At 61.1% G+C, this 57,369-nt stretch carries 51 protein-coding genes and 2 tRNA genes (1 of these 53 only partly in view); 36 read left to right on the forward strand and 17 right to left on the reverse strand.

The window, feature by feature from the left end; all coding sequences use genetic code 11:
- Positions 1-9 precede the first annotated feature (9 nt).
- From AB5Y81_RS01535 to yjjG, 4 genes are all read left to right on the forward strand, one after another.
- Positions 10-86: transfer RNA gene (locus tag AB5Y81_RS01535), tRNA-Met, on the forward strand.
- A 94-nt stretch (positions 87-180) separates the two neighbouring features.
- Positions 181-257: transfer RNA gene (locus AB5Y81_RS01540), tRNA-Met, on the forward strand.
- A 173-nt stretch (positions 258-430) separates the two neighbouring features.
- Entirely contained in the window at positions 431-1,927 is a 1,497-nt protein-coding gene (locus tag AB5Y81_RS01545) for a leucyl aminopeptidase family protein (protein WP_279484397.1), read from the forward strand.
- A gap of 8 nt (positions 1,928-1,935) precedes the next feature.
- Entirely contained in the window at positions 1,936-2,616 is a 681-nt protein-coding gene (yjjG, locus tag AB5Y81_RS01550) for a pyrimidine 5'-nucleotidase (protein ID WP_017764584.1), read from the forward strand.
- Between the two features lie 74 nt (positions 2,617-2,690).
- Here the strand turns inward: yjjG and AB5Y81_RS01555 are convergent, their stop codons facing one another.
- The 4 genes from AB5Y81_RS01555 to elyC all read right to left on the reverse strand — a co-directional run bounded on the left by AB5Y81_RS01555 (position 2,691) and on the right by elyC (position 7,897).
- A complete protein-coding gene (locus tag AB5Y81_RS01555; protein WP_279484396.1) occupies positions 2,691-3,947 on the reverse strand; it encodes a M20 family metallo-hydrolase in 1,257 nt (418 codons plus the stop codon).
- Positions 3,948-5,116: 1,169 nt separating this feature from the next.
- Positions 5,117-6,088, reverse strand: coding sequence for a 6-phosphofructokinase (pfkA, locus tag AB5Y81_RS01560; RefSeq protein WP_005300508.1), 972 nt, complete (start codon positions 6,086-6,088; stop codon positions 5,117-5,119).
- Between the two features lie 147 nt (positions 6,089-6,235).
- Positions 6,236-6,991, reverse strand: coding sequence for a triose-phosphate isomerase (tpiA, locus tag AB5Y81_RS01565; RefSeq protein ID WP_005300511.1), 756 nt, complete (start codon positions 6,989-6,991; stop codon positions 6,236-6,238).
- Positions 6,992-7,126: 135 nt separating this feature from the next.
- The gene (gene elyC / locus AB5Y81_RS01570; protein ID WP_123246080.1) at positions 7,127-7,897 is read right to left on the reverse strand and encodes an envelope biogenesis factor ElyC; all 771 of its coding nucleotides are present in this window, start codon (positions 7,895-7,897) and stop codon (positions 7,127-7,129) included.
- Positions 7,898-7,998: 101 nt separating this feature from the next.
- On the opposite strand from elyC, the gene cmoM reads away from it, so the two are divergent.
- The 16 genes from cmoM (at position 7,999) to AB5Y81_RS01650 (ending at position 23,294) form a co-directional block, all read left to right on the forward strand.
- Entirely contained in the window at positions 7,999-8,775 is a 777-nt protein-coding gene (gene cmoM, locus AB5Y81_RS01575) for a tRNA uridine 5-oxyacetic acid(34) methyltransferase CmoM (protein ID WP_010634083.1), read from the forward strand.
- A gap of 76 nt (positions 8,776-8,851) precedes the next feature.
- A complete protein-coding gene (mukF, locus tag AB5Y81_RS01580; protein ID WP_005300519.1) occupies positions 8,852-10,171 on the forward strand; it encodes a chromosome partition protein MukF in 1,320 nt (439 codons plus the stop codon).
- Positions 10,152-10,871: a chromosome partition protein MukE gene (gene mukE / locus AB5Y81_RS01585; protein WP_005300522.1), complete on the forward strand. Its 720-nt coding sequence runs from the start codon at positions 10,152-10,154 to the stop codon at positions 10,869-10,871. The genes mukF and mukE overlap by 20 nt, the downstream gene beginning before the upstream one ends.
- 2 nt (positions 10,872-10,873) lie before the next feature.
- A complete protein-coding gene (mukB, locus tag AB5Y81_RS01590; RefSeq protein WP_279484395.1) occupies positions 10,874-15,301 on the forward strand; it encodes a chromosome partition protein MukB in 4,428 nt (1,475 codons plus the stop codon).
- A 171-nt stretch (positions 15,302-15,472) separates the two neighbouring features.
- On the forward strand, positions 15,473-15,874 hold the full coding sequence (locus tag AB5Y81_RS01595) for a septal ring lytic transglycosylase RlpA family protein (protein ID WP_168967602.1): 402 nt from the start codon (positions 15,473-15,475) through the stop codon (positions 15,872-15,874).
- Between the two features lie 381 nt (positions 15,875-16,255).
- Positions 16,256-16,621 (forward strand): RidA family protein, encoded by a 366-nt coding sequence (locus AB5Y81_RS01600; RefSeq protein WP_017787994.1) that lies wholly within the window; start codon positions 16,256-16,258, stop codon positions 16,619-16,621.
- 13 nt (positions 16,622-16,634) lie between these two features.
- A complete protein-coding gene (locus AB5Y81_RS01605; protein WP_017787995.1) occupies positions 16,635-17,288 on the forward strand; it encodes a transcriptional regulator in 654 nt (217 codons plus the stop codon).
- Positions 17,278-18,084, forward strand: a complete 807-nt coding sequence (locus AB5Y81_RS01610; protein ID WP_017787996.1) for a PhzF family phenazine biosynthesis protein — start codon at positions 17,278-17,280, stop codon at positions 18,082-18,084. The genes AB5Y81_RS01605 and AB5Y81_RS01610 overlap by 11 nt, the downstream gene beginning before the upstream one ends.
- A 295-nt stretch (positions 18,085-18,379) precedes the next feature.
- A complete protein-coding gene (locus tag AB5Y81_RS01615) occupies positions 18,380-18,853 on the forward strand; it encodes a cupin domain-containing protein (protein WP_267996961.1) in 474 nt (157 codons plus the stop codon).
- 16 nt (positions 18,854-18,869) lie between these two features.
- The gene (locus tag AB5Y81_RS01620; RefSeq protein ID WP_267996960.1) at positions 18,870-19,355 is read left to right on the forward strand and encodes a GNAT family N-acetyltransferase; all 486 of its coding nucleotides are present in this window, start codon (positions 18,870-18,872) and stop codon (positions 19,353-19,355) included.
- A 252-nt stretch (positions 19,356-19,607) separates the two neighbouring features.
- Positions 19,608-19,919 carry a putative quinol monooxygenase gene (locus AB5Y81_RS01625; protein WP_019838782.1) on the forward strand — a complete coding sequence of 104 codons (312 nt, stop codon included), beginning with the start codon at positions 19,608-19,610 and terminating at the stop codon, positions 19,917-19,919.
- A gap of 288 nt (positions 19,920-20,207) precedes the next feature.
- Positions 20,208-20,678: a GNAT family N-acetyltransferase gene (locus AB5Y81_RS01630; protein ID WP_267996959.1), complete on the forward strand. Its 471-nt coding sequence runs from the start codon at positions 20,208-20,210 to the stop codon at positions 20,676-20,678.
- Between the two features lie 12 nt (positions 20,679-20,690).
- A complete protein-coding gene (gene def, locus AB5Y81_RS01635; protein ID WP_267996958.1) occupies positions 20,691-21,191 on the forward strand; it encodes a peptide deformylase in 501 nt (166 codons plus the stop codon).
- 64 nt (positions 21,192-21,255) lie between these two features.
- Complete coding sequence (locus tag AB5Y81_RS01640) at positions 21,256-21,867, forward strand: DJ-1/PfpI family protein (RefSeq protein ID WP_017785287.1); 612 nt, start codon at positions 21,256-21,258, stop codon at positions 21,865-21,867.
- 65 nt (positions 21,868-21,932) lie between these two features.
- On the forward strand, positions 21,933-22,418 hold the full coding sequence (locus tag AB5Y81_RS01645) for a GNAT family N-acetyltransferase (protein WP_279484391.1): 486 nt from the start codon (positions 21,933-21,935) through the stop codon (positions 22,416-22,418).
- A 45-nt stretch (positions 22,419-22,463) separates the two neighbouring features.
- Positions 22,464-23,294 (forward strand): hypothetical protein, encoded by an 831-nt coding sequence (locus tag AB5Y81_RS01650; protein ID WP_279484390.1) that lies wholly within the window; start codon positions 22,464-22,466, stop codon positions 23,292-23,294.
- Between the two features lie 59 nt (positions 23,295-23,353).
- Here the strand turns inward: AB5Y81_RS01650 and AB5Y81_RS01655 are convergent, their stop codons facing one another.
- Complete coding sequence (locus AB5Y81_RS01655; protein ID WP_005300545.1) at positions 23,354-23,557, reverse strand: hypothetical protein; 204 nt, start codon at positions 23,555-23,557, stop codon at positions 23,354-23,356.
- A gap of 199 nt (positions 23,558-23,756) precedes the next feature.
- Here AB5Y81_RS01655 and AB5Y81_RS01660 point away from each other — a divergent pair, with 199 nt between their 5' ends.
- A complete protein-coding gene (locus AB5Y81_RS01660) occupies positions 23,757-24,644 on the forward strand; it encodes a PhzF family phenazine biosynthesis protein (RefSeq protein WP_124250354.1) in 888 nt (295 codons plus the stop codon).
- 68 nt (positions 24,645-24,712) lie between these two features.
- Here AB5Y81_RS01660 and AB5Y81_RS01665 read toward each other — a convergent pair whose 3' ends face one another.
- Entirely contained in the window at positions 24,713-25,990 is a 1,278-nt protein-coding gene (locus tag AB5Y81_RS01665) for an alpha/beta hydrolase (RefSeq protein WP_279484389.1), read from the reverse strand.
- Positions 25,991-26,236: 246 nt separating this feature from the next.
- Between AB5Y81_RS01665 and AB5Y81_RS01670 the strand changes: the two genes are divergently transcribed.
- Entirely contained in the window at positions 26,237-27,226 is a 990-nt protein-coding gene (locus AB5Y81_RS01670; RefSeq protein ID WP_279484388.1) for a Wadjet anti-phage system protein JetD domain-containing protein, read from the forward strand.
- 395 nt (positions 27,227-27,621) lie between these two features.
- Here AB5Y81_RS01670 and AB5Y81_RS01675 read toward each other — a convergent pair whose 3' ends face one another.
- On the reverse strand, positions 27,622-28,200 hold the full coding sequence (locus AB5Y81_RS01675) for an alkylphosphonate utilization protein (protein ID WP_279484387.1): 579 nt from the start codon (positions 28,198-28,200) through the stop codon (positions 27,622-27,624).
- Positions 28,201-28,437: 237 nt separating this feature from the next.
- Between AB5Y81_RS01675 and AB5Y81_RS01680 the strand changes: the two genes are divergently transcribed.
- The 5 genes from AB5Y81_RS01680 to AB5Y81_RS01700 all read left to right on the forward strand — a co-directional run bounded on the left by AB5Y81_RS01680 (position 28,438) and on the right by AB5Y81_RS01700 (position 33,239).
- A complete protein-coding gene (locus tag AB5Y81_RS01680) occupies positions 28,438-29,667 on the forward strand; it encodes a methyltransferase (RefSeq protein WP_279484386.1) in 1,230 nt (409 codons plus the stop codon).
- Between the two features lie 313 nt (positions 29,668-29,980).
- A complete protein-coding gene (locus tag AB5Y81_RS01685; RefSeq protein ID WP_123246094.1) occupies positions 29,981-31,429 on the forward strand; it encodes a chitinase in 1,449 nt (482 codons plus the stop codon).
- Positions 31,430-31,878: 449 nt separating this feature from the next.
- Positions 31,879-32,007: a glyoxalase gene (locus AB5Y81_RS01690; RefSeq protein ID WP_123246095.1), complete on the forward strand. Its 129-nt coding sequence runs from the start codon at positions 31,879-31,881 to the stop codon at positions 32,005-32,007.
- A gap of 136 nt (positions 32,008-32,143) precedes the next feature.
- A complete protein-coding gene (locus AB5Y81_RS01695; RefSeq protein WP_214453809.1) occupies positions 32,144-32,542 on the forward strand; it encodes a GFA family protein in 399 nt (132 codons plus the stop codon).
- A gap of 49 nt (positions 32,543-32,591) precedes the next feature.
- Positions 32,592-33,239: a histidine phosphatase family protein gene (locus AB5Y81_RS01700; protein WP_123246097.1), complete on the forward strand. Its 648-nt coding sequence runs from the start codon at positions 32,592-32,594 to the stop codon at positions 33,237-33,239.
- 33 nt (positions 33,240-33,272) lie between these two features.
- Here the strand turns inward: AB5Y81_RS01700 and AB5Y81_RS01705 are convergent, their stop codons facing one another.
- Complete coding sequence (locus tag AB5Y81_RS01705; RefSeq protein ID WP_017780146.1) at positions 33,273-34,568, reverse strand: diguanylate cyclase; 1,296 nt, start codon at positions 34,566-34,568, stop codon at positions 33,273-33,275.
- 211 nt (positions 34,569-34,779) lie between these two features.
- On the opposite strand from AB5Y81_RS01705, the gene AB5Y81_RS01710 reads away from it, so the two are divergent.
- Positions 34,780-35,190 carry an SRPBCC family protein gene (locus tag AB5Y81_RS01710; RefSeq protein ID WP_279484385.1) on the forward strand — a complete coding sequence of 137 codons (411 nt, stop codon included), beginning with the start codon at positions 34,780-34,782 and terminating at the stop codon, positions 35,188-35,190.
- Between the two features lie 112 nt (positions 35,191-35,302).
- On the opposite strand, the gene smrB is transcribed toward AB5Y81_RS01710, so the two are convergent.
- Positions 35,303-35,827 carry an endonuclease SmrB gene (gene smrB, locus AB5Y81_RS01715; protein ID WP_005300583.1) on the reverse strand — a complete coding sequence of 175 codons (525 nt, stop codon included), beginning with the start codon at positions 35,825-35,827 and terminating at the stop codon, positions 35,303-35,305.
- Between the two features lie 65 nt (positions 35,828-35,892).
- Here smrB and prmB point away from each other — a divergent pair, with 65 nt between their 5' ends.
- Positions 35,893-36,828 carry a 50S ribosomal protein L3 N(5)-glutamine methyltransferase gene (gene prmB / locus AB5Y81_RS01720; protein ID WP_005300587.1) on the forward strand — a complete coding sequence of 312 codons (936 nt, stop codon included), beginning with the start codon at positions 35,893-35,895 and terminating at the stop codon, positions 36,826-36,828.
- 12 nt (positions 36,829-36,840) lie between these two features.
- On the forward strand, positions 36,841-37,929 hold the full coding sequence (gene aroC / locus AB5Y81_RS01725; protein WP_010634057.1) for a chorismate synthase: 1,089 nt from the start codon (positions 36,841-36,843) through the stop codon (positions 37,927-37,929).
- A 90-nt stretch (positions 37,930-38,019) separates the two neighbouring features.
- Here aroC and AB5Y81_RS01730 read toward each other — a convergent pair whose 3' ends face one another.
- Positions 38,020-38,841 (reverse strand): ABC transporter substrate-binding protein, encoded by an 822-nt coding sequence (locus AB5Y81_RS01730; RefSeq protein ID WP_123246098.1) that lies wholly within the window; start codon positions 38,839-38,841, stop codon positions 38,020-38,022.
- 324 nt (positions 38,842-39,165) lie between these two features.
- Between AB5Y81_RS01730 and AB5Y81_RS01735 the strand changes: the two genes are divergently transcribed.
- On the forward strand, positions 39,166-40,572 hold the full coding sequence (locus tag AB5Y81_RS01735; protein ID WP_005300600.1) for a DEAD/DEAH box helicase: 1,407 nt from the start codon (positions 39,166-39,168) through the stop codon (positions 40,570-40,572).
- Positions 40,573-40,678: 106 nt separating this feature from the next.
- On the opposite strand, the gene AB5Y81_RS01740 is transcribed toward AB5Y81_RS01735, so the two are convergent.
- Positions 40,679-41,608, reverse strand: coding sequence for a LysR family transcriptional regulator (locus AB5Y81_RS01740; protein WP_123246099.1), 930 nt, complete (start codon positions 41,606-41,608; stop codon positions 40,679-40,681).
- Between the two features lie 517 nt (positions 41,609-42,125).
- On the opposite strand from AB5Y81_RS01740, the gene AB5Y81_RS01745 reads away from it, so the two are divergent.
- Complete coding sequence (locus AB5Y81_RS01745; RefSeq protein WP_341536311.1) at positions 42,126-45,227, forward strand: hypothetical protein; 3,102 nt, start codon at positions 42,126-42,128, stop codon at positions 45,225-45,227.
- A 240-nt stretch (positions 45,228-45,467) separates the two neighbouring features.
- On the opposite strand, the gene AB5Y81_RS01750 is transcribed toward AB5Y81_RS01745, so the two are convergent.
- Together AB5Y81_RS01750 and cra are read right to left on the reverse strand one after the other, a co-directional pair.
- The gene (locus tag AB5Y81_RS01750) at positions 45,468-46,661 is read right to left on the reverse strand and encodes an aromatic amino acid transport family protein (protein ID WP_054544950.1); all 1,194 of its coding nucleotides are present in this window, start codon (positions 46,659-46,661) and stop codon (positions 45,468-45,470) included.
- Between the two features lie 305 nt (positions 46,662-46,966).
- Positions 46,967-47,953: a catabolite repressor/activator gene (cra, locus tag AB5Y81_RS01755; RefSeq protein WP_279484383.1), complete on the reverse strand. Its 987-nt coding sequence runs from the start codon at positions 47,951-47,953 to the stop codon at positions 46,967-46,969.
- A gap of 305 nt (positions 47,954-48,258) precedes the next feature.
- Here cra and fruB point away from each other — a divergent pair, with 305 nt between their 5' ends.
- Genes fruB through fruA form a run of 3 tightly spaced genes read left to right on the forward strand, consistent with a single transcriptional unit; the run spans position 48,259 to position 52,069 of the window.
- Entirely contained in the window at positions 48,259-49,359 is a 1,101-nt protein-coding gene (gene fruB / locus AB5Y81_RS01760) for a fused PTS fructose transporter subunit IIA/HPr protein (protein WP_279484382.1), read from the forward strand.
- Entirely contained in the window at positions 49,359-50,348 is a 990-nt protein-coding gene (gene pfkB / locus AB5Y81_RS01765; RefSeq protein ID WP_279484381.1) for a 1-phosphofructokinase, read from the forward strand. The genes fruB and pfkB overlap by 1 nt, the downstream gene beginning before the upstream one ends.
- Positions 50,345-52,069, forward strand: coding sequence for a PTS fructose transporter subunit IIBC (fruA, locus tag AB5Y81_RS01770; RefSeq protein ID WP_279484380.1), 1,725 nt, complete (start codon positions 50,345-50,347; stop codon positions 52,067-52,069). Before pfkB ends, fruA begins: the two co-directional genes overlap by 4 nt.
- Before the next feature lie 95 nt (positions 52,070-52,164).
- Here fruA and AB5Y81_RS01775 read toward each other — a convergent pair whose 3' ends face one another.
- Positions 52,165-52,416, reverse strand: a complete 252-nt coding sequence (locus tag AB5Y81_RS01775; protein ID WP_017780135.1) for a DUF1289 domain-containing protein — start codon at positions 52,414-52,416, stop codon at positions 52,165-52,167.
- Between the two features lie 150 nt (positions 52,417-52,566).
- On the opposite strand from AB5Y81_RS01775, the gene mltA reads away from it, so the two are divergent.
- Positions 52,567-53,718: a murein transglycosylase A gene (gene mltA, locus AB5Y81_RS01780; RefSeq protein ID WP_094698142.1), complete on the forward strand. Its 1,152-nt coding sequence runs from the start codon at positions 52,567-52,569 to the stop codon at positions 53,716-53,718.
- Between the two features lie 133 nt (positions 53,719-53,851).
- Here mltA and yfaE read toward each other — a convergent pair whose 3' ends face one another.
- The 3 genes from yfaE to nrdA form a co-directional block, all read right to left on the reverse strand.
- Positions 53,852-54,172 carry a class I ribonucleotide reductase maintenance protein YfaE gene (gene yfaE, locus AB5Y81_RS01785; protein ID WP_017764551.1) on the reverse strand — a complete coding sequence of 107 codons (321 nt, stop codon included), beginning with the start codon at positions 54,170-54,172 and terminating at the stop codon, positions 53,852-53,854.
- A complete protein-coding gene (gene nrdB, locus AB5Y81_RS01790; protein ID WP_010634046.1) occupies positions 54,169-55,302 on the reverse strand; it encodes a class Ia ribonucleoside-diphosphate reductase subunit beta in 1,134 nt (377 codons plus the stop codon). The genes yfaE and nrdB overlap by 4 nt, the downstream gene beginning before the upstream one ends.
- 65 nt (positions 55,303-55,367) lie before the next feature.
- Positions 55,368-57,369: the 3' portion of a class 1a ribonucleoside-diphosphate reductase subunit alpha gene (gene nrdA / locus AB5Y81_RS01795; RefSeq protein WP_026139081.1), read on the reverse strand. Its footprint extends 266 nt past the window's final position; 2,002 of the gene's 2,268 nt are visible here — the last part of the coding sequence; its start codon lies beyond the right edge, outside the window; its stop codon occupies positions 55,368-55,370.

Raw genomic sequence — 57,369 nt, forward strand, 5'->3', positions numbered from 1 at the left:
CAATTCGGACGCGGGGTGGAGCAGCTCGGTAGCTCGTCGGGCTCATAACCCGAAGGTCGTCGGTTCAAATCCGGCCCCCGCAACCAACTATTTGTATCCATGGCAGGCAATGCCGCGCGGTGGAGACGAAGACAGCAAGGGGCATCTGCTCTGCCTCTTGTGGTGGCAATACAATTCGGACGCGGGGTGGAGCAGCTCGGTAGCTCGTCGGGCTCATAACCCGAAGGTCGTCGGTTCAAATCCGGCCCCCGCAACCAACTTCCCTTCTTTAATTACCTTGATCCTCTAGCTTGTTATCCAGCCGTCTTCGCGGTCTTTCTGCTTCGTGTCGCCTTCACGCTTGATATTGATTTTCAAGTGCAATCTGGCTGTGACCCCGCTTTGTTGGGTATCATCTCTGGTATCTCTTCATGGACGAGGGCCTTGCCCGATGATGCAACCATTTACCTATCTGCCGCCGCAGATCGACATTCACGACGCCAGCCTTGCTGCCGTCCTCACCAATGGCCTGGCCGCCAACCTGCTGATCTGCGCCGAAGAGCGGCGCGAGAGCTTGCTGGCCCTGCCCGAGCTTGCCGCCGTCAGCGCCCAGATCGCACTGGGGCAGAAAGCCCCCTACAGCCTGGTGCTGCACAATACCCTGCAACTGCTGGTCTTCCTGCCGGCCCGTCCCTCTCGCGACCATGCCCTCTACAAGCAGGTGAGAAGCTGGGTTGCGCCGCTGGCCGGGCTCAAGATTGAGCGACTGGGGCTGCATCTGGAGGGGTTTGACGAGGCCGATACCACTCTCCTGGCCGAACTGGCGCTGGCCACCCTGCTGGCGGCCAACGTGCCGCTGCCAAGCCACAAGCATCGCAGCGAAGATCCCTGGCGCTATCAGCAGATCGCGGTCTCTCCCAATTGCATGCTGGATCTGGCGCGGATCTATGCCGAGGCCGAGGGCAACGGCATCGCCCGCCATCTGGCGGTGTCGCCCGCTTCCGATCTGACCGCCCGCAGCTACCGCGAATGGGTACGCCAGCTGGCCCAGAGCGAGGGGTGGCAGTGGCATGAGTACGATCAGGCCCAGCTGGCCGAGCAGGGGGCCGGTGCCTTCATCGCGGTGGCACGCGGCTCGGAAGACAACCAGGCCGCCATGGTCAAGCTGAGCTACTGCCCACCCAATGCGGTGCGGCGAGTGGCCCTGGTGGGCAAGGGGATCTGTCACGACTCGGGCGGCTACAACCTCAAGGTTTCCGGCAGCATGTACGGCATGCATCTGGACATGGGGGGCAGCGCGGTGGCGCTGGGCACGCTTCACGCCATCAGCCGGGCCAGGCTGCCCTACGAGGTGCACTGCTGGCTCGCCATCGCCGAGAACCACATAGGCCCGCTCGCCTACCGGCCGGGGGAGGTGGTGACCGCCCTCAATGGCACCACCATCGAGGTGGTGGATACCGATGCCGAGGGACGCATGGTGCTGGCCGACACCCTCAGCATGGCGGTACAGGACAATCCGGATCTGCTGATCGACTACGCCACCCTGACCGGGGCCTGCAAGCGGGCGCTCGGCAGTCGTTACAGTGGCGCCTTCACCAACCGGCCCCAGTGGCTGAGCGAGCTGATCAGCCTGGGTCAGCGCAGCGGTGAGCGAGTCTGGCCCTTTCCGCTGGATGAGGATTACGACGACAACCTCGATAGCGAGTGGGCCGATCTGTTACAGTGTGCGCCCGGCGCCTCGCCAGATCACATCGATGCGGCCCGTTTCCTCAGCCGTTTCGTGCCTGCCCAGACCCCCTGGCTGCACCTCGACTTGAGTGGTTTTCGCAACAAGGGCGGCAATGGCGTGGTCAGCAGCGAGGTGACTGGTTTCGGGGTCAGATTGACGCTGGAACTGCTGGCCGGCCCGCTGGGGCGGCGCAATGAACTTGATCAACCAGAACAGTAAGGGATCCCGTGAAAGAACCAAGTTATGACTGGGTGTTGTTCGATCTGGATGAAACCCTGGTCGATTTCCCGGTCGCTCAGGCGCTGGAGCAGACACTGCACATTTACGGCGTGACGCCGACTCCGCCCAAGATGGCGGAGTACCACGCCCTCAACCACCGGCTCTGGCAGCAGTACAACTCCGGCGAGATCGATGCCGTCCACCTGCAACAGACTCGTTTCTCCCTCTTTGCCGAGCAGGTGGACGTGGCGCCGATGGCGATGAACGACACCTTCCTGCAGCAGATCATCGCCTTGAGCGTGCCGCTGGAGGGGGTGGAGGAGACTCTGCAGGCGCTGAAGAGCAAGGTGAAGATGGGGATCATCACCAACGGTTTCAGCCTGCCCCAGCGCGGGCGCCTCGACAAGCTGGGCTGGCAGGCCTGGTTCGAACCGCTGGTGATCTCGGACGAGGTGCAGGTGACCAAGCCGGCGCCGGCCATCTTCCAGCACGCGCTGGCACTGATGGGTCAGCCGAGTCCGGCGCGGGTGCTGATGGTGGGGGACAACCCCAAGACCGATATTGCCGGCGCCGCGGCCCAGGGGCTGGCGACCTGCTGGTACAACCCGGCCCGTCAGGATGGTCCGAGCGAGGCGACCCACGAGATCCACCACTTCGCCCACCTCTCGGCCATCGTGCTGGGCGAATAGGAACTTCTGCTGCGCAGGGGAAGTGAAAAAAAACAAGGCAGCCCACGGGCTGCCTTGTTTGTCTCCGGCTCTTGCTAGTGGCCGAGGCGGGCCAGCAACCAGGACTCCAGCAGGGCCACGCCGGGCGCCAGCACGGCTTCGTCGAAGTCGAACTCCGGGTGATGATGGGGCGCCGCCAGATTGGCCCCCAGGATCAGGTAGGCCGCTTGGCCACCGTTACGTTGCACCCGCTCGATAAGAAAGCCGGCATCCTCGCTGGCACCGAAGCGACGGGTGTGGATGGTCTCCAGCTTGAGCGCCTGGGCGAGCGGGATGATCTCCTCGAGCAGGGCCGGGCTGTTGTCGATGCCGATGGCCTCGCCCTGTTTGCGAATGAGGTAGGTGGCGCCCTGCATCATGGCCGCCCCTTCCACCATCTGCTGCACCTGGCTGAACATGTAGTCGTTGAGGGCCGGTGTGGCGCCCCGGGTCTCTCCCTGCAGCAGGGCATGGCCCGGGATCACGTTGCGGCCACTGCCCGCATGGAGCTGGCCCACGTTGATGCGGGTCATGCCGTCGCGGTGGCGGGCGATGCCGAGCATGGCGGTAGTGGCCATGCAGGCCGCCGCCAGCGCATTGCTGCCGGCGTTGGGCTCGAGCCCCGCATGTGCGGCGCGCCCCATGAACTCCACGTCGAACTTGGTGGAGCAGAGAAACTCGGTGGGATTGACCACCAGCTCGCCGCTGTTGGCGTGAATGCCGATGTGCAGCGCCAGCAGGGCATCCACGTCGTCGAGCTGGCCCCCGGCGGCCAGCGCCTTGCCGCCGCGACACCCCTCTTCGGCGGGCTGGAAGAACAGTTTGATACGGCCGTTCAGTCGATCGGCGAGGGCGGCGATCCGCTCGGCCAGCACCAGCCCGATGGCGGTATGGCCATCATGGGCGCAGGCGTGCATCCAGCCGGGGTTGCGCGAGTGCCAACCTTCTTGGCTGGGGGGATGCAGCTCATCCTGGCTCTCCTCGACCTCCACCGCGTCGATGTCGAAGCGAAAGGCCAGGGTCGGGCCCGGTCGGCCGCTGTCCCACAGTCCCATCACCCCCGTTATCTCTTCGAACCGGCCCAGCCAGTCCGGATGAGCACCCTGGCGCAGGGCTCGCTCCTTCTGGGCTTGCACGTCTATGTTGCGTCCCATGATGAGGTTGCTGGCCAGCAGCTTGTCACCCAGCATGATGGAGAAACCGAGTTCATTGAGGTGGTGAGCGATGAGGGAGCTGGTACGAAATTCACACCAGGCCGCTTCGGGCAGACGATGAAGATCACGACGCCAATGGCTTAGCGCATCCTGTGTCATGGTAATTCCTGCATGGCGAATCCAGCGGATATTGTGACGGGCAGGGGGGCAAGAGTAAATCCCGCAGACACAAATGCAACAGGGGGAGCCACTGGCTCCCCCTGTTTACGCTGCCGTGGCACGACAGCTCTGTTTATATACACCGACTGGTGCTAACCACCTTGTCTGCACTCATTTTCGATGAAACGACCAAAAATGACTGAATGCGGTGAATTAACCAGCACGCTGGTGCCTGTCGTTGCCCATGCGGATCACGAAGTGGGCAACCAACCGGCTCAAAGCTGTGACAGCGACGGCAGAGAGACGGCAACCAGAGTGAAAAACACGGTGAAAACGGCAGTAACCACAAACTCTTTCATATTATCGTCTCCCTTGGCTGACTGGTGATGGAACCAAGATACCACAATTGCGCAGTAAAACAATAGTAAAGTGTATTTATGTGGCCATAGTTGTCGCGTAGCGCTCGAAAGCGTCATTTTCATAAATCTAAGGCTGTTTTATCAGCTTCAAGATGGGTATTGGGCATCCACCAGGATTTAATGGTGTTTTTATTCAATAAAATCAATATGATGAATCCGTTCTTGTTGTGTTTTTTGATGGGTCTTATATGAGTCTTTTTTGGTTTTTTAAAATTTTGTCTGCAAAAGCAGACAGTTTTGCTGGCGATGGAGTGAGTTTGGCATGGTTTGGACTGCTGTCAGCCCCATTTTCCCTACCCCCAGCATTTCTTGTCGTGCTCCGGGAATTTTTCCCTGTAGTGACGCCACCTTCTGGCGGCGGCACGCTCGCAAATTTGCAGAAATCCTGCGGTTGATGACAGTCGCGCAACCATTGCGCCGACCCTGTTCGACTCTTTTCACGGCATGTTGGCGGCTCGATGGGGGCTGCTGATGGCAGGTACATGACCACTTGATGACAAGGAGGGTGAGCTGACTGCACAGCGCGATAGCCCTGGTTTCGCTGTGAGTCAATGGCAGGTGGGGAGGTTTGCTGGCTGCATCGCCCTGACCGGGCTGCCCGAAGAGGCGAGGGGACGGCAGGGAGCCATGGGCGGGGATAACGGCAGACATGCCAGAGGGTGGAATGGGAGCGGGCGTGCCGGCAGGTGGCCCACGCCAATAAAAAACCCTCCAGCGGAGGGTTTTTACAACAACCTGAACAAGCGGGGCTTAGAACAGGGTGGTGGAGAGATCGTAGAGCTCCTGGTTGAACGGACGCTTCAGGTTCTCGATGCAGTCGATGATGTCGTGGTGCACCATCTCGTTGCCCTGAATACCGACGCAGCGGCCACCCTGACCGGCCAGCAGCTGTTCGACGGCGAAGGCGCCCATGCGGCTGGACATGATGCGATCGCGGGCGGTCGGGGAGCCACCGCGCTGGATGTGGCCCAGGATGGTGGCGCGGGTTTCGCGACCTGTCATGGCCTCGATGTCCTTGGCCAGGGCGTTCACGTCGGTGACATGCTCACAGATGGTGATGATGGCGTGGCGCTTGCCTTTGGCTTCCCCTTCCTTGATCTGTTGCAGCAGCTTCTCTTTGTCGAAGGCCACTTCCGGCACGATCACGTACTCGGCACCGCCGGCGACGGCGGCAGACATGGCCAGGTCGCCGCAGTGGCGGCCCATGATCTCGACCACGGAGATGCGGTGGTGGGAGCTGCAGGTGTCGCGCAGACGGTCGATGGCATCCACCACCACGTTGAGGGCGGTGTCAAAGCCGATGGTGAAGTCGGTACCGGCGATGTCGTTGTCGATGGTGCCCGGCAGGCCGATGCAGGGGAAACCCTCTTCGGTCAGCTTCTTGGCACCCATGTAGGAGCCGTCACCGCCGATCACCACCAGGGCGTCGATACCGTGCTTTTTCAGGTTCTCGATCGCTTCAGCGCGCACTTTCGGATCTTTGAAGGCCGGGAAACGGGCGGAGCCGAGGAAGGTACCGCCACGGTTGACCACGTCGGAGACACTGTGGCGCTCCAGCTTGACGATACGGTCCTGGTGCAGACCGAGGTAGCCATCATAGATGCCGTAGACTTCCAGGCCATGATGCAGGCCGGCGCGCACCACGGCGCGAATGGCTGCGTTCATACCCGGTGCGTCGCCACCACTGGTCAAAACACCAATACGTTTGATTTGTTTGGTCATGAGTGCCTCTGGATCTGAGTTGTCGAATACGAAAGGGTTAAATGAGACAAGCCACTTTTACTATATCGGCTTTCATATGGGATGCGCTGGCTGCCATAGGAAAAGCGATACGCAGGAGGGGGCAAGCGCCCCCTCCAAGGCAGCCGATTACTTGGCCGCGCCAGCGATGATCTGGGAGAAGTCGTCCACTTTCAGGGACGCACCGCCTACCAGGCCGCCGTCGATGTCCGGCTGACCGAACAGGTCGGCAGCGGTAGCACCGGTCACGGAGCCGCCGTACAGGATCTGTACCTTGGCAGCCACGGCGGCATCAAACCCGGCCAGGTACTGGCGGATGTGAGCGTGCACGGCCTGTGCGATTTCCGGGGTAGCGGTCTTGCCGGTGCCGATGGCCCATACCGGTTCGTAAGCCACGACGGCGTTCTCGAAGGAGGCGATACCGCAACGGTCGATCACGGCTTTGAGCTGGGTTTCGACCACGGAGTTGGTGGTGCCGGCTTCGAACTGGGCCAGAGTCTCACCGATGCACAGCACGGGGATCAGGCCGCCTTTCTGGATGGCTTCGTACTTGGCAGCAACCACCTCGTCGGTCTCTGCGTGCAGGGTACGACGCTCGCTGTGGCCGACCAGGGAGTAGGTGCAACCGAAGGCTTTGAGCATGGACGGAGCGTTCTCGCCGGTGAAGGCGCCAGACTCGTGAACGTCGGCGTTCTGGGCACCGTAGGCAATCTTGCTGCCGGCGGTCAGCTGCTCAACCAGACCCAAAAAGATAACCGGCGGGCAGACGGCGACTTGTACAGAAGGATGAGCGGCAGCCGCCGGGGTCAGTCCTTTGATCAGTGCTTCGACGGAAGCCTTGGTGCCGTTCAGTTTCCAGTTACCCATTACCAGGTGCTGTCTCATCTTCTATATCTCCTAGGCATTTGATTGCGCGACATTATATGAATTGAACCGAGCCCAAGATAGCTGACCCGGCGGCAAATGACGTAATTTTTTTTCGCTTTCCTGATCCAAATCAGGAATGAAAGGCTCGATCGCTCAATCGGTGACCTGACCCCGCAGACGGGCCCACCATACCCCAATCCATTCGTGAATGGCAGCCTCGGAATACATCAGATAGCGCCCCTTGGGCAGGTAGCTGTAGAGGGGTTGCACCACCTGGCTCTGCTTGGCGGTGTAGTCGGTGGGGGCCGGCACGGCATTGAGTCCCTGACCCTGATAGAGCGCCATGGCCCGCGGCAGGTGGGTGGCCGAGCTCACCAGCGCCACCCGCTTGCCCTTGAGATGCTGGCTGATGCTGACCGCCTCGTCGTGGGTGTCTTTGTTGTTTTCAAACAACGTCATCCGCGAGCGCGGGATGCCGAGGCTTGCCGCCATGCGGGCGTTGACCTCGGCGTTCGAGAGAGGATCCCCCGACACATAGCCCGAGAAGATGAGCTCCGCCTGCGGATAAGCCTGGGCCAGCCGTACCCCCTCCAGAGTGCGGGCCAGGGCGATGTTGTTCTGCCAGCTGCGCTCAGGGACGGCCGGGTCGCTCACATGGCCGTTGCCGAGCACCACGATGGCCTGGATGTCCGGATGCTGGCTCACCTCGAAGGGGGGGAAGGTCTGCTCCAGCGGGCGGGCCAGCTGGTAGCTCACCGGCCGCATCCCCATCAGGGCGACGATGAGCAGGGCCAGGGTCGCCAGCAGCTTGCCGGTTTTCTGAAAACGGGTGAACCAGAGCAGCAGCAGCGCCAGCAACAGCAGGGTGACGGAGAAGGGGAGCGGCATCAGCAGCTGACCCAGCCACTTTTTAAGCACAAACACGGCAGAGAGTTCCTTGAGTTTTCAGCAAATTCGGGATGTGACAGAATACCTCTCTTTTTTGGGATGGCCACAACCCTGTGGCGCAAAAGTTGAGTTTCTCCTTGAAGCACGATCAGAGTTTCGACGGGCGGGCCGACAAGTTCGCCCGCAACATTTATGACTCCACCAAAGGGCGCATCCGCACCACAGTGGTCTGGAGCGACATCGAAGCCTGCCTGGCCCGCCTTGGCAACCGGCCCCTGCGCATCCTGGATGCGGGCGGCGGGTTTGGCTACTTTGCCCAGAAGCTGGCGGCCATGGGCCATCAGGTGGAGCTGTGCGATCTCTCCGCCGAGATGCTGGCGCTGGCCCGCAGCCAGATCGCCGAGAAGGGGCTGGAAGACAGAATTCGTCTCATCCATTGTCCCATTCAGGATCTTAAAGCACACGTGACCGGCACCTTCGATCTGGTGCTCTGTCACGCGGTGCTGGAGTGGCTCGCCGAGCCGCGCCAGACCTTGCTCGGTCTGTTCCCTTTCGTCAATGCCGGGGGCATACTGTCGCTGCTTTTCTACAACCGCCACGGCCTGCTGTTCCAGAGCCTGGTGGTGGGCAATTTCGATTATGTGCGCCTGGGTCTTCGCAAGAAGCGGCAGACGGCGCTGACCCCCACCAATCCCCAGCTGCCGGAGCAGGTGTATGACTGGATTGGCCGGGGCGGGCTCAAGATAATCGGCAAGACCGGGGTGCGGGTGATCCACGATTACATGCGCCACAAGCAGGATCAGCTGGAGAAGTTCGACGATCTGCTGGCCATGGAGCAGCAATATTGCCGGCAGGAGCCGTTTATCTCCCTGGGGCGCTATATCCACGTGATGGCGCAGAAACCCGCCGGCTGAGCCCCTTTTTTCGATGCTACCGGATGTAGCCGCGCGCAAGGCTTTGCGCCCAATACAACAACGAGATGACAACGTCATGATGAGTACATCCCGTACCCTGCCAGAGATGGTGGGATGGGTCAGGCAGGAGGGGCTGGCGTTGAGCCTGCCCACCGACCGGCTGGCCTTTCTGATTGCAATCAAGACCCTGTCCGAAGATGAGTCGGACTTGTCGGAAGCGGCCCTGCACGATGCCTTCGGCTACGTCAGCAACGCCTTCGGCCAGATGGACGAGACCCTCACCGGTCGCGCCAACAACGCCATCAACGATCTCATTCGCCAACAGCTGCTGTCGCGTTTCAACACCGACATGGTGGCGGGGGAGAGCCTCTATCGCCTGTCGCGTCTTGGCATGAGCATCGTCGACTTCTTCATGGATCAGCGCCAGGTCGACTCCATCAAGCTCTCCATCCTGCTCGAGCACCTGGCGGCCGAGCTCGACACCGCCCGCAAGGCGGCGCTCGAGACCAATACCCGCGAGCAGTGGGATGCCGAGGTGCTGCCACGGCTCACCTTCTCCCTGGAAGAGACGCTGGGGCGCATCGATCTTACCCAGCGCGCCATGGATGAGCAGCAGAATCAGGTCAAAAGCGAGATTGCGGCCCTGCTGACCCAGAACTGGGTCGATGCCATCCACAGCTGCGAAAAACTGCTGCACGAGACCGGCCAGACCCTGCGCGAGCTGCAGGATACCCTGGACGCCGCCGGCCACCGTCTGCAGGCGGGCCTGCTCAACATTCAGGAAGCGGCGCAGGGGCGCGAGGATCTGTTCCACGTCGAGGAGCTGACTCACGCCCTGCAGGGGCGCCTTGACGTCATCACCAGCTGGGGCCAGCAGTGTATCGAGCTGTGGGCCCGCTACGACAGGCACGTCCACAAGTTCATCCGCAACGCCATCGACATGGACAAGAACCGCGCCTTCAGCCAGCGGCTGCGGGAATCCATCCGCAATTTCGATCAGCACAACTGGCAGCTGCGGGTGGCCGAAGAGCCCCGCCTGCTGGAGCTGCGCGACGAGACCATCGCCATCCACGACGAGGAGGTGACCGGCGAGGTGCCCCTCGAGATGGAGTACATGGAGATGGTGGACATCAACCAGGAGCTGGCCGAGCGGATCGAGCGCTATCTGGCCCGCTACCCCGAGCAGGGCCAGCAGCTGGACTTGGCCGATGTGCTGCGCGAATACCTGCTGGACTACCCGGCCCATGCCCACTTCGATGTGGCGCGTCTTCTGATCGACCAGGCCGTGCGCCTGGGCCATGCCAGCGGCGAGCACCAGCTGCATCGTCAGCCCGCATGGAAACCCATTAACCAAGCTGGATCCAAGGTTCAGGCCTATGTCATTGATCAATACTGAATTTCCCTTGCCGCTGCGGCTCGCAGAGGCGATTGCCAACCCCTTGTTTCCGCGCATCGACACTGCCTTGCGCTCCGGCCGCCACATCAGTGCCGACGAGTTCGAGCAGCACTCGGCGCTGGTGGAATACCACCAGGAGCTGGAGATCTTCTACGGCCGCTATCAGGTGGAACTCATCAAGGCGCCGGAAGGCTTCTTCTACCTGCGCCCGCGCCCGAGCGCCGACATTGGCACCACAGTCCTCTCCGAGCTCGACATGCTGGTGGGCAAGGTACTCTGCTACCTCTACCTGAGCCCGGATCGGCTCGCCTCGGAAGGAGTGTTCGCCATGGGCGAGCTGCAGGAGGAGGTGCTGAGCCTGGCCGACGAGAAGCAGCTGCTGCGGATGGTCAACAGCCGCTCCGGTGGCACCGATCTCGACAAGAAGAAACTGCTGGAGAAGATCCGTACCTCCATGCGCCGCCTGCGTCGCCTTGGCATGATCACCGCCCTTGGCAACAGCGACAAATTCCGGGTCAACGAGTCAGTGTTCCGCTTCGCCGCGGACGTGCGCTCCGATGAGGATCCGCGCGCCGTGCAGCTGCGGATGATCCAGGAGGGGGAGGCCATCTTCCACGACGACGAAATGCCGAGCAGCGACTCGCTGTTTGACGATATCGAGGCGGACCTCGATGAAGAACAACTGGATCTGGAGGTATAAAGGTGCGAGGCAAGTTCAAATCCCTGACCATGGTCAACTGGAACGGCTTCTTCGCCCGGACCTTCGATCTCGACCAGCTGGTCACCACCCTCTCCGGCGGCAACGGTGCGGGCAAGTCCACCACCATGGCGGCCTTTATCGCGGCCCTCATCCCCGACCAGTCCCTGCTTCACTTCCGCAACACCACGGAGGCGGGTTCCAGCAGCGCCTCCCGTGACAAGGGGCTCTACGGCAAGCTGCAGCGCGGCCACTGCTACTCTGTGCTCGAGGTGATGAACAGCCGCGAGCAGCGGATCTGGGTCGGCGTGCACCTGGAGCAGGTGGCCAACCGTGACAACAAGGTCAACATCACCCCGTTTGCACTGGTGGATGTGCCGGACAATCTGGCGCCCACCGATCTGCTGCTGGAGAAGCTCGACGACGGCAAGGGCCGGGTGCGTGCGTTTGCCGATCTGAAAGGGGCGGCGGCGGAGCTCGGCGCCATCAAGGTCGCCAAGTTCAATACGGTGACCGACTATCACAACTTCATGTTTGAGTTCGGCATCACCCCGAAGAAGCTGCGTGATCAAAAAGATCGCGGCAAGTTCTACCGTCTGATCGAGGCCTCCCTCTACGGCGGTATTTCGTCTTCCATCAGCCGCTCCTTGCGCGAATACCTGCTGCCGGAGAACTCCGGCGTGCGCAAGGCGTTCCAGGACATGGAAGCGGCCATCTACGAGAACCGCCGCACCCTTGAGGCTATTAAAGAGACCCAGGGCCAGCGGGATCTGTTCAAGAACCTCATTACCGAGACCACCCACTATGTGGCGGCGGATTATGTGCGCAATGCCGCCGAGAAGAACCGCCTCTCCGAACTGGCCCTCAAGGCCCGCCAAGAGTTGGCAGGTAAACGCCGCCTGCTGGCCGAAGAGAAGCAGCGCGCTATCTATCTGGCCGACGAGGTGGAGCAGCTCACCAACCGCGAGAAGCTGCTGACCGACGAGCTGGAGTCCGCCGCCGAGCACCTGGCCAAGGTGCTGGCCGCCGTGGCACTGCAAAAGAAGATAGAGATGTATCGCGCCGATCTGGCGGATCTCTCTGACAAACTCGAACAGCAGCAGGCGGTGCTGGAAGAGATCCACGGCCAGTTGCTGGAGGTGGAAGAGCGCAAGGAGCTGGCCCAGGCAGAAGTAGACAGCCTCAAGACCCAGCTGGCCGACTATCAACAGGCGCTGGATATCCAGCAGACTCGCGCCATCCAGTACCGTCAGGCGGTGCAGGCGCTGGAAAACGCCCGCGAGCAGTGCGAGCTGCCGGGGCTGACCGCCGAACAGGCGAGCGACACCCTGCACCAGTTCCGCGTCGCCGAGCAGAGCCTCACCAGCCGGGTGCTGGGGGCCGAGCAGCAGCTGGCGCTGGCCAAGGCGGCGGTGGCCGAGTACGAAGCGGCGCTGGCGCTGCTTTTGAACATTGCCCCCGAGACTGCGCGCGAGGCCGCCTGGCCCACCGCCCAGGCGCTGCTCAAGCGTCACATCGAAGACAAGGCCCGCATTGCACAGGGGCAGGGGCTGCGCGCCGCGCTGGCTCGCCTCGAGAAAGAGAGCGAAAGCCAGCAGGCGCTGCTGCGCTTGCGTGACGAGCTGCAGCAGGCCTCCGGCCAGCTGATCGCGAGCCAAGACGAGCTGGAGTTGTTTCTTGAGGCCCAGCGCACCCGTCAGGAGGAGCTGGCCGAGCAACAGGCCGAGGTCAATCAGCGCCGTGCCAGCCTCGAGCATCAGGGCGCCCAGCTCGGCCGCGATATCGCGGAGCTGACCAAGCTGGCCCCGCGCTGGCTCAAATCCTTTGAAAAACTCGAGCAGCTGCGCGAGCAAAGTGGGCTGCCGCTCACCACCGCCGAAGAACTTTCTTCCGGCATGCAGAGCGTGCTCGACAAGGAGCGCGAGTTCGAGCAGGAGAGCAACCGCATCGCGGCGCAGAAACAGGCGCTGGAGCTGCAAATTCGCAACCTGCAGCTGGGGGCCGGTGAGGCGGATCCGCGCTTGGCTCGCATTGCCGAGCAGGTGGGGGGCGTGCTGCTCTCCGATGTCTATGACGACATCTCCATCGACGATGCTCCTTACTACTCCGCGCTCTACGGCCCGGCCCGCAGCGCTCTGGTGGTGCTTGACCTTGAGGGCGCCATCGAGCGGCTGAAAAAGCTGGAAGATTGCCCGGAAGATATCTACCTCATCCAGGGCAACCCCGACTCCTTTGACGAGGACCTGGTGGAGGCCGACGAGCTGGGTGACGCCGTGCTGGTGCGCACCAGCAAGCGTCAGGTGCGCTTCTCCCGCTACCCCGAGTTGCCGCTGTTTGGCCGAGCCGCCCGGGAAAAGCGGATCGAGCAGCTCGACCTTGAGCGCGAAGAGCTTATCGAGGGTTATGCCAAGGCCGCCTTCGAGCAGCAGAAGTACCACCGCCTCTACGGTCACTTCCGCGACTTTATCGGCCAGCATCTGGATATCGCCTTCCGCCCCGACCCGGAAGCGGAAGTGCAGGCCAAACAGGCCGAGCAGCGCAAGCTGCAAGAGACCATCGCCGAGTGCAACAAGCAGCTGACAGAGGCCAAAGCGGCCGCCGCCCAGCTGACCCGCCATATCCAGCTGGTGCAGGGGATGCTGCCCTTTGCCCACCTGTTTGCCGAGACAGAGCTGGCTGCCCGCCTCGAGGCGGCTCACGCCGACGTGGAAGCGTTGAAACAGGCCGAAGCCTTTATCGCCAAGCACGGCAAGTCGCTCGAGAAGCTGGAAACCATGGTGCAGGTGCTGCGTCAGGATCCGCAGGATCTCTCTGCCCTACAGGCGGCGTTTGACGAAGCCAACGAATTGCTGGCCGAGCAGAAGCGCCGTTGCTATGCCCTTGATCAGCTGGTGGCCCGCCTGCCGCACTTTGCCTATCAGGATGCGCAAGACCTGCTGGGCAAGGCCTCCGAAATGAGCGAACGACTCAAAGAGAAGCTCAAGGCGGCCGAGCTTGCCGCCCGCACCGCCGGTGAGCAGCACAAGCAGATTGCCCAGCGCCACACCGAGGCGTTGCAGCTGCGCACCGCGCTCAACTCCAGCGTCGAGGCCAAGCGCCAGACCCTGACCGAGTTCGAGCAGGAGCTGGCGGCCATGGGGCTGACCCTCTCTGACGACATGGAAGAGAAGGCGCGCGCCCACAAGAAAGAGATCGAAGAGCTGCTGATCCGCACCCGTTCCCGTCGCACCAGCGCCGAGGCCCAGTTGCAGGTAACCAAGCGCGAGATCGAATCTCTCGGCGGTCGTCTCAAGCTGGAAGGTAAGGATTACTACGGTGCCCGTAAATCCCTGGTGGGTCACAAGGCGAGCTGGTCGCGGGTGGTGCGGCTGGCGCGGGAGACCGACGTCGAGAAGCGCCTCAACAAGCGCGAGCTGGCGTACCTTGACAGCGACGAGCTGCGCTCCATGTCGGACAAGGCCCTCGGCGCCCTGCGGGTGGCTGTGGCCCACGACGAGGCCCTGCGCGATGCGCTGCGACTGTCGGAGGGCAACCGCAGCACCGAGCAGAAGGTGGCCTTCTACGTGCAGGTCTACCGTTACCTCAAAGATCGCATCCGCAACGACATCATCCGCTCCGATGATCCGGTGGAGGCCATCGAGGAGATGGAGATCGAGCTGGCCCGTCTGGCCGACGAGCTCAAGCAGCGGGAAACCCATCTGTCGCTCTCCTCTCACGAGGTAGCGGCCAAGATCACCAACATCATCCGCCGCGAGCAGAACCGTATCCGGGTGCTCAACCAGGGCTTGCAGAACATTGCCTTCGGTCTGGTGCGCGGGGTGCGCCTCAACGTCAATATTCGCGAGGCTCACACCCGTCTGCTGACGGCGCTGGCTGACCAAACCGCCATGCACAACGATCTGTTCGCCGACAAGGAGCTCAGCTTCTCCGAGGCGATGGCCAAGCTGTTCCAGCGCCTCAACCCGCAGGTGGAGCAGGGGGATCGCAGCTATCAGGTGATGGGCGACGTGCTGCTCGATTATCGCAACTACCTGGAGCTGGAGATCGAGGTGCAGCGCGGCGCCGATGGCTGGCTGCGGGCCGAGAGCGGCGCGCTCTCCACCGGCGAGGCGATCGGTACCGGTCAGGCCATCCTTTTGATGGTGCTGATCAGCTGGGAGGAGGAGTCCCGCCGTCTGCGCGGCAAGGACATCGCCCCCTGCCGCCTGTTGTTCCTCGACGAAGCGGCGCGTCTGGATGGCAAATCCATCGCCACCCTGTTCGAGCTGTGCGAGCGGCAGGACATGCAACTGCTTATCGCCGCGCCCGAGAACATCAGCCCCGAGAAGGGCACCACCTACAAGCTCATCCGCAAGGTGCAGGGCAAGCACGAACACGTGCATGTGGTGGGGTTGCGTGGCTTTGGCTTCGCCGACGACAAGCTCATTGCCTGACAGAGGCTGACGGATGAGGTATGAAAACGGGAGGCTTGGCCTCCCGTTTTGTTTGGAAACTGTGGCAAAGTAGCGGCGCGGCCATGGCAGGCCGGCACCACGCCGGTTCGCTCACGCCCGCTACCGCTTCATTGGCATCGACAACCCCGCAGGGGAGCAAGGACAAGGCACATGGTTGAAAAGGGGCAATTTTTGCGAAAGGGGCTGCTGCTGTCGCTCACCGTGCTGCTGGCCGCCTGCAGCAGTCGCTATGACGAGAGCCACGGCGGCAGCTGGCGAGGCTATAGCGAGACGGGGCTCGCCTCCTACTACGCCGATCGCTACCACAACAAGCGCACCGCCAGCGGCGAGCCTTACCAGCGCCACGCCAACACTGCCGCCCACATGGAGTTGCCCTTCGGCGCCATGGTGCGGGTTACCAACCTCGCCAACGGCAAGAGCGTGGTGGTCAGGGTCAACGACAGGGGGAATTTCCCGCGCGGACGCATCATCGACCTTTCCAAAGCGGCCTTCAGCGCCATCGGCAATCCCCGCGCCGGGCTTATCAAGGTCAGGGTCGAGGTAGTGAATTAGCCAGCGATCTGAAAAGGGGAGTGCCATAAATCCATATGGTACTGACTGCTCCATCAGGGACGGGTTTGATTAAGCCCGCCAGATGGCCGGCCTAATCTGCCCCCATCACTGTGACGGGAGGTTCTACAGCCCGCCAGCCCAGCTCACTCTCGTAATGCTTCAGCCATATTCCCTGTCCCTTTACATTCATTTCTCCTTATCTCAAGACTGTCTCACCCTAACCCTGCCTCGCATATTGTTCCGACAAACGATGACAACAATCTCAAAAGATTGATATTTAATGCGTTTTGCTGTTTTTGTTGAATTTACAAAAAAAGTTTAAAAAAGGGAGGCCTGATGCTATCTTAGGCGCAGTAACATTTATGAGGGAGTGAGAGCGTCATGACCATTGAACGATATGCCACCGACAAGCCTTTTCCCTTTGCCGATGCAGTGAAGGCGAACGGTTTTGTCTTCCTCTCTGGCCAGGTTTCGATGACTGCCAGTGGTGAGCCGCTGTATGGTTCGGTTGCGGAGCAAACCCGGCGGATTATGCAGTCGATAGACGGGACGCTGACACGGGCGGGCGTGAGCCTAGATCAGGTCGTCAGGGTGCAAGTGTGGCTGAGTGACATGAAACACTTTGCCGAATTCAACGCTGAGTATCGCACTTGGTTTTCAAATGGCTTCCCGGCTCGCTCGGTGACTAGCAGCGCGCTGGCATTTGGGCTGGATGTGGAAGTTGAAGTCCAGGCGACAGCTTCATAGAGAGAGAATTCACATGGACATGAAACATGGCAGTCTGATCACTGCCTTGACGGCATCCCTTGACACCCTTAGAACCACTATTCCCGCCAATACCGAAGCGGTATTACATGATCTGACCAGACCCGAGGCGTCCATCATCGCCATCGTCAATGGGCATGTAAGTGGCCGCAAGAAAGGGGATGCGCTGTTATCCGGACCGGATGATGACATGGGCTTTTTGGGGCTGCTCGAGGCCTCATCCGATATCAGGCACCGCACATTCAGCGGTTATGTTTCCAAGACGGCTTCCGGGAAGCGCTTGAATAGCGCATCGACAATCTATTACGGCGAGGGTGGCACTCCATTGGTGGCATTTTGCATCAATGTCGATATGGAAACTGTCAATCAATTGAAGCGCGATCTGGATTATCTTTTCCTGCCAGCCGGCATGGAAGAAGGGCTGGGTGGCAGGACGAGCAATATATCCATCCAGACGTTGGATGATGTGTTGCAGAGATATCGGCAGACAGGCTCAGAGAACAAGATTGACTTCAGAAGGCGCGTCGTATCAGACATTCATGGCATGGGGTTTTTCAAGATAAAAGGTAGTGTCAACCATGTCGCCAGAATGTTGGGGGTGACGCGATACACGATTTACAACTACCTGGAGAAATGCGATGAAGAGTAGTAGCTCGATAAAGATCCCCTTCTATCAAGTGGATGCGTTTACCTCTCAGCCTTTTGGCGGTAATCCGGCCGGGGTATGTCCTCTTGAGACGTGGCTGGATGATGAAGTGCTCCAGGCAATCGCCATTGAAAACAATTTGTCCGAGACTGCTTTCTTTATCCCGGCAGAGGATGGTTATCACTTGCGCTGGTTTACACCGGGGGTCGAAGTCGATTTGTGTGGGCATGCGACTCTGGCCGCGGCCTGGGTGCTTTTTAACAAGCTGGACCATGCTGGTGAGCGCATTCATTTTCACACCCGCAGCGGACTTCTTACCGTGACCCGCTCAGGCCATGAATACTGCATGGACTTTCCTGCCAAGGCGGTGACTCAGATAACGCCTCCATCGGGATTGTTGGCTTCACTCGGTATAGAAGAAGGGATCGTTGGGGTATGGCAATCTGATGATCTGATCGTGCTGGTGGATGACAGGCAGATCATCGACAGACTGGCCCCGGATTTCAATACGCTGGTGCAGTTTGATACCCGCGGTGTCATTGTGACGGCGGCCGATGAACGCTTCGATTTTGTCTCTCGCTGGTTTGGCCCTCAGGTTGGCGTCAACGAAGATCCGGTGACCGGCTCTGCGCATACCTTCTTGGCGCCGTTCTGGGCAGCACGAACAGGAAAGAAAGAGCTAATTGCCCAGCAAGGGGGGGCGCGCAAGGGCACATTGCGTTGTCTGGTACGGGATGACGGTCGCGTGGAGTTGTATGGTGAGGCTCGCATGACGATCGAAGGCTTCTTCCTGCTGTAGTGGTTCCAAACGCCTTATTACCTTGCCCTATCGGAGGCGGATGACGAGCGCTATCTGCTGGCGCGGTGCAAGAGGGAGTGGGTCAACGAGATAGGCCAGATGATAGAGGGGCATCACGCTCTGCGTTCCCGGCAAGATTCCCCCTTTGCCCTTGTGGAGCTCTTTCTCCGGGCCCCGACATCGTCGACTTCTCTCTTGGCATGGTGTGCGAGACACTCCTTCAACTCCCTGCTGATGTTTTGCCGCTAAGGAGCAGGCTATAAAGAGAGACGTCATTCACAGGGAGGATCAGAACATGACTGACAAGCGCGCCATTCAGGCAGCGGCCATCCCCGAGCACAAGGCAAAGTCCCTTTATCCGGAGCCCTTTGCCTCCTTGGTCAAGCACCGCACCCGGCGCAGGCTGGGGGATCATTTCGGCCTCGCCAATTTCGGGGTCAATCTGACGACCCTGGCACCGGGGGCCATCTCGGCGCTCAAGCACCATCACGGCCTGCAGGACGAGTTCGTCTATGTGCTCTCGGGCAATCCCACCCTGCGCCACGGGGAGGAGGAGTACCGGATGTCGCCGGGGGAGTGCATCGGCTTCAAGGGCGGCAGCGGCCTGGCCCACCAGTTGCTCAACCACTGTGAAGTGGACGCCGTCTATCTCGAGGTGGGGGACAGGCTGCCAGGGGACACAGTCGACTATCCCGACGACGATCTGGCCCTGGTACAGGGGGCCGATGGCGCCTGGTCAGCCAGACACAAGGATGGCAGCCCCTACTAGGGTGCCTCTTCGCGCAATGAGAGAGACCTCCATGGTGTTCAGCCCCTTTTCTGCTGTCAGAGCAGAGGATTTTCTGCCGCTGCTCAACGACGAGACGCTGCGAAAGCACCTGATCCCTCACCCGCTTTTCGATGTGGCCGGGGTACGCGACTGGATGGCGTACAAGCTGAGAGTCGACGCCCGGCCAGGCTGCCGCGTGCGTGCCATCTTCCTCGACGGCACCGTGGTGGGGTGGTGCGGCATCCAGCCCGATGACGAGGGGGTGGAGTTTGCCATTGTGCTCGCCAGGGCCGGCTGGGGAAGCGGCGTGGCGATTTTCAACGAGATGATGGGGTGGGCGAGGGAGCTTGGCCATCGGTCTATCCTCTTTCACCTGCTGGATACCCGCCCGCCTTACCGCTCCCTCGCCAGACGGGCCATCTGGGTGAGGAAAACACGTCTGGGCGAACACCCTTTCACCACCTATTGCCTTGATGTTGAATCCTGGTCTGCAGACCCTTAGCCCTTAGCCAGGGGGTTGCAAGCCGTGCCGCCTCCTGGCGGGTAACGTTGACACCCTTTGCGCAATGATCCCTCCCGCTCGTTTGTTCCTCTGTGCACTGCGTGGTGAACACTGTGTTCATTCTGCTCTCCTATATGGCACCCACCGTCCTGCCTACACTGGGCAACTTCTGATGGGGGGCATCCGGCACTATAAATAGCTGTCCAGGCTGCACTCTCTAGTGTGTTGACGATGTAAAACGGAGAAGGATGGATGAAAAAAGAGACAGACAAACTGGTGTCGATCGCCGTGCTGAAGGCCCGCACTGGCATGAGAGAGCAACTGCGCCGCGAGCTGCTCAAGCTCATTGCGCCGACGCGGCGCGAGCCGGGCAACCTGGATTACGTGTTGTTTGAATTGCAGGAGGAGCCGGGCACCTTCTACATGCGCGAAGCGTTCATCAATCAGGCCGCGCTGGACAGCCACTGCCAGACGGACTATTTCCAGGCCTTTGCCGCCCAGGCCGAGGTGCTGCTGGCAGAGCCGCTGCGGCTGATTTTTATGGAGGAGGTGAGCCTCCCTTAAACCCATCGGGCCCAAGGTCGGCCCGATTTCTTCCCATGCCCGGTGCCGCACCAGACGCTATCCCCCGTCATCTTCCCCTTGATTTGCTTTCCTGCATCCTCCGACGAGGGACGTCTCATCACACTTATGCCACCGATTTGTACCTGCAACCTTTTCATCTCCAGATTGTTTAGTAAGATACCCAAATGAAAATCAACATTGGGGCCAAACCCCGCAGCATCGTCACCATCGCGTGGGCTGTGATGGGGGCATTGGTCGTCATGGCGCCGAACAGATCAGAGGGATGAAATGGAGATAACACTGGCAGGGATCCCGCCAAGTGAGTTTGAACAGCGCTTTGCGGCCGTCAAAGAGGGGATCTTTCCCTATGTCGAGGCAGTGTTTGGCTGGGATGACGAGATGCAACGCGCGCGGTTGACCAGCGAATATGAGTCGCACTGGTTCTCGTGGATCCTGGCAGGGGGCGAGCGAGTCGGCCTGCTCTGCTGCAAGCCATACGAGGATGCGCTGCACGTCCATCTGCTGATCATCTTCCCTCGCCATCAGGGCCGGCAGCTTGGTTCTGCCGTCATGGCGCGGCTGCATCGCGAAGCGGCATGTGAGGGGAGGGTGCGGGTGACCCTGTCGAGTTTTACCGTCAATCAGGGGGCGCTGCGGTTTTATCGGCGCCTCGGTTATCTGGTGGTGGCGGAAGAGCCGGCGTTCGTCTCCTTGTCCCGGCCGGTGACGAGAGAAGAGTCATGGGGTGCCCATGGTTGAGGGAGCGTATTGATGGCAAGGCTGGATATTTTAACGGTTCCCGACCCCAGGTTGAGAGTCAAGGCCGAGCGGGTTGAGGATATTGCGGCCGTGCAAGGCCTGATCGATGACATGCTGGAGACCCTCTATGCCACCGACAATGGTATTGGTCTCGCCGCCACGCAGGTGGGGCGCAAGGAGGCCATCGTCATCATCGACCTGTCGGAAAAACGGGATCAGCCGCTGGTATTGATCAATCCGCAAGTGATAAGCGGCACTGACCCAGCGCTTGGCCAAGAGGGGTGTCTGTCCGTGCCCGATTATTACGCCGACGTCGAACGTTACAGCACAGTGGTGGTGTCGGCGCTGGATCGTCATGGTTCGCCTATCACCCTGAAGAGCAGCGATTTCCTGGCCATCGTGTTGCAGCATGAGATCGATCATCTGCAGGGAAATCTGTTTATCGATTATCTCTCGCCGCTCAAGCGCACTATGGCGTTGAAGAAGGTAAAAAAGCACCTCAAGGTGACATGACGCGATATTTCATGCGGCACGTTACATAACCATTTGATTATCTGCACAGGATGACGGGGTAACCATGTACAAGGTTGGTATTGTTTTATTTGATGATTTCACCGATGTGGATTTTTTCTTGATGTATGACCTGCTTGGGAGAAGCAAAGATAGCTGGTCGGTGAAAATACTGGGAACCAAACCGGAGCATGGCTCTGCACTGGGTATCAACGTAAAGACGGATGGAAATGTGACTGAAGCCCGTGATCAGGATGTGGTGCTGATCACCAGCGGGCAGCGTGGCATCCCTGCCGCGTTGCAGGACCATGAGTTCATGTCCGCGTTGCGACTGGAGCCGCAGCGGCAGCTGATTGGCTCAATATGCGCAGGTTCATTCATATTGCATGAACTGGGTTTGCTGAAGGGAAAGAAATTGACAACCAACCCTGCAGCCAAAGCCCGGTTGCTGGAGATGGGGGGAGATGTTCAAGACTCTCCCCTGGTAGTGCAAGGAAATATTGCAACGGCAGGCGGCTGCCTCTCCTTGGTTTATTTGATTGGCTGGGTGGCCGAACGGTGTTTTGGTCCGGAGAAGCGCAGGTTGATCCAGTCTCAACTTATTCCTGCCGGACAAATGGAAATCTTCGAAAAACTTATATCTTCCACCATCAGAGATGCTGAGAATGCATTTGACTGATGTCATCCAATGCTCCTGAGCTCGGTTCAGACCATGACAAGCAAGCGCTATGACAAGGATGGTGAATGAACCTCGCGTTCAACAGGGTCAATCTGGCCCGTGACTACGATTTTTGTGTGGCAGCGCGCCGGGACGCCTATGTGTGCAGCTTCCATCGCGACGACGGATTTGACGCGTTCCTGGCGGGCTATCGGGAACGGATGACGACGAGGCTGACCAGCCGGGAGTGGCATTATCTGCATGTATGGCGCGGTGGCGAAATAGTAGGGCAGCTGGAATTTCGGACCTCTTCATCCGAGCCGGATAGCGGCTACGTTCACCTGATCTATTTGACGCCGCAGGCGCGCGGGCAAGGCCTGGCCGCCTTGCTGCTCCAGCACGTTGCCCACACAATGCAGCAGGCCGGTTGCCGGCGGGCAGTGCTGTCGGTCAGTCGCCTCAACCTGCGTGCGCTGCGTTTCTATCGACGCTGCGGGTGGCGATATCTTGGGCCAAACCCCAAGCATGCCGAGACAGATTTCTATGAATATTGGTTACCGGATGCGCCCTGAATGACGATATGACAGGGCAGGCTGCAAGCCACTGAAGGAGATGAAATGAACAAGGTGCAGTGGGCTGTTGGTGGGAAAGGCAAAGCGCCGGGGAAAATGGCGCTTCGCTGGGGGAGTCTGGTGCTGGTGTCGATGCTGGGCTGGCTGCTGGCTATGATGCCGGCCCACGCCGAGGAGCCGCTGCTCGCCGCCGAGTATCAGCCCTTGGTACAAAAGATGATCGATGCCGCCAAGGCGCGTGATCAGCAGGCGCTGGCCCGCCAGATCAAGTACCCCTTCAAGCGAGAGTATCCCATCCCCGCCATCAAGAGCCCGGCCGAGATGGTGGCCCGTTTCGACGAGGTGTTTGATGAGGCCATTTTAAACAGCATCGCCAGCTCCCGGGCCGGGCAGGATTGGCAGGCCATGGGTTGGCGCGGCATCATGCTCGGCAGTGGCGAGGTGTGGCTGGATTTCGATGGCAAGGTGACCGGCATCAATCATCAGACGGCGCAGGCAGCAAAACGCAAAGCTGAGCTTGTCGCCAAACAGAAAAGCGATCTTTATCCCGGCCTGCGGGAGTACAAACGCCCCGAGCTGATGTGGCAGACCGAGAAATTTACCATTCGCATCGACGAGTTGGGGGATGGCCGCTATCGCTATGCCTCCTGGGCCAAGGGAAAGGCGCTCAGCGACAAGCCGGACCTGGTGCTGAAAAATGGCACCGTCAGGATGGAGGGCTCGGGAGGCAACCACACCTTTCAATTCACCAGTGGCCCTTACCGATACGAGTGCGCCGTGACCGTTTTGGGTGAGCAGGGCATGCCGCCTGGCGAGCTGGTGGTCTATCAGAACGAGGTCGCCATCATGCATCAGCCGGTGATCAAGGTGCTCTGAGATTCCGAGCGTTCAACGCGCAGCCCTGTGCGGTGGTCATCTGCAACGGGCTGACGGTATTAGCCCTGCGGCATCCTGACCCCCTTGTCGAGGTAGAGGCTGCTGTAGTGAGCGCGATGGGTGACGAACATCACCTGATGGCGGCTGCCATCGGAGAGGATGATGAAATCACCGGCCTGGGCGGGGCTGTGCAGGCTGATCTCATGTTCGGGGGCGGTCAGCTTGTCGACCTCCTCCTTGAAGGTGAGGGTGTAAGAATACATAGGGTGCTCCACTGCAGGACCTTATACAGACACGCCTCAAAGGTAGTTGCTGCCGCCCGGCTCTGCGGCGCCCAAGCGGCACCCGTGTACCATTTAATTTACCGGCCACGGCGGGCTCGCTATCTTATGGAAAGCGGCCTGCGGCATGTGCAAGCACAGTCGGCAGACCAGGGTTATCAGCCATCGTCAGGAGCAAGTCATGACAGAGCCAGCAGCACAGTGGAAACCCGAGTTGGTGCGTATTGCCGCCTTCTCATCTGGGGAGACGGGAGGCAATCCGGCTGGGGTCTGGCTTGGTGCTCAGCTGCCCGCTGCCGAGGAGATGCAACGCATCGCCGCCGAGGTGGGCTTTTCGGAGACGGCCTTTGCCGCGCCGCTCGCCATCGCCGATGGGCCGGCCGGGACGACGGCGCCGCAGTGGCGGGTGCGTTACTTCTCTCCACTGGCCGAAGTGCCTTTTTGTGGCCATGCCACCATTGCCCTTGGGGTGGCGCTGGGTCGTCGGGTTGGCCCCGGTGAGTATGGGTTGCAGCTCAATCAGGCCACCATCTTGGTCTCGAGCTGGCTGGATGGGGAAGGGGAGTGGCAGGCGGCATTGCAGTCACCGCCCACTCGCAGCAAGCCCGCTCCCGCCGCGCTGGTAAGAGATGCGCTGGCGCTGTTTGGTTATACCCGGGCTGATCTGGATCCCCGCATTCCGCCGGCCCTCATCCATGGTGGCGCCGATCATCTGGTGCTGGCCCTCAACAGCCGCACGGCCCTGGCAGCCATGCACTACGAGATGGCCGCGGGGCGCGCCCTGATGCAGCAAGAGGGGCTGGTCACCATCTTGCTGGTTCACGCCGCCCGCGAGCAGCTGTTTCATACCCGCAACCCCTTTGCTTATGGCGGCGTCTATGAAGATCCCGCCACCGGAGCGGCCACCGCAGCCTTTGCCGGTTACCTGCGGGACCTGCACTGGCCCCACGGCGGCATCATCGATCTCTTGCAGGGGGAGGAGATGGGGATGGCATCGCACCTGCACGCCGAGATCCCCCCCGAGCCTGGCAGTTCAATCCGGGTATTTGGCCGGGCCCGTCTGATGTAACCCAGCCAATAAAAAACCGCCAGCTGGCGGTTTCTTACTTTATGTCGGGGCAAACCGGCCGCTTTGGCCTATTGCGGGTCGTGCTCCTCAGATGGGATCTGTTCCTGGTGATCGCTCTGTAGCCAGTGCAGCAGCAGGCGAGCCACCTGCGGGCTGCCAAGCAGCGCCATGTGACTGGTGCGATAGGCAATCATGGTATGGGCGGGGAGAAAGGCCAGCTGGTGGCGTGCCTCGTCATGCAGGCCAAGGGCACTGCGCAGGGGCACCAGACCATCACCAATCAACCGGTCTGCCAGCAGACTGCGTTTGGCCGCCGTGGTGGCCGCAATGGCAAAACAGCGGACTCCGCCCGGCAGGGGTAAGGGCGTACGAGGATCGGCCAAGGGGGAAGAAAGGGGGCTCAGGGCAGGGCATGGCTCCATCACCTTGCCGTGGCGCAGATCCTTGATGCCGGCGCTGCGCAGCTGCGCCAGCCTGACGAACGGCTCGCTGTAGGCCGTCACTGGCAGCAGTCGTTCCAGCCAGTGGCCCACTGATTCGAGCGGCGCTCCATGATGGGGCGTGCCGAGAAACAGCAGATTTTTAAGGTGAGCCGGCCATGCGAGGGCGGCCATGTCGGCGTTGTGACAGGCGCTGCGGATCACCAGCCCGCCCATGCTGTAGGCCAGCACGCTGATCTCGCCAAGGCCGCCGGGCCAGTGAGTTGCCAGTTGTTCCAGCTGACGGGCCAGTGCTTGACCGTTCTGCACGATGGAGAGGCCCGAGTTGTAGCGCACATAGATGGGCACGTAACCCAGTGCCTTGGCCAGCATCTCACCGTGGTTGACCGGCGCATCCTGATGCCGGGTCTGCCACTGCAGATCGTTCATGCACAGCCCGTGAACCATCAGTAGCACCCGCCCGCGAGGGGGCAGTTGCGCGGGCAGGCTCTGCCAGCTCAGGGGCTTGCCGAGATAACGCAGAGTCATGGGGGTGGCCAGGGCATTGTGACTCTCGACCAGCTTGTCCCCCATCACGCCATTGAGGGTGGCGAGCAGGGCGGCGCGGCCGGGCGTGTCGGGAATGTGCTGCAGGGGCGGGGCTGGCGGCAGACGGGCAAGCAGGGTATGGAGGCCGCTGCCCAACGCGCTGGCGGCGCCATGTACCCCCTTGTAGACCATCCCGGTGATCCCCGCCGTCTTTCCTTCCTCCCGCCCCTTGAAGCCCATGCCGTTCAAGACCGCCTGATGGACGGCTTCGGTGAGCTGTATGGTCGCAGGCAGGGCCTGAATGAACAATCGGGTCAGTTCGCGAATGTCCGCAAGATGCCAGGAAGAGGCGGGTGGTGGTGCGGTTGGTTGCGTCATGAGAGCCCCCTGTGAAGGTATTGTCGGCCTGCTCCCGCCCGGTCGCGAACAGCGTGCACGACAACCAGCTTGCGCCCTTTGCCCCGGGTTTGCTAGTAACGCGCCGATGGTTCTTGGCAGGAAAACTGCCTCGTGCGCCTAAAGGCTACGAGCGTGATCTTTCCTTGGTGCAAGTCGGGTCACGGCAGCGGGCAGCAAAATCCACTCTACTTCTTTTCCATATGGCACCGAAATGGGGAGGCGAAGATGTCACTGTTTGATGAGCGCAGGGTACAGGATCTCTGTGCCCGCTTGCTGGAGGGCAGCGATGAGAAGGGGTATTCACTCGATAGCAAGCATGGCCGCGGATTGCGAGATCTCTTGCAGGCTGTGGGCGGAGTCAAGCCGGTGGGGCGAGGGGCTCGTTATGTGCTGACTGATGCTGGGCGAGCTTATCTAGCAGCACAGTTGGCACAGGTGGCACCAGTGATGCCAAACAGGCGTGACACCATACGGGCTCTCGGGGCTAACCTGCCTGCGCGCCTTAACCTGGCCAGTTTTCATGCCCTTTGGCACGGGGACAGCAAGAGCGGGATAGGTCCAGATAATGATGCTATCGACATAACATTGACACAGGATGAGGTGGTCCGGCTGCGTACCATGAGCCCGTTGCTACTCATTGATAAGAGCGGCCAGCGCCATGATATGACGGCACAGTTGGCGCTATTGGGAGAGCTGGTCTTGCCGGAGCGTTGTCTTTGCAAGTTGCAGGGCATCGAGTGGCAAGGACAGCAGATAGTCACGGTGGAGAACAAGGGGGCCTTCGTGGATTACCCGTTGCAAGCAGGGGAGTTGTTGCTTTATGTGCCTGGCCGCAATACCAGACTGGCGCGGCAAGTGATCCCGCTACTACCGGCGGTTGTGCCTTGGGCCCATTTTGGTGATCTGGATCAGCGGGGATTGGATATTGCTACCGAGCTGGCCCATGCCCTCCGTCGTCCGTTGGCGCTCTGGTTGCCCGATGCATTGGTGGCGTATGTTCATTACTATGCCCGCCCGCTGACTCAGCGTCTGGAGGGGCAACTGATCAGCAGAGGTAAGACGCCCTGGAGACTTGAGCCTGAGACCGGCGGGCATGGCAATCCGCTGGCAGAGGCTCTCATGCATCTGATCAGGCAGGGTTGGTGGCTGGAGCAGGAGGTATTGGTACTGGCCAGGGGATGGCAAGCATGGCCATTGGATGTGGCTTGCGACTGATATCGCAATAAAAAACCGCCATCAGGCGGTTTTTTATTGTGCCGGCCCTTATTTCAGGGCTTTCTTCAGCTTCTTGATCTTGCTCTCGTGCTTGGCAATTTTCTCGAGGCGGGCGGCGATCTTCTTCTTGATCTCTTTCTTGCTGACTTTGGCCATCTGGCGTGCTCCTTTTGCAATGATGACACTCGCGGTGTCGGGGTTGGTCAGTCCATGAAACCCCAGAGTGCCACAGGGTAGCTGATGACACCAACCTTTCGCTCAAAATAACGGCAGACAGCATGCCGGCGTAGAGCCTTGTGCTGCGACGCTACGAAGCCTGAACAGGGGGGCAGGGCAATCGGCGGCCATAAAAAAAGCGCCCCGCGGGGCGCTCTTGTATCGGTGTATGAGGGCAATCAGGCCTTTTTCAGGTAGGCGGCGACCAGCACGATCTGCACGCCGTTGACCTTGCCTTCAATGTGCAGCGGGTTGTTGGTGAGGCGGATGCCCTTCACCAGGGTGCCGCGCTTGGCGGTGAAGCCCGCCCCCTTGACGTCCAGATCCTTGATCAGGGTCACCGAGTCACCTTCGACCAGTACGGCGCCGTTGGAGTCGACGGTCGGTACGCTGTCGTCATCCTCGCTGGCCAGGCCGGCTTCGGCCCAGGCCTTGGTCTCGTCTTCCATGTACATCATGTCCAGCATGTCCTGGGCCCACACCTCGCCCTGGGTGGAGAGGTTTTTCAGCTGGCGCCACGCCATGACCTGTACCGCAGGGACCTGGCTCCACATGCTGTCACCCAGGCAGCGCCAGTGGTTGACCACTGTGGTTTCTGGCTGCTCCAGCTGGCCACGGCAGGTGTCGCACAGGGCAACGGTGTGATCATCATCGCTGGCCGGAGAGTGGGGGACCGCGAAGGCAGTCAGCGCCTGTTCGGCACCGCACAGTTCACACTTGGCGCCCGCGCGCGCTTGCAGGGTGGCATTGATGGTCATGTTTTGGTTCCATTCACGTTGGTAAAATGGCCCGCGCTGGGCAGGCCAAGATAATGAAGGGGCGGAATATACCACAAAACCCCGTTCTTTGTCAGGCTAAGCCCTGCCGCAGGACTATGGCGGGCCGGAGGGATTGACCGAAGGGACTCTCTTTGCCCGTGCTGAAGCTGGGGGATAGTGGCACACCCATGCCGGCGCAGCATGGATGAGAGTGCTTTTTGGCGCGGGATCGCTAGAATGAGCCTCCATTTTGACGGCAGAACAGGGGCACGCGTGCTGGCTCAACGTTTTCAACAACTGGATCGACTGCTGAGCGAAGCCCGGCACTGGTGGCAATACCAACCCTATCATCACCTTGACCTCGCCTTTGCCAAGACGACGCCGGCGCTGGCCGAGCGGCTCAATGCCCTATCGCTGGCCGAGATTGAGCGGCTCGATGGCGACATGCCCGCCCTGTGCGAGCTGCTGGCCCCCTGGATCCCGCAGGGGTCAGCGCTGCATGCCCTGAGTGCGTTGCCGACCCTGACGGGCGAACCCATCCCGTGCGAGCGGACCATGGCGATGTACATGCCGGGGCGCAAGCAGGCGCAGATTGAAGCCTTCACCGCCTGCCTGCCCGCCCATCGCGGCCCCTATCTGGAGTGGTGTGCAGGCAAGGGCCACCTGGGGCGGCTGGTCTCCCTACACCGTCAGGCCGAGGTGCTGAGCCTGGAGCTGCAGGCGCCCCTGTGCGATGAGGGGCGCCAGCTGGCCGCCCGCGACGGCGCCCGGATGGCATTTGTCTGTGCCGATGCCTTCGCCGATGAGACCGCCCAGCTGATTGCACCGGCCCATCACGCCATGGCGCTGCACGCCTGCGGCGAGCTGCACACCCATCTGATTGAACAGGTGGCGGCGCGCGGTGCAGAGGGGGTGACCCTCTCCCCCTGCTGTTATCACCTGATCCGCACCAGCCACTACCGCCCGCTCTCAGGTCCGGCCAAGGCCAGTGCGCTGCAGCTTGCCAAGAACGATCTGAAGTTGCCGCTGCAGGAGACGGTCACCGGCGGCGCTCGAATCGCCCGCCTGCGGGAGCAGGAGGTGGCCTGGCGGCTGGCCTTTGACTGCCTGCAGCGCCAGGTGCGCGGGGTGGATGAGTATCTGCCGGTGCCCAACATGCAAAAGAGCCTGCTGACCGGTACCTTCGAGGATTTCTGTGGCTGGGCGGCCGAGCGAAAGGGGTTGCAGTTGCCGGCCGGCCTCGACTACGCCGGCTTTCTGGCAAAAGGGGAGGCGCGTTATGGCGATGTCGCCCGCATGGAGCTGGTGCGTCACCTGTTTCGCCGTCCGCTGGAACTCTGGCTGGTGCTGGATCGCGCCCTCTTCCTGCAGGAGCAGGGCTACCGGGTGGAGGTGGGGGAGTTTTGCGACAAACCCATGACCCCCCGCAATATCCTGATCCGCGCGGTGCGAACGCCAGAAAGATAAGCGGCGGGCCCGTCGTTGCGGGGTCTGTTGCAGCGGCTTGCTGTTTACCCTGATGTCGCCGATTGGGGCGTTTGTTTCGTTGAAAGAGCGGTTTTTCCGCTCTTTTTTCATTTTTCTTCGGTTTATTTTCATATATCCGGCCGCCGCGTCAAAACATCGGTTCACAATGCATTTTATGGTGGCCTGCCGGCAGAGTGAATTGGCTCACAGTTCCGACAATATTCTTAATTCTCATCGTGAATTTAGTGGCTGATAATATTACTCTCGAGGCGACTCTTATCCCGACGTTATTCTGACATAAGGACTGTCTGTTATGTTCAAGCCTACACATTGTGCCTGGCTGGTTGCGGCTGCCTGCGCATTGCCAAGTCATGCCATGAATATTCAACCCGATCCACAAAATGCCGGTGGATATGTGATTGCCGCGCCGGATCTGGCGGCGGTTGAAAAAGCCAAGACGGCCAATCCCATGTACGGGATCTGGGCAAAGGCGTTGGCGACACGTTCCAATACCATTGTCGATGCCATCAAACCGAGGGCAGCGAGCAATCCGGATAACGTCAAACGGGTCGAGCGGGTATTCACCGAATCGGACTGGGATTATTTAACCCAGATGGCGGCGCCGGAATATACCTACGAGCGTTTCTTGCGGGCGGTCGGTAAATTCCCGGCTTTTTGCGGCGAATATACCGATGGTCGCGATGCCGATGCCATCTGCAAAAAATCCATCATCACCGCCTTTGCCCATTTCGCTCAGGAGACCGGCGGCCACATTGCCAAGGAGAATATCTCCGACAACCCGCTGGCCCTGGAGGAGTGGCAGCAGGCGCTGGTGCACGTGCGCGAGATGGGCTGGTCGGAGGGGCAGACCGGCTACACCACCGGCTGTGGCCAGAACGACTGGCAGAACAAGAAGTGGCCCTGCAGCACAGGGCAGGGTTATTTCGGTCGCGGCGCCAAGCAGCTCTCTTACCATTTCAACTACGGTGCCTTCTCCGAGGCGATGTTTGACGGCGATGCGTCCGTGCTGCTGAACAACCCCGGGCTGGTGGCAGACTCCTGGCTCAACCTCGCCTCCGCCATCTGGTTCTTCCTGACCCCGCAGGCTCCCAAGCCCGCCATGCTGCACGTGATTGATCGCACCTGGGTGCCCTCCCAGCGCGAGATCGCCGCCGGCATCGGTTACGGCTTTGGCACCACCATCAACGTCATCAACGGCGGCATCGAGTGCGGCGAGCAGAACAAGGACAAGGGTCAGCCGGTCAACCGCATCCGCTACTGGGAAGGGCTGGCCAAGCATTACGAGATCCCGCTCAAGGCCGACGAGAAGAACACCTGCTGGCAGCAGACTCCCTATGGCAGCCTCAACCTCAACGGTGCCACCGACGTGCTCTACACCAACTGGGACGGCAACTGGAAATACTACCCGGATCGGCCCGGCGGCTACTCGTTCGAGTGTGAGCTGGTGGGGTTCCAGACCGCCTACTCGGCGCTGGTGCCAGGAGATTACGAGAAGTGCGTGACCAACTTCTACGGCTCCCACGCCAACTGGCCCAAGGTGAGAGTGGTGGCCAAGCTGGATCCTGCGCCGGTTGACCCGACCGATCCCCCGGTGGGCGATGTACCTGCCTGGAGTGCCAGCAAGGTCTATACCGCAGGCAATCAGGTGAGCTACAAGGGGGCCATCTATCAGGCCAAGTGGTGGACCCAGGGCAATGAACCGGGCAAGGGGGATCCCTGGGTGCTGGTGCCGGCGAAATAAAGAAAAGCGGCCTGGATCAATTCGCGAGACGATTGATACATCTATTCAGCCAAGTAGGGGGACAGATTGTCCCCCTTGTTCCATATCCGACATGGAAAAATTGAGCTTGCATTTAATTTGGCAAGAAAGGGCGATACTCCGGCCCTTATCACTTATATGAGGGCCCGATGAGAATGACAATAGCCGACAGCCACCTATGTTGATGTTGGAAGTCAGTCATCTATATCGGACTGACTCTTTTTATCTTGGAACGTGCCGTCAGCTGAATTTTATTCAGCTGGGCATTGATGATGTGTTGCCTTATTGAACTGGCCCTTGTTTTATCCATCAGGCATGCCTCACCCAGCCGATATTTTATCGGGCGACGACATGCAAGAGTTAAAAGGATTGGCCGCCATCTCGCCATGGAATATCACTGCGCAAATGAGGAAACATCAGGGAGCAACCCCATGTTCACTATTGCCGTGCATGTCGAAATCCCGCTGACAGAGGTCGGGGAGGGCATCAAGGTGGCCAAATTTCAGGACCCCGAAGGCAGCCGGATTGCATTGCTGGAGCGCTGGCCGCCGGCCTCGTGAGCCATCCCGCAGCCGGTTTTGTGATGGGGACAGTGGCCGACGAGGGCGCAACATGGTACTCATCTGATCAGGCAGTGGCTGCAATGACGCGATCAGGTCAGCGACGACAAGCGACAACAAGACGCAGGGAGGGGTGATGAAGGGACATTGTCTGTGTGGCGGGATTGAGGTCTCGGCCGGCGATCACCAGGAGGTGGGGTTGTGCCACTGCAGCACCTGTCGGCGCTGGTCGGGCGGCCCGCTGTTTGCGGTGCACTGCGGCAAGGAGGTGCACTTTAGCGGGCTCACCCCGGTGGCCTATCGCTCCTCGGAGTGGGCGGAGCGGGGCTTTTGTCCCACCTGCGGCACCCACCTTTTCTATCACCTGTTGCCGACGGATGAGTACATAGTGCCGGCCGGCCTGTTTCAAAACGAATCTTTCCAATTGGCGAGCCAGATCTTCATCGACGAGAAGCCCGATTTTTACGAGCTGAAAAACGAGACACCTACCTTGACCGGTCAGCAGGTGTTTGAACAGTTTGCCCCCAAGTCGTGAGCGTGGGGCGAGGTAGCGTAAGCATCGGCCGCAATCAAAGGAACAGACCATGCAACTGGTAGTGATGCGCCACGGGCAAACCCCGGCCAATGCCGAGGAGCGCTATCAGGGGGCGCTGGATATTGCTCTAAGCGACACCGGCGTGGCCCAGATCAGCGCGCAGGCAAAGATGCTGGTCTTGGCGCAGGCCCCGTTTCAGCGGCTGCTGAGCTCCCCCTTGCTGCGGGCACGGCAAAGTGCGGCCCTGGTGGCGGACGAGCTGGCGTTGCCGGTGATCCTTGCCCCCGCGTTTCGTGAGCGCCATGTCGGGGTGTTCGAGGGGCTGACCCAGCAAGAGGCGCGGGAGCGTTATCCTGCGCTGTGGGCCCGCAACATCACCCGGCGCTGGGCCGAGGCACCGCCCGGCGGCGAATCGCTGGACGAAGTCATTGCCCGGGTCGGGCAGGGATTGGCGGAACTGGCGCAGAGTTGCCATCAGGAGCGGGTGTTGCTGGTGGCGCACGGCGTGGTGGCCAAGGTGATCCGGGCGCTGACCGTGGCGGGATTTGACGACTTCTTCGAGTGGCAGCTGGCCAACGGGGCCCTGCTGGAGGTATCGCTGGCATGTGGCACCGCTGGCAGGCCGATGGGTTTCTTTGCCCGGCCGGGCAGTGAACATGGTCTCGCTACCTTGAATGAAGGAAGGCGCCAGGCCTGATGATTGTCTATCAGGCTTGGAGTCTGTTGCCTGTCAGGGGGAATCTGGCAGCGCCTTCCTTGAGCAGTTGCGCCCCTGTTTCTTGGCCAGATAGAGGGCGGTATCGGCCCTGCGCACCATGCGCTCCACCGTATCCTGCGGGCCCAGACTGGCACTGATGCCGACGCTGATGGTGAGCGGCACCTCGGTGCCTGCGCCCAGCTGATGCAGCTGCGACTCGACGGCGAGGCGGATCCGCTCCGCACTGGCCCAGGCCAGCTCCAGCGAGGTTTCCGGCAGTAGCACGATGAACTCCTCGCCGCCCCAGCGGCCCAGCATGTCTACCTCCCGCAGCTGTTTGGCAACCCGCTTGACCAGGCTGAGGATGGCCTGATCGCCCTGTTGATGGCCATAGGTGTCGTTGATCTGCTTGAAGTGATCGATGTCGATCAGCAGCAGGCTCATGGTGTGACTGAAGCGCTGGCAGCGCTGCATCTCCAGCTTGACCAGTTCATCGAAGCGGCGCCGGTTGGCGATCCCGGTGAGGGGATCCGTGGTGGCCGCCACCTTGAGCTCCTCCACCAGCTTGGCCCGCTCCGAGATGTCCCGCAGGATGGCGGTCATCTCGGTGGTCTGGCCCAGGTTGATCTTGGCGATGGTCACCTCCAGCGGAAATTCGCTGCCGTCGCGGCGCAGCCCCATTACGGAGGCGCGGGCGTGCATGGGGCGCGAGTTGATGGGGGAGTTGCTGAACGCCTTGAAATAGCCGTCGTGGTTGGCCCGAAAGCGCTGGGGCAGCAGGGTCTCCAGCCGTTTGCCAAGGTAGCTTTCGTCCACCCCGAACATCTCGCAGGCGGCGGTGTTGATAAGCTCGATACGCGACTCGCTGCTGACGCTGATGATGCCGTCATAGGCGGAGTTGACCACCGCCTCGAAGCGCTTGCGGCTCATCTTGAGCGCCTCTTCCAGCTGCTTTTTGGCGGTGATGTCGATGGCGGTGACCATGATGCGGGTGATGCGGGACTGCTCGGGAATGATGGGGGAGATGACAAAGCGCCACCAGCTGGTGCGCGACAGGGTGTCGATGGGCAGCTCGCTCTCGAGCCCGGTCTGCTGGCTCACACACTCGTGCATCGGCTGCTCTATGCTGCCGGTGATGTAGCGGGGGAACATCTCGCCCAGGCGTTTGCCGATGCAACCCAGCACATCCAGCTCGAAGGCCTGGGCAAAGGTGTCGTTGGCGGAGATGAGGGTAAAGCGATCGTCCTTGTCTAGGGAAAACACCGCGACGGCGGCACCGATGGCATCGAGAGAGGACTTGATATCGGCGTGGGAACCCTGTGTGAACATGCAACCTCCATGGCGAATAACATATTGATATTCAGTATAGTGCGGCCGCTTTGATACCCGGTTGGCGGGAGCCGGGCAGGGGCCGGCCACAGAGCGCCCGCTCTGGCAAACTGGCCGGTCGGCCCGGATTGGGCTTTACTTGCGGGCATCTACAAACGGCACCGGATCCGGCGCAGCGGTCTGGTCAGCGCAACGAAGCAGGGAGGGGGAGATGAAGATCAGCATCGAGGCACATATCGAGCAGGAGATAGAGGCGGTCTGGTGGGCCTGGAACGATCCGGACTGCATCGCCAGGTGGAACGCGGCCTCCAGCGACTGGCACACTACCAGCAGCCGGGTCGATCTGGTGGTGGGTGGGCGTTTTTGCCATCACATGGCCGCCAAAGACGGCAGCGCCGGGTTTGATTTCACCGGCACCTTTACCCGGGTGGAGGCGCCGACCCGGCTCTCGTTCTTGATGGATGACGGGCGCGAGGTGGATGTGCAGTTTGCGAGCGAGGCGGGCGGCACACGGGTGCAGGAGACCTTCGATGCCGAGTCGAGCCACACCCCGGCCCAGCAGCAGACGGGCTGGCAGGGGATCCTCGACAACTTCAAGCGCTACGTGGAGGCGGCAGGCTAGGGGAGAGGTGCCAGTACCAATAAAAAACCACCGCCAGACGTCGGTGGTTTTTTATTGCGCCTTGATTACGGGGCTCATACCGCTGGCGTTGCCGGCGGGTGGCGCGAAGGCGTTACTCTTCGATATCCAGCAGCACCAGGATGGCGCTGTCACCGCCCCACTCGCGGGGGGCCTGATGGAACGCCTGCACATTGGGATGCTGGGCCAGCCAGCTCGGGATGCGCTGCTTGAGGATGTGTTTGCCGATGCCGTGCATCACGGAGGCGACGTGAATGTTCTCGCGTCGGCAGAGGGTGAGCAGGGCCGCCAGCTCCTGTTTGGCCTGCTGCTGGTTCATGCCGTGCAAGTCCAGATAGATCTCCGGCGGATAGCTGCCGCGTTTGAGCTTTTTGAGCTCGAATTTTGACACGTCGTCGCGCACGTAACGGGTCGGTCCATCCTCTTCCAGATGGGGTTGGTACTCATCGCTGAAATAGTGGTCAACCCCAAGGGATTCGCGGCTCTCACGCATTTCGCGTTTCTGCTTGACCGGGCGTAACTCGGCCCTTATGGTATCTTGCTTGATTTTCCGGGTACCTTTTATCGCATCGCGGAACAGCAGGGTTTCCTCGTCTGTCGGTGAGGGCGTTTTTTTCATCAGGTACTCGTCTTGCTCGCTGTATAGAATTCTCGGGCCGGATATTACTCGACTTGGAGGTGGATTTGGACAAGATATTTATCGATGAGGTGGTTGCCGAGATGCACACCATCCAGGACATGTTGCGCTGGGCCATGAGTCGTTTCAACGACGCCGGGATCTTCTACGGACATGGTACCGACAACGCCTGGGATGAGGCCGTGCAGCTGGTACTGCCCGCGCTACATCTGCCGCCGGACGTGGATCCGGCCATGCGCCACTCCCGCCTGACCACCAGCGAACGGCACCGCATCGCCGAGCTCATCATCCGCCGTGTGCAGGAGCGCATTCCCGCCCCCTACCTGACCAACAAGGCCTGGTATGCCGGTTGGGAGTTCTACGTGGACGAGCGGGTGCTCATTCCCCGCTCCCCCATCGCCGAGATGGTGGCCAACCGCTTCGCCCCCTTCCTGAAAGACGAACCGACCCGGATCATGGACTTGTGTACCGGCTCCGGCTGCATCGCCATCATCATGGCCCACGAGTTCCCGGAAGCGGAAGTGGATGCCATCGACATCAGTGTCGACGCCCTCAACGTGGCCGAGCGCAACATCAACGATCACGGGCTGGAACAGCAGGTCATTCCGATCCGCTCCGATCTGTTCCGCGATCTGCCGGTCGGCGACAAGTACGATCTCATCGTCTCCAACCCGCCCTACGTGGACTCCGAAGACATGTCGGATCTGCCGGACGAGTTTCGCCACGAACCCGAGCTGGCGCTGGCCTCCGGCTCCGACGGCCTCAAGCTTACCAAGCGCCTGCTGGCCAATGCCGCCGATTTCCTGAAAGACGATGGCGTGCTGGTGGTCGAGGTGGGCAACAGCATGATCCATCTGGAAGCCCAGTTCCCTGACGTGCCCTTCACCTGGGTGGAGTTCGAGAACGGAGGTCACGGCGTGTTCGTGATGACCCGTGCCGAGCTGGTGCAGTACCAGGACCATTTCGCGATTTACAAGAGCTAAGCAGGAGCAAGCATGGCAGGGAACAGTTTCGGCCAACTCTTTCGGGTTACCACCTTCGGCGAGAGCCACGGCCTGGCGCTGGGCGCCGTGGTCGACGGCTGCCCGCCGGGGCTTGAGATAAGCGAGGCGGATCTGCAGGGGGATCTGGACCGGCGCAAGCCCGGCACCTCCCGCTACACCACGCCGCGCCGCGAGCCGGACGAGGTGAAGATCCTCTCCGGGGTGTTCGAGGGCAAGACCACAGGCACTTCCATCGGGCTGCTCATCGAGAACACCGATCAGCGCTCCAAGGACTACTCCGACATCAAGGACTTGTTCCGTCCGGGCCACGCCGATTACACCTATCACCAGAAGTACGGCCAGCGCGACTATCGTGGCGGCGGTCGCTCCTCCGCCCGTGAAACCGCCATGCGGGTGGCGGCGGGGGCCATTGCCAAGAAGTACCTGAAACAGGTGCACGGCATCGAGATCACCGGCTTTCTCTCCCAGCTAGGCCCCATCAAGGCCGAAGCCTTCGATGCCGCGCAGATCGAGCAGAATCCCTTCTTCTTCCCCGATGCGGGCAAGCTGGAAGCGCTCGATCAATACATGCGCGACTTGAAGAAAGAGGGCAACAGTATCGGTGCCAAGGTGCAGGTCATCGCCAGCAATGTGCCGGTGGGTCTGGGTGAGCCGGTGTTTGACCGCCTCGACGCCGATATTGCCCACGCCATGATGGGCATCAATGCGGTGAAAGGGGTGGAGATCGGTGACGGGTTTGCGGTGGTGGAGCAAAAGGGCTCCGAGCATCGCGACGAGATGACCCCGGCCGGCTTTGCCAGCAACCATGCGGGCGGCATTCTGGGCGGCATCTCGTCGGGTCAGGATATCGTGGTGAGCATGGCGCTCAAGCCGACCTCCAGCATCACGGTGCCGGGCAAAACGATCAATACCGAAGGCGAGGCCATCGAGATGATCACCAAGGGTCGCCACGATCCTTGCGTCGGCATTCGCGCCGTGCCCATCGCCGAGGCGATGCTGGCCCTGGTGTTGATGGATCACCTGCTGCGCCACCGTGCCCAGAACCAGGGCGTGCTGACGCACACTCCGCAGCTGCGCTGATCGGCTGTTCACCACTCGGCTGATCGGGTGGCGCAGTCACACACAGGCACAATGAAAAGGCGACCTCAGGGTCGCCTTTTTGATGGCCATTCACCCCCTCTTGGCGAGTGGGCCGGGGGGCGTGTCGGCCGCCGGGTTGTCGAGCCGGCAGGTGGGCGGGGTGGGGTTGCCGCTTGCCGGCGGCAGGTTGGCGATCGCCGCATCGACCCGGGCCAGGGTGTCGTCATCGATGGCGCTGTTGGCAAACATCAGGCTGACCGGCTGGTGGTGGAGCAGCAGCTGGCAGTGGATAAAACCGTCGGCCCCCAGCTGTTGCAGCCGGTAACGAGCGTATTGCCACTCGACGATGATGCCGTCGAGGCGGCGGGCCAGCAGCAGATCGATCAGCCGATCGTCGCTGTTGTATTCACTCGCCTGTTTCAGGGCCGGGCAGGATGCCATCAGCTGGGTCGGCCGGGTGCCGCGCAGCTTGCCAAGGCGCAGCTGGCTTTGCTGGCAAAGCCCCTGCAGGCTCTGCACATCCTGCCAGGGTTCACGCTGGCCGGGGATGGGATCGCTGCTCAGCAGCACGAAGGTGCTGCGCCGATAGGGGGCCGAGAAACGGGCAAAGGCGCGCCGCTCCGGCGTATCGAGCGCCCCCATGGCGAGATCGAGTTGCTGCTGCTCTATAAGATGAAGGGCCCGTGCCCAGGGCAGGTTGCGAAAGCGGGGCGTGAGCCCCGCCTGGGCCAGGATCTGGCGGGTCAGGCTCACGTCCAGTCCATCCAGCGTCCCCTGGGCATTGATGTAGCTGAACGGTGGCCAGTGGCCCCAGGCGACGGACAACCTGGTGTTGGCCTGCAGCGGCAGAGTGAGGGCAAGCATCAGCAGAAGCAGCCAGTAGCGGCCGGCAGGCAGAAAATGAACACGCATGAACCTGAACCTCCTTGTTGCAGGATCGCCGCGGCGGCGTCGCCATGGTCTGGCATCAAGCATAGCCTGATTCGAATGAGTTCTTGAACGGCTTTTCTCGGCGGGACGGTGACCGGCTTTTGGCAAACATGCTGGGAGGAACATCACATTTTTCTCGTTTCTCCTCAATAACTCCGTTAGACTGCGCCCCTATTCTTTCCCCTTTGCTCTGCTCCCCGGGGAAATCGTTGTGTTCTCAACAGGCCCGGATCTGGCGAGATGGCATCGGCTCAGCAGAGGAGCCCCATCCCGGATTGTCGGCGCCCCTATCCCTAGCAGGTAACTATGAGTTTTACTTCCCTCGGTCTGGCCGAACCCTTGTTGCGTGCCGTTGCCGAGCAAGGCTACGACACCCCGTCTCCCATTCAGCAACAAGCGATCCCGGCGGTACTGGCTGGCCGTGATCTGATGGCCGCCGCCCAGACCGGGACCGGCAAGACCGCAGGTTTTACCCTGCCGATGCTGCAACGCTTGACCGAGAGCAAGCGCAAGGTCTCCCCGAACCGCATCCGTGCCCTGGTGCTGACCCCGACCCGCGAGCTGGCCGCCCAGGTGGGCGAGAGCGTGCGCAACTACGGCAAGCACCTGCCGATCCGCAGCCACGTGGTATTTGGCGGCGTGAGCATAAACCCGCAGATGATGGCGACTCGCCGTGGTCTGGACGTGCTGGTGGCCTGCCCGGGCCGTCTGATGGACCTTTACAACCAGAACGCCGTCAAGTTTGACGAAGTCGAGATCCTGGTGCTGGACGAAGCGGATCGCATGCTCGACATGGGCTTTATCCGCGACATCCGCCGCATCCTGGCTCTGTTGCCGAAGAAACGTCAGAACCTGCTCTTCTCCGCCACCTTCGCCGATGAAATTCGCGAGCTGGCAACGGGTCTGCTGGACAACCCGGCGGTGATCGAAGTGACCCCGCGCAACAGCACCGCCGAGCGCATCGAGCAGCTGGTGCACCCGTGCGACAAGGCCAACAAGATTGCCCTGCTGAGCCACCTCATCTCCAGCAACAACTGGCAGCAGGTGCTGGTGTTTACCCGCACCAAGCACATCGCCAACCGGGTTGCCGAGAAGCTTGAGAAAGACGGCATCAGCGCCGCCGCCATCCACGGCAACAAGAGCCAGGGGGCTCGTACCCGCGCCCTGTCCGGCTTCAAGGACGGCAGTGTGCGCGTCATGGTGGCGACCGACATCGCCGCCCGCGGCCTCGACATCGACAAGCTGCCCCAGGTAGTGAACTTCGAGCTTCCGAACGTGGCGGAAGATTACGTGCACCGTATCGGCCGTACCGGCCGTGCCGGCGCCGCCGGTCACGCCATCTCCCTGGTGGCGGCGGACGAGGGCAAGCTCATCAAGGCCATCGAGCGCCTGACCAAGCAGAGCATCCCCTGCGAGCAGGTGGCCGGCTTCGAAGCCTCCCGCGAGACGCTGGACAACATCGCCCGTGGCATCGGTGCGCCGCTGCGCAAAGAGCCGCGCGATCCGAGCGAGCAGCGCCGTGCGCCGCGTCCGCAAGGTCAAGGCCAGCGTCAAGGTGCCGGTCGCTCCGGCAATGGCGCCGGTGGTAACGGTGGTGGCAATCGCACTGGCAACGGCGGCAAGCCCAAGCCCCAGGGTGGTCAACGTCCGGCCGATGGTGCTGGCAAACCGGCCCAGGCCCGTCGTCCGCGCCGTTCTACCCATAACCAGTAAGCGATTCGGGAGCTTCTCTCCCACGCTCAACGGTTGAATAGAAAACCCCGCCAAGTTGGCGGGTTTTTTTGTGCCTGCGGTTTGCAGAAGGATGAAAAGAGGTGGCTCAGGCTGCAAGCAAATGGCGATGCTTGCCGACCTGCGTCTGGATCTGTTGACATAGCGTTTGAATATTGGGCTCATCCATTTTCTCACGGGAAATATAGATGCCAACCGTGCCTCTGTTATATTCCTCCGCCATCTCGAGTGGGACGATATCGAATTTTGAGAAGTATTCTCCCATGCTGCCGGGATACGGCATGACCGCATTGCTATTATTCACCAGATCGATGGCGGCCATCAACGAATTGGAGCTGTAAATGATTTTATCATTGAGCTGCATCTCTTCATGCTCTTGCTTTTTGATTGCCATATCCTCGACCAGATGAAGATATTTAGGTTCATCCGTGGTAATCAACAGGCTGGGGTAATAAACCAGATCCTGCTTGCTGCAAATTTTCCCTGAGAGGGGATGTCCAGCTCTGACAAATACGGCATCGCTAGCGGTAAAGAGCGGGATGAATATCAGACTGTAATGTTTATCCAGACCATGGATTTCATGCCCCAAGAACAGGTCGATATGATTGCCCAGAAGCAAGTCCAGCAGTCGCAGATGATTACCGACTTCGATATTGATGGCGCAAGACGGGTTGGCTGCGCGGTAATGCAGGGTGACAGGTTGCAGCACATGCTGCCACCAGGCGTGGCCGGTTCCCACTCTCAGGGGCTGGGCTGCTCGCTCGCGCAGGATGGCGAGTCGTCTGAGGGTGTCATCGTAGATCCGTTGCATCATGCGGGCCTGGGTCAGCAACAACTCGCCGGCTGCCGTCAGCGCCACACCGCCAGCCTGTCTGATGAGCAGGGGCGTACCCAGACTCTCTTCCAGTTTCTTCATGTTGTGGGTCAGCGTTGGCTGGCTCAGCCCCATGTGCCTGGCGGCGAGACTCACGCTTTTGTGGGTCGCGACTTCAATGAATTGTCTGAGGTGTTTGTCCACGGGAAATAACGTACGTTCAGGATCAGGCGGAGCGCCACGCTAGTGCAAGCATGGGTGACTGTCAATCGCCTCCGTGTCGCCGCAACAGTTTTTGTGTGTGTCTCCTCACGTTGTTTTCTATTCGAGTTGACCGGTAACCGAGTTTATTTTGTGAATGGGATCACGCAATACAGCCTGGTTATAGATGATGGCTATCCCGCCATTATGGTCGTCTATGTGTTTTTCAAGGCCTGCTGGTGTAGGCTAGAAAATACAGCTTATGGCTGTCATTAGAATAACGAAATAATAAATAAAGTAACGAAGGGAATATATGAAAATCCATCCATTGGCTTTATCCGTGTCATTGTTGTGCGGCGGAATGCTCTTGTCCGGTTGCAACGATAATAGTTCATCTGCAAGTGATAATACTATTGAGGCGAAAGCCCCCTGGGATTTTGATCTCTATCTGGTCGGGGAGTTCAGCGGTTGGGATCGTGAAGAGAAGTTCAAACTGGTCTTCAAAGATGGAATATATCGATTGGACAACCTGAAGATGAATTCAGGCATGTCACCGTTCAAGGTCGCGGGCCCCGAATGGACGAAATATCCTGACTTTTCTGCCGATAGCCGCAACGAGACCAGTATCTTCCCCGAACAGCGCTATCCCATGTACTACCAGAATAACGGACAGAACAATCGCCTGGTGGTGACCGAAAAAGGGCTACTCGATATTCAGGTCAAGGTGACCAATGCCGATCTGGCTGCCCCCGTCGTCGAATTTACCATGGTGCGTGATGACCCCAATTATGCTGAAAACCTCTATCTGAAGGGCATAGACGGCAATCTCGAACCGCTCTTGCAGATGATCTACCAGGGCGACAAACGCTATGTGGTGGTGGCCAGGCTGGCTCCCGGGGAGCACAAGATTAAGATGGCCTCTGCCCAGGACGGGATCGGCTTTGGTACCAGCGGCACCCTGTCATTGAATGATCCCGCCAGGATGCAGCGCTGTGACAGCAGTTGCCAGCTGGCATCCCTGTCAGTGTCACAGGCGGGATATTACAAGTTTGTCCTCGATGCCAGTGAGGATGAAAAGGCCCCTGTGTTGCTGATCAATGCCGCGACGGACGAGGATCTGCGCTTGATCAATCCTCATGAGGGGCATGAGCTTATCGAGAAGCGGGAATACCAGACCCATATACCCGGGGTCAAGGAGGTTGCCACCTTCTCGGTCAAGCAGGCCGGGGCCGACTATCGCAGCTATGCCCAGTCGACGACCCAGGAGCTGCGGGATCCGGGGGATAGCTTCACCACCTATCAGGAGCAGGCCGATCTGCCCCGGCTACGCTCGGGCAACATGGTGTTTGACGCCTTGTTTACGCTGGCGACACACGAGATGCGGCAAAACAGCGTGTCCCAGGTCAAGGATGGCAGTTACGGCGGCGGTCAGGCGATCCCCTGCGACTGCTTCGAAACGGGAGCCAAGTGGCATTATGTCTGGACGCGGGATCTCTCTTACGCCACCGATCTGGGGCTGGGGGTGCTGGATCCGCAGCGGGCACGTAACTCCCTGCAGTTCAAGCTCTCCGATTTCAGAACCGAGCTGAAGCAGGGCCTCGACGGCCTGATCTCGCAGGGGCGCCAGATCATTCAGGATACGGGCACGGGGGGCAGCTGGCCCATCAGCACCGATCGCATGGGGTGGGCTCTGGCGGCCGAGCAGGTGTTGGCGGCATTGCCCACCGAGGAGCGCAGCGCCTTCCTGCCCGAGGCGTTTGAGGGGCTGCGCAATACCATTGAGAGCGATCGCCTGGCGGCCTTCGATAATGGCGATGGCCTCTATGGCGGGGAGCAATCCTTCCTCGACTGGCGTGACCAGACCTATGCCAAGTGGATCAAGACCGATATCGCCCACATCGGCATGAGCAAGTCCCTCTCCACCAATGTCCTCCACTACCAGGGTCTGATGCTGGCAGCGCACCTGGCCGCCGAGCTGGGCCAGGATGAACTGGTGACTCGCTACAGCCAATGGGCCGCCGCGCTCAAGCAGGCCATCAATCGGGCCTTCTGGCTGGCGGATGAGAAGATGTATGCCAGCATGATCAATACTGCTACGGATCCGAGCCCGGCCTACAAGTTCGATCTGCTGGGGGAGTCCCTTGCCATTCTGGCGGGCATTGCCGATGAGGCGCAGGCCAGGGAGATCGTCAGCCGCTATCCCATTGGGCCTTATGGTGCCCCTGTCTATTTCCCGCAGCAGCCCGATATGCCGGTCTACCATAACCGTGCCATCTGGCCCTTTGTCTCCGCATACGGGCTGAAGGCGGCGGCCAGGGTGCAGAACGTGGCCGTGGCCGATCGCCATGTCGACTCCATGATGCGCGGGGCCGCGCTCAACCTCTCCAACATGGAGAATCTGGAGTGGCTCTCGGGCCAACCCTCTCTGATGGATCTGGCTCAACCCGACTTGACGGGGCCTGTCATCAACTCCCAGCGTCAGCTCTGGTCCGTTGGCGGCTATCTCGGCATGGTGACCAACACCCTGTTTGGCTACAACGTGGAAGAGCAGGGGATCCGTGTCTCGCCCTTTGTCACCAGTCACCTGCACAGGCTGATGGGCGCCAGGCCCGAAGCCGTGCTCAAGGGGCTGAATTACCGTGGCAAGCAGATCGAGATCAAGCTGCTGCTCCCGGATGTCGGGGAGGAGGGCAGTTACTACCCGGTGCGCGGCATCATGCTCAACGGTGCCCCCGTGGGGGAGTTGATCAGCGAGGATATGCTGGCTGCCAGCAACCAGATCGAGGTCCAGTTGGGGGCCGGCATTGCCGATGAACAGGGGATCCGCCTGATCGAGGACGTGGCACCGCTGGACGTGGAAAACCGCAAGGTATTCGCACCGACCGAGCCCACCCTGCTGGGAGTGACCGAGCAAGCTGGCAAGCTGGTCGTCACATGGCAGGACAGCGTCAATAAAGGGGCGCTCAGCTACAACCTGTATCGCGATGGCAAGCTGGTCGCCAAGGGACTCGAGACGGCGGGGGAGTGGGTCGACGACCTGCTGTTGCAACCTGGCATGGCCTATTGCTACAGCGCGGAGGCCATCTATCCCGAGTCCGGTAACCGCTCCCATCATGCCAAGCCGGTGTGCTACCAGCCAGAGACCCGGCGCATCGCGGTCGATGCCGTCGCGGTGTCGCATACCGGCACCCTCACGGCGGCCGATGCGGCCATCTCCATGCCTTATCTGAAAGATTGGGGCCGCCCGGAGGATACCGTCCTGGTGCGCAATGTCACACTGGATGGTCAGCGCGCCATTCGCCTGCAGTACAGCAATGCCCAGCACGCCATCAATCTGGGGGTGACCAACGGGGTGAAGCGGATATCCGTGCTCAGCAAGGGCCAGGTGGTCGCAGGCGGCACTGTGCAGATGCCCCATGTGATGAAGGAGGGGGAGATCAAACCGCTGCGAGACTCGACCTCTGTCATCGTGAACGTGCCGGCAGGGCAGTACGACATCCTGGTGAGCGACTTCTATAACATGAGCTATCTGAAGGCGAACGATACCTACAATGATGCCGGCGGGCGGGGCGGGCCGGTCAACCTGATCGATCTGGCCAGCATCACTGTCTCGGCTCGTTAAACCAACTCAGCGGACAAGTCGGGCTTGTGGCCCGCAACTTGTCCCGCTGATGAGCGCTTGCAAGCCCTGCCACTCAGGCAGGGCTTTGCTGTATTGGCGGTGGCTCAGCCCAAGCCTGGAAAGTGCCCTGACTGTTGCGAGGAGAAGGTGCCACTGCTGCGGCCGCAGCGGAAATGACAAGGCCCCGTCAACATCCGTTGGCGGGGCCTGGTCATTGGGGGATTCAATACCGGCTCTGGCTTAGAGCGCCGGCAGCAGCCCCATGCTGACGCTCACCTGCACCCCGACGATCAGCACGCCCATGGCGCCGGCCAGGCCCAGGGCCAGCACGCCACCCGGGGCGCGGTAGTGGTGCGTCTCGGCCTGCTTGCGGCTCTGCCACACCAGGGCCACCGGCAGCAGTACCGCCAGTATCGCCAGCGCAATGGCGGCGTAGCCGAGCGCCATGATGAAGCCCTGCGGGAAGTAGAGGGCAAACAGCAGGGGCGGCACGAAGGTGATGAGGCCGGTCTGGGTGCGACCCTGCCAGTTGTCCTTGCGACGGGTCACCTTGGCCATGAAGTCAAACAGACCCAGGGTCACCCCGAGGAAGGAGGTGGCCAGCGCCAGATCGGCAAACAGGTGCATGGCCTGGTTGAAGGCGGGCCAGCTCACCAGCTTGCCGACGTTAGCCAGCAGGGTGTCCAGCGCGCCACCGCTCTGGAGCAGGGCCTGTTGACCCAGCAGACCCAGGATGGCGACCTGCCACAGCACGTAGAGAATGAGCGGCAGGGCGGATCCCCACACGAAGACCCGGCGCAGCTGCTTGGGGCAGTCCCCCAGGTAGAGCATTACGCTCGGGATGGAGCCGTGAAAACCGAACGAGGTGAAGATGACCGGCAGACCCGCCAGCAACAGCCCCTGACCCAGCGGCAGGGAGAGCAGGTGCTGCCCTTCGGTGCGCGGCAACAGCAGCGCCAGCACCGCCACCATGATCACCAGCTTGACGGTGAACATCAGCCGGTTGAGGTAATCCACCTGCTTGGTGCCGACACAGACCATGCCGCCAAACAGCAGGGTAAAGGCCCAGGCCGCCTGCTCCTGACTGAGGGGCAGGCCGGCATCGGCCAGCGCCTGGGCCAGCAGGCTGCTGCCACCGCTGATGTAGGCGGAGGCCAGCGAGTAGAACAGCATCAGAATGCAGAAGGAGGCGATGCGCTTGCCCCAGGGGCCGAGCAGGTGATCCGCCAGCTGGTGCAGGTACCACTTGCCGGTGCTGAGGCTGGCTTCCACCTGCAGCATGGCGGTAAAGGCCATCAGGGCCCAGAGGCCGATCATCAGCAGCAGGGTGGCGGGGCCGCCGAGCGACGAAGAGGCCAGCGGCAGGGCCAGCATGCCGGCGCCTATGGTGGTGCCGGCAATCAACAGGGTACATCCCAGGGTTTTGGTGTTCATGGTGTCCATCTGAATCGAGAAACTGCGCGGTGCACAGCAGGCATATGAGGTGTTGGCAAGGCGCCTCCGGGGTCGAGACCGGAGGCTAGCAATATCGGAGTGAACCCATCGTTACGAAAAACCTGTGGTTGTAAAAGTTGGTTGCCAAGTTAACGGATCAAAATGGTGGAAACAAGCCTGAAAAAGCGGATTTTGTACTGGGTTGGCAGAATATGTGGAAATAAATGATGACAGATATGGTTTTGGGGTGGTGAAAAAACGCGCCGCTGCGAGGGAGGCCGCAGCGGCGCGCCATGGAGAGGGGATCAGCGGCGGCGTTTGAGGGTGCGGCTCACATAGTGGAGGCCGCACTGGTATTCGCCGCCAATCGCCTTGAGGGCCAGCTCCAGCGCCTGGCTGGCGAGGGCATCGTGCTGCTGGGGCAGGGAGTTGATGCCGAAGGGGAGGAAATCGAGCAGGCGATCATCGCCGAAGGTGGCCATGGCGAGCCGGCTCATGTCGGTCTCCTGCTCAAGCAGATAGTCGAGCACCCCCTCCATCAGGATGTAGGAGGTGGCGACCAGTGCCTGGGGCAGCTGGCCGAGCTGCTGATGCAGCGCCTTGATCAGGCGATAGCCTTCGGCGCGGGAGAAATGGGCCCCTTCACACAGATGGCAAGCAGTGCTGTGGCTGGCAACAGCCTGCTCGAAGCCGGCTTTGCGTTCACGGCTGATCGTGAGCGCCGGCAGTGCGGTGATCAAGGCGATGTGCGTGATTGCTGGCGAGAGCAGGGAGGCGGTGAGATCAAAGCTCGCCTTCTGGTTTTCGCTGGCGACGGTGACGAACTTGTCGGTCGCCATGGCCCGGTCGATGGCGAGCACCTGGATGCCGCGCGTCTGCAGGCCGAGGTAGAAGGGATCTTCCGGCGGCAGGCAACTGGCCACCAGCAGCGCATCCACGTGGCGGCTGGCCAGCATCTCGGCCAGTTCCTTCTCGGTGGCGGGGTCATCTTCCGAGCAGACGATCAGCAGCTGATAACCCTGTACCCGCGCCCCTTGCTCCAGCCGTTTGGCGAGCTTGGCGTAACTGGCGTTCTCGAGGTCGGGCAGGATAAAGCCCAGGGTTCTGGTCTGGCCACCACGCAGAGAGGCGGCGCGGCTGTCCGGCTGGTAGTTGTGGGCGGTGACCACCGCCATCACCTTGTCGCGGGTGGCCTGGCTGATGCGGTATTGGTCGGCCTTGCCATTGATCACATAGCTGGCCGTGGTGCGCGAGACACCGGCGAGGGCGGCGATTTCATCCAGTTTCATCATATTGGCTCTGTTTGAGTTGCAAGGCCCACGGGCACTACCTGGTGAGGGCACCGAAAAGTGTGCGCGGGATCATATCATTGAAAAGCACTCTTTGTGGGTACTTGATCAATTCGCTGAAACGATTCAGTCTGAGTCTAAGTGAAACGATTCAGCTTGTCAGCAGACAATCGATGGCCGGGCATAAAAACCCGGCATGGCTCCCGAAGGGATGCAATCCGGTCTATTGTCAGCAGGCGAGTGGCACGAATGGTTATGTTTGATGCGCCGGTACGGTCAGGCCGCCCGGCACCTGATGGAGAATCTCTATGTTGAAGTTGGCGCGACAGCAGATCCTGCTGGGGCAGTCGGTGGCGACCAAGGCCGAAGCCATTGCTCTGTTGGCAGGCAAACTGACCGAAGCCGGTCTGGTGGAGGCGGGGTACGTGGAGGGCATGCTGGCCCGCGAAGCGCAGCACGCCACCTACCTTGGCAGCGGTATCGCCATTCCCCACGGCACCACTGACACCCGGCATCTGGTGAAGAGCACCGGCGTCATGGTGGCCCAGTTCCCCAATGGCATCGAATGGGATGAGGGGCAGATCGCCTACGTCGCCATCGGCATCGCCGCCAAATCTGACGAACATCTGGGCATTTTGCGCCAGCTCACCCACGTGCTGGGTGACGAGCAGGCGGCAGCCCAGCTCAAAGAGGCCACCGATGCCGACACCATCATCAATATCCTGACCGGTGCCACGGCGCCCAAAGAGGTGCAGTTCCTGGCCCTGGCCGACTTCCCGGCAGACGATCGCGATCAGCTGCTGCTGGGCGCCGCCGCCCGCGCCAAATCCGCCGGCTGGGGCGATGCCGCCATGGTGAGCGACCTGCTGGCAAGTGAACCCGCCTACCTGGGCGAGGGGATCTGGCTGGCCCGCGCGCAAGCGGCCCAGACTGGCTGGGTGCTGGCCACCCCGAGCAGCGAACTGCGCGTTGGTGATCTGCCGGTCAGCGCCCTGCTGCTGCTGTGCGCCGCAGATAGCGGCCATCTGGCGCAACTCGACAACCTGGCCAAGCTGGCTGCTGCCGGTCAGATCGCCACCTTGGCTGGTAGCGAGGGGCTGGCCATGCTCCAAGCGGGCCCGGCGAGCGGTCTTAGTGAAACCTTCACCATCATCAACCCCCACGGGTTGCACGCCCGTCCGGGCGCCATGCTGGTCAAGGTGGCCAAGGAGTATGAATCCGACATTCGGGTGGCGAACCTGGATGGCAGCGGCGAGGCGGTCTCCGCCAAGAGCCTGATGAAGGTGATCGGCCTTGGCGTCAAGTGTGGCCATCGTCTGGCGTTTCGCGCCGAAGGGGCTGACGCCGAAGCGGCCCTCAAGGGCATAGGCGCCGCCATTGCGGCCGGGCTGGGCGAGGGGGCACACTGATGGACATAGTGACCATCACCCTCAACCCGGCGCTCGATCTCACCGCCCGTCTGGAGGCGATGAGCCTGGGCGAGGTGAACCTGGTGAACGAGGCCAACCTGCGTGCGGCGGGCAAGGGCATCAACGTGGCCATGGTGCTCAAGGACTTGGGCCGCGACGTAGGCGTCACCGGCTGGCTTGGCGCCGATAACCAGCAGAGCTTCGTCTCCCTGTTTACGGAGCGTGCTCTGGCCGATCACTTCGTGCGCGTGGCGGGCAGCACCCGCATCAACGTCAAGATCTCCGAGCAATCCGGCCGGGTCACCGATCTCAATCTGCCGGGGCTCACCATCCACCAAGGAGAAGTGAGCGCGCTGGAGCAGGCCATCGACGAACTGGCAGCGCACGCCGACTGGTTTGTGCTGGCGGGCAGCCTGCCCAAAGGGGTGGCCCCCGATTACTGCGCCCATCTGATCCGCCTGCTCAAGGCCAAAGGCAAGCAGGTGATCTTCGATTGCAGCGGCGCGGCCTTAAGCGAAGGGATCAAGGCGGCGCCGACCCTGGTCAAACCCAATCTGGAGGAGCTCGGCCAGTGGGCCGGCCGCCCCATCAAGACCCTGAGCGAGCAGGCTGAGTGTGCCCGCGCGCTGCAGGCCAGCGGGATCCCCAACGTGGTGATCTCCAATGGCGCCGACGGCCTCATCTGGTTTGCACCCGATGCCGTCTGGCAGGCCATTCCGCCGCGCATGCAGGTGGTCAGCACGGTCGGTGCCGGCGACTCCCTGGTGGCAGGTCTCGCCCATGGCCTCAGCCTCGGCTGGACGCCGGAGCAGACCCTGCGCCTCGCCACCGCCGTCTCGGCGCTGGCGGTCAGCCAGGTGGCGGTCGGCTTTAACGATATCAAGGTCCTCGACCCCTTGCTCGAGCAGGTGCGCGTACAGCGTCTGGATGCGCTGGCACCGGTTCAATGCCATACCCCCTCAATGGAAAACTCAGGAGATGCCCAATGAAAGCAATCTTGGTTACGGCTTGCCCGGCGGGCATTGCCACCAGCTTTCTCGCTGCAAAACGGATAGAACAGCAGGCCAAACTGGCAGGCTGGGAGCTCACTCTCGACGTCGGCTCCAGCGTGCAGCCCCGCCAGGTACCAAGCAAGGAGCAGATTGCCGCCGCCGAGCTGGTGCTGGTTGTCGCCAGCGCCCCGGTAGATCTCGCCGCCTATGATGGCAAGCGTGTCTATCAGGGCAGCATGGATCTTGCCCTGCAGGATCCGGCAGCCTTGCTGGAAGCCGCCGCCAGCGGCGCCAGCCTCTATCGCCATCAAGCTGCGCCCGCAGCTACCAAACCGGCCGCCGCTGGCAAGCGTATCGTGGCGGTGACCGCCTGCCCGACCGGGGTGGCTCACACCTTTATGTCGGCAGAAGCGCTGGAGACCATGGCCAAACAGCTGGGTCATCAGATCCGCGTCGAGACTCAAGGCTCGGTCGGTGCCCAGAACGCCCTGACTGCCGAGGAGATTGCCGCCGCCGATCTGGTGTTCCTCGCCACTGACATCGAGGTGGATATGGCCCGTTTCGACGGCAAGCCGGTCTATCGCACCAGCACGGGGGCGGCGCTCAAGAAAACCCGTGCCGAGCTCGACAAGGCGTGGAACGAGGCGAAAACCTATCGCCACAGCGGCGCCAGCCAACCCAAGAAAGAGGAGAAAGCGGGCCCCTACAAGCATCTGCTGACCGGGGTCTCCTTCATGCTGCCCATGGTGGTGGCGGGCGGCCTCATCATCGCGCTCTCGTTCGTGTTCGGGATCGAGGCGTTCAAGGTGGAAGGCACCCTGGCCGCCGCCCTGATGAAGATCGGTGGCGGCTCCGCCTTCGCCCTGATGATCCCGGTGCTGGCCGGCTACATTGCCTACTCCATCGCTGACCGTCCGGGTCTCGCCCCCGGCATGATCGGCGGCATGCTGGCAAGCTCGCTGGGTGCCGGTTTCCTTGGCGGCATCGTGGCCGGTTTCCTGGCCGGTTACAGCGCCAAGTACCTGAGCGACAAGGTGCGTCTGCCGGTGACCCTGGAAGCACTCAAGCCCATCCTGATCATTCCGCTGTTTGCCAGCCTGTTTACCGGCTTGGTGATGATCTACGTGGTGGGCGGCCCGGTGGCCGGCATCATGAATGCCATGACCGAGTTCCTCAACAACATGGGTTCTGCCAACGCCGTGCTGCTGGGTGTCATCATCGGCGCCATGATGTGCTTTGACATGGGTGGCCCGGTCAACAAGGCGGCCTACGCCTTCGGGGTCGGCTTGCTGGCCTCCAAGACCTACGCCCCCATGGCAGCCGTGATGGCCGCCGGCATGGTGCCGGCACTGGGGATGGGGATTGCCACCTTCCTGGCCCGCACCAAGTTCATCAAGGCGGAGCAGGAAGCGGGCAAGGCCTCCTTTGTGCTGGGTCTGTGCTTCATCTCCGAGGGGGCCATCCCGTTTGCCGCCAAGGATCCGATGCGCGTCATCCCGGCCTGCATGGCGGGCGGCGCCCTGACCGGTGCGCTCTCCATGTTGTTCGGCTGCGAGCTGATGGCACCCCACGGCGGTCTGTTCGTGCTGTTTATCCCGAACGCCATCAGCAACGTCATGATGTATATCGTGGCCATTGCGGCAGGATCGCTGCTGACCGGGGTGGCTTACGCCATGCTCAAACGCGGTGAAGAGCAGGCCAAGCTGGCCACGGCATAAGCCTTGCCATCCGGCAACATCTCATAGTGTCATAAAAGAAAAGCGGCCTGCGGGCCGCTTTTTTATGTTTGTCGTGAAAGAAGGAGGGGGAGAAACTAGAAATCCCAACCCGGTTGCTCTTGCGGTTCGTTCTGGGCTGCCTCCAGCGCTTTGCGGCGGGCCGCCTCCACCCGCGCCTTGCGGCCCCGGCACAGGCGCATCACCTCCTGCTGCTGAGCCGGGGTCATGGTAAGCCAGTTGAAGCGCTCTTCGCGGCTGCGCAGGCACCCCTTGCAGTAGCCCTTGTTGTTCACTTCACAGACCCCGATGCAGGGGCTCTGCAGCGGGAAGATCTCGAGCTGTTCCATCCATGGCCCCTCACACCTTGTTACCTTGTTATAACCCAGAAGATCCCCTTTGGAGAAATCCGTCGTCGCAGGCTTGAAGGCGTTTGCTTTCCCCCTGCAAATTTGGCATCTTCCCCGCCGAACATGACGCTTGGTGTTATATGAGGACATATGAATAAACACGCGTACTGGCTGACCGCCGCTGTGCTGGGGTTGGCCGGTTGTGCGGGCAACTCTGAGCAAGCCCAGGTGCCCAAAAACAAACCCGATGCCAGATGTTTTCTCAACTGCGAGGTGCCGGAAAATCTGGGCAAGCAGTATCTGGACGGCATGCTGCCCGACGATCTGGTGCGGGTTGAGCGCGTCAACAGTCGCGCCCGCGCCGACTACAGCAAGTTCGGCCCCCAGAGCCGGCTGGTGCTGGAGCGCTCCGGCAAGATGACCCGCCGCTATGGCGAACTCTATCACCAGCTCTCCCGCTGGGTGGCCAATGGCGGCGATCCCGCTCAGATCACCCGTTATGGCATCAGTCTGGCCCAGCTGGGGGGCTCGGATCGGATGGGGAACGTACTCTTCACCGGTTACTACTCGCCGGTGCTGGAGGTGCGCCACCGCCCGGATGCGAAATACAAGTACCCCATCTACGCCATGCCCAACTGCGGCAGCCGTTGTCCGACCCGGGCCCAGATCCATCAGGGGGCGCTGGCCAACCGCGGGCTGGAGCTTGGCTACAGCAAGTCTCTTATCGACAACTTCCTGATGGACGTGCAGGGCTCGGGCTTTGTTCACTATGGTGATGACGACAGGCTGCAGTATCTGGGTTACAGCGGCAAGAACGGTCACGGCTATGTGAGCATAGGCCGGGTGCTGATCGACCGCGGCGAGGTGCCCAGGGAGCAGATGTCCATGAAGGCCATCAAGGAGTGGGCAAACCGTCAGCCGGAGGAGAGCGTCAAGGAGCTGGTGGAGCAGAACCCCTCCTATGTCTTCTTCGAGCGTCGCCCCACCAACGATGTGATCGGGGCCGCCGGTATTCCGCTGCTGCCCATGGCGGCGGTGGCCGCCGACAAGACCCTGCTGCCGATGGGCACGCCGATCTTGGCGGAGGTACCGCTGCTGGACAAAGAGGGCAACTGGACCGGCAAGCATCAGCTGCGGCTGTTGATTGCGCTGGATGTGGGCGGGGCGGTGAAGAAGGGCCACCTCGACCTCTACCACGGCATGGGCGAGAAGGCCGGTGTCGCGGCCGGTCACTACAAGCACTTTGGCCGGGTCTGGAAGCTGGGCCTGCACCATGGGCCGACCGCCGCGCCCTGGCTGTAATGCCTTGTGGGAGCGGGTGGCGCATCAGCCAGCAGCCCATGAGGCATAAAGATGGATGTAAAAAAGCCGCCGGAGCAATCCGGCGGCTTTTTGTTTGGCGAGACGAGCTTGGACATATCAAGGGAGGGCGGTCTTAGCCCTTCTTGATGTCGAGCCGGATGGCCCCCACCGGCTTGCAGCAGCAGGGCAGGCACTCACCCTGGGAGACAAAGGCGAGCGGCACGGCGGCATAGTGCACCTTGCCTGCCAGCAGCGGCGTACGGCAGGCGCCGCAATAGCCGCTGCGGCACTGGAACTCCACGTGATGACCGTGACGCTCCAGGGTCTCCAGCACGCTCTCGCCGGGGTGGGCGTGCAGCACGCCATCCCGGGTGTGTACCTGCGGTGCGCCCGTCTCGCTCTTGGCGGGGGCGGCGTGCAGGGGCTCGGTCAGCGTGCCGGTGGCGTCACTCACAGCTCGAAATCACCCAGGTCTTCGGCGTTCACTTCGCTGTCGATCTGACCCACCAGGTAGGAACTCACTTCCACTTCCTGCGGGGCGACCTGCACGTTGTCGGAGGAGAGCCAGGTGTTGATCCAGGGGATCGGGTTCTGCTTGGCGCCGGCAAAGGCCGGCTGCAGGCCAACGGCGGCCATCCGCAGGTTGGTGATGTACTCCACGTACTGGCAGAGGATGTCCTTGTTAAGGCCGATCATGGAGCCGTCCTGGAACAGGTACTCGGCCCACTCCTTCTCCTGGATGGCGGCTTCCTTGAACAGATCGAAGCAGGCCTGCTCGCACTCGCGGGCGATCTCGGCCATCTCGGGGTCGTCCTGGCCGCTGCGCATCAGGTTCAGCATGTGCTGGGTGCCGGTCAGGTGCAGTGCTTCGTCGCGGGCGATCATCTTGATGATCTTGGCGTTGCCCTCCATCAGCTCGCGCTCGGCGAAGGCGAAGGAGCAGGCGAAGCTGACGTAGAAGCGGATCGCTTCCAGTGCGTTGACGCTCATCAGGCACAGATAGAGCTTCTTCTTGAGCTCGCGCAAGGTGATGGTCACCTCGCGGCCGGCCACCTGATGGGTACCTTCACCGTGCAGGTGGTAGAGTGCGGTCGCCTCGATCAGATCGTCGTAGAAGTGGCTGATGGAGCCGGCGCGCTTCAGGATCTGCTCGTTGGTGACGATGTCGTCGAACACCTGGGCGGGGGTGTTGACGATGTTGCGGATGATATGGGTGTAGGAGCGCGAGTGGATGGTCTCCGAGAAGGCCCAGGTCTCGATCCAGGTTTCCAGCTCCGGAATGGAGACCAGCGGCAGCAGCGCCACGTTGGGGCTGCGGCCCTGAATGGAATCCAGCAGGGTCTGGTACTTCAGGTTGGAGATGAAGATGTGCTGCTCGTGGGGCGGCAGGGCCTGGAAGTCGATGCGGTCGTGGGAGACGTCCACCTCTTCCGGGCGCCAGAAGAAGGAGAGCTGCTTCTCGATCAGGCGCTCGAACACTTCGTGTTTTTGCTGGTCATAACGGGCCACGTTGACCGACTGGCCGAAGAACATCGGCTCCTTGAGCTGGTCGTTTTGGGTCTGGCAGAAAGTTGAATAGGCCATGGTTGTCGAATATCGCGAAGTAGGGGAAACAGGAGGGCGGGAGCTTGTCGCTCCCGCCCGGTTCATCAGATCTTGCAGGCGCCGCCGGCACAACCGTCATCTTGCAGATCGGTCTGGGCATCGTCCGCACCATCACGGGTGTTGTGATAGTACAGGGTCTTGAGGCCGTATTTGTAGGCGGTCAGCAAGTCCTTGAGCAGCTGCTTCATCGGTACCTTGTTGCCTTCGAAACGGGCGGGATCATAGTTGGTGTTGGCGGAGATCGCCTGATCCACGAACTTCTGCATGATACCGACCAGCTGCAGGTAACCATCGACGCTCGGTTGCTTCCAGAGCAGTTCGTATTGATCCTTCAGACGGTCATACTCGGGCACCACCTGCTTGAGGATGCCGTCCTTGGAGGCCTTGACAGAGACCAGGCCGCGCGGCGGCTCGATGCCGTTGGTGGCGTTGGAGATCTGGCTGGAGGTCTCGCTCGGCATCAGGGCAGTCAGGGTAGAGTTGCGCAGACCCACGGTGCGGATCTCTTCGCGCAGCGCTTCCCAGTCCAGGTGCAGCGGCTCGTTGCACAGGTTGTCCAGATCCTTTTTATAGGTATCGATGGGCAGGATCCCCTGGGCATAGGTGGTTTCGTTGAAGGCCGGGCAGGGGCCGAACTCGCGGGCCAGCTGCACGGAGGCCTTCAACAGGTAGTACTGGATCGCCTCGAAGGTGCGGTGAGTCAGCGCCAGACCAGAACCGTCGGAGTAGCGGGCACCGTTCTTCGCCAGGTAGTAGGCGTAGTTGATGACGCCGATCCCCAGGGTGCGACGGTTCATGCTGCCCTTCTTGGCGGCCTTGAGCGGGTAGTCCTGATAGTCGAGCAGGGCATCCAGGGCGCGCACGGCCAGCTCGGCCATCTCTTCCAGATCTTCCAGCTTCTCGATGGCGCCCAGGTTGAAGGCAGAGAGAGTGCACAGGGCGATCTCGCCATCCTCGTCATCCACGTTGTTGAGCGGCTTGGTAGGCAGTGCAATCTCGAGGCAGAGGTTGGACTGACGCACCGGCGCCACGCTCGGATCGAACGGGCTGTGGGTGTTGCAGTGGTCCACGTTCTGGATGTAGATGCGACCGGTGCCGGCGCGCTCCTGCATCATCAGGGAGAAGAGATCCACCGCCTTGAGGGTCTTCTTGCGAATGCTCGGATCCTGCTCGTACTTGACGTAGAGCTCTTCGAACTTGTCCTGATCTGCGAAGAAGGCATCGTACAGACCCGGCGCATCGGACGGGGAGAACAAGGTGATGTCGCCACCCTTGATCAGGCGCTGGTACATCAGCTTGTTGATCTGCACGCCGTAGTCCATGTGGCGGACCCGGTTCTCTTCCACGCCGCGGTTGTTCTTCAGTACCAGCAGGCTCTCCACCTCGGTGTGCCACAGCGGGTAGAACAGGGTGGCCGCCCCGCCGCGCACGCCGCCCTGGGAGCAGCACTTCACCGCAGTCTGGAAGTACTTGTAGAAGGGGATGCAACCGGTGTGGAACGCTTCACCGCCACGGATGGGGCTGCCAAGACCACGAATGCGACCGGCGTTGATGCCGATGCCGGCGCGCTGGGACACGTAACGCACGATGGCGCTGGCGGTGGCATTGATGGAATCCAGGCTGTCATCGCACTCGATCAGCACGCAGGAGCTGAACTGACGGGTCGGGGTACGCACGCCGCTCATGATCGGAGTCGGCAGCGAGATCTTGAAGGTCGAGACCGCATCATAGAAACGCTTGATGTAGTCCAGACGGGTATCTTTCGGATACTTGGAGAAGAGGCAGGCCGCTACCAGGATGTAGAGGAACTGCGGGCTCTCGTAAATTTCGCCGGTGACGCGGTTCTGGACCAGGTACTTGCCTTCCAGCTGCTTGACCGCGGCGTAGGAGAAGTCCATGTCGCGCCAGTGGTCGAGGTGGGCGTTCAGCTCCTCGAACTCGGCCTGGCTGTAGTCTTCCAGCAGGTGCTTGTCGTACTTGCCCATGTCCACCAGCTTGGCGACGTGCTGGTAGAGGTGGGGCGGCTCGAACTGGCCGTAGGCCTTC

It is taken from the genome of Aeromonas sp. s2 (genome assembly GCF_040907935.1).
GTDB lineage: Bacteria > Pseudomonadota > Gammaproteobacteria > Enterobacterales > Aeromonadaceae > Aeromonas > Aeromonas dhakensis.

Bases quoted from the DNA above. Each gene is read 5' to 3' on its own strand.
- AB5Y81_RS01650 (WP_279484390.1), top strand. From the start codon at position 22,464: ATGAACAAGGTGCAGTGGGCTGTTGGTGGGAAAGGCAAAGCGCCGGGG.
- AB5Y81_RS01735 (WP_005300600.1), top strand. From the start codon at position 39,166: ATGAGTTTTACTTCCCTCGGTCTGGCCGAACCCTTGTTGCGTGCCGTT.
- fruA (WP_279484380.1), top strand. From the start codon at position 50,345: ATGAAAGCAATCTTGGTTACGGCTTGCCCGGCGGGCATTGCCACCAGC.
- nrdB (WP_010634046.1), bottom strand. From the start codon at position 55,302: ATGGCCTATTCAACTTTCTGCCAGACCCAAAACGACCAGCTCAAGGAG.
- AB5Y81_RS01660 (WP_124250354.1), top strand. From the start codon at position 23,757: ATGACAGAGCCAGCAGCACAGTGGAAACCCGAGTTGGTGCGTATTGCC.
- smrB (WP_005300583.1), bottom strand. From the start codon at position 35,827: ATGAAAAAAACGCCCTCACCGACAGACGAGGAAACCCTGCTGTTCCGC.
- AB5Y81_RS01620 (WP_267996960.1), top strand. From the start codon at position 18,870: ATGAGAGAGACCTCCATGGTGTTCAGCCCCTTTTCTGCTGTCAGAGCA.
- AB5Y81_RS01700 (WP_123246097.1), top strand. From the start codon at position 32,592: ATGCAACTGGTAGTGATGCGCCACGGGCAAACCCCGGCCAATGCCGAG.
- aroC (WP_010634057.1), top strand. From the start codon at position 36,841: ATGGCAGGGAACAGTTTCGGCCAACTCTTTCGGGTTACCACCTTCGGC.
- AB5Y81_RS01665 (WP_279484389.1), bottom strand. From the start codon at position 25,990: ATGACGCAACCAACCGCACCACCACCCGCCTCTTCCTGGCATCTTGCG.
- AB5Y81_RS01730 (WP_123246098.1), bottom strand. From the start codon at position 38,841: ATGCGTGTTCATTTTCTGCCTGCCGGCCGCTACTGGCTGCTTCTGCTG.
- mltA (WP_094698142.1), top strand. From the start codon at position 52,567: ATGAATAAACACGCGTACTGGCTGACCGCCGCTGTGCTGGGGTTGGCC.
- mukF (WP_005300519.1), top strand. From the start codon at position 8,852: ATGATGAGTACATCCCGTACCCTGCCAGAGATGGTGGGATGGGTCAGG.
- AB5Y81_RS01625 (WP_019838782.1), top strand. From the start codon at position 19,608: ATGAAAAAAGAGACAGACAAACTGGTGTCGATCGCCGTGCTGAAGGCC.
- mukE (WP_005300522.1), top strand. From the start codon at position 10,152: ATGTCATTGATCAATACTGAATTTCCCTTGCCGCTGCGGCTCGCAGAG.
- AB5Y81_RS01605 (WP_017787995.1), top strand. From the start codon at position 16,635: ATGGACATGAAACATGGCAGTCTGATCACTGCCTTGACGGCATCCCTT.
- AB5Y81_RS01615 (WP_267996961.1), top strand. From the start codon at position 18,380: ATGACTGACAAGCGCGCCATTCAGGCAGCGGCCATCCCCGAGCACAAG.
- AB5Y81_RS01545 (WP_279484397.1), top strand. From the start codon at position 431: ATGATGCAACCATTTACCTATCTGCCGCCGCAGATCGACATTCACGAC.
- pfkA (WP_005300508.1), bottom strand. From the start codon at position 6,088: ATGACCAAACAAATCAAACGTATTGGTGTTTTGACCAGTGGTGGCGAC.
- AB5Y81_RS01690 (WP_123246095.1), top strand. From the start codon at position 31,879: ATGTTCACTATTGCCGTGCATGTCGAAATCCCGCTGACAGAGGTCGGG.
- AB5Y81_RS01555 (WP_279484396.1), bottom strand. From the start codon at position 3,947: ATGACACAGGATGCGCTAAGCCATTGGCGTCGTGATCTTCATCGTCTG.
- AB5Y81_RS01685 (WP_123246094.1), top strand. From the start codon at position 29,981: ATGTTCAAGCCTACACATTGTGCCTGGCTGGTTGCGGCTGCCTGCGCA.
- AB5Y81_RS01630 (WP_267996959.1), top strand. From the start codon at position 20,208: ATGGAGATAACACTGGCAGGGATCCCGCCAAGTGAGTTTGAACAGCGC.
- AB5Y81_RS01775 (WP_017780135.1), bottom strand. From the start codon at position 52,416: ATGGAACAGCTCGAGATCTTCCCGCTGCAGAGCCCCTGCATCGGGGTC.
- pfkB (WP_279484381.1), top strand. From the start codon at position 49,359: ATGGACATAGTGACCATCACCCTCAACCCGGCGCTCGATCTCACCGCC.
- tpiA (WP_005300511.1), bottom strand. From the start codon at position 6,991: ATGAGACAGCACCTGGTAATGGGTAACTGGAAACTGAACGGCACCAAG.
- def (WP_267996958.1), top strand. From the start codon at position 20,691: ATGGCAAGGCTGGATATTTTAACGGTTCCCGACCCCAGGTTGAGAGTC.
- AB5Y81_RS01705 (WP_017780146.1), bottom strand. From the start codon at position 34,568: ATGTTCACACAGGGTTCCCACGCCGATATCAAGTCCTCTCTCGATGCC.
- AB5Y81_RS01675 (WP_279484387.1), bottom strand. From the start codon at position 28,200: ATGACCATCAATGCCACCCTGCAAGCGCGCGCGGGCGCCAAGTGTGAA.
- AB5Y81_RS01610 (WP_017787996.1), top strand. From the start codon at position 17,278: ATGAAGAGTAGTAGCTCGATAAAGATCCCCTTCTATCAAGTGGATGCG.
- AB5Y81_RS01640 (WP_017785287.1), top strand. From the start codon at position 21,256: ATGTACAAGGTTGGTATTGTTTTATTTGATGATTTCACCGATGTGGAT.
- AB5Y81_RS01600 (WP_017787994.1), top strand. From the start codon at position 16,256: ATGACCATTGAACGATATGCCACCGACAAGCCTTTTCCCTTTGCCGAT.
- AB5Y81_RS01750 (WP_054544950.1), bottom strand. From the start codon at position 46,661: ATGAACACCAAAACCCTGGGATGTACCCTGTTGATTGCCGGCACCACC.
- AB5Y81_RS01645 (WP_279484391.1), top strand. From the start codon at position 21,933: ATGAACCTCGCGTTCAACAGGGTCAATCTGGCCCGTGACTACGATTTT.
- AB5Y81_RS01655 (WP_005300545.1), bottom strand. From the start codon at position 23,557: ATGTATTCTTACACCCTCACCTTCAAGGAGGAGGTCGACAAGCTGACC.
- AB5Y81_RS01670 (WP_279484388.1), top strand. From the start codon at position 26,237: ATGTCACTGTTTGATGAGCGCAGGGTACAGGATCTCTGTGCCCGCTTG.
- cra (WP_279484383.1), bottom strand. From the start codon at position 47,953: ATGATGAAACTGGATGAAATCGCCGCCCTCGCCGGTGTCTCGCGCACC.
- AB5Y81_RS01680 (WP_279484386.1), top strand. From the start codon at position 28,438: ATGAGCCTCCATTTTGACGGCAGAACAGGGGCACGCGTGCTGGCTCAA.
- AB5Y81_RS01595 (WP_168967602.1), top strand. From the start codon at position 15,473: ATGGTTGAAAAGGGGCAATTTTTGCGAAAGGGGCTGCTGCTGTCGCTC.
- AB5Y81_RS01695 (WP_214453809.1), top strand. From the start codon at position 32,144: ATGAAGGGACATTGTCTGTGTGGCGGGATTGAGGTCTCGGCCGGCGAT.
- AB5Y81_RS01710 (WP_279484385.1), top strand. From the start codon at position 34,780: ATGAAGATCAGCATCGAGGCACATATCGAGCAGGAGATAGAGGCGGTC.
- fruB (WP_279484382.1), top strand. From the start codon at position 48,259: ATGTTGAAGTTGGCGCGACAGCAGATCCTGCTGGGGCAGTCGGTGGCG.